At 42.4% G+C, this 57,671-nt stretch carries 48 protein-coding genes and 1 pseudogene (1 of these 49 running past the window's edge); 27 read left to right on the top strand and 22 right to left on the bottom strand.

What is annotated here, in order from left to right:
- A protein-coding gene (locus tag V7K62_RS14945) for a type II toxin-antitoxin system Phd/YefM family antitoxin (protein ID WP_334865195.1) crosses the window boundary here: on the bottom strand, positions 1–46 show its beginning. Its footprint begins 182 nt before the window's first position; the window shows 46 of its 228 coding nt (coding positions 1–46); its start codon is at positions 44–46; the stop codon falls past the left edge of the window.
- A gap of 194 nt (positions 47–240) precedes the next feature.
- Here V7K62_RS14945 and V7K62_RS14940 point away from each other — a divergent pair, with 194 nt between their 5' ends.
- Positions 241–1,512, top strand: a complete 1,272-nt coding sequence (locus tag V7K62_RS14940) for a ribulose bisphosphate carboxylase small subunit (RefSeq protein WP_334865193.1) — start codon at positions 241–243, stop codon at positions 1,510–1,512.
- Positions 1,513–2,044: 532 nt separating this feature from the next.
- Here V7K62_RS14940 and V7K62_RS14935 read toward each other — a convergent pair.
- Entirely contained in the window at positions 2,045–2,815 is a 771-nt protein-coding gene (locus tag V7K62_RS14935; protein ID WP_334865191.1) for a hypothetical protein, read from the bottom strand.
- Between the two features lie 342 nt (positions 2,816–3,157).
- Entirely contained in the window at positions 3,158–3,553 is a 396-nt protein-coding gene (locus V7K62_RS14930) for a hypothetical protein (protein WP_334865189.1), read from the bottom strand.
- 123 nt (positions 3,554–3,676) lie between these two features.
- Between V7K62_RS14930 and V7K62_RS14925 the strand changes: the two genes are divergently transcribed.
- The 3 genes from V7K62_RS14925 to V7K62_RS14915 all read left to right on the top strand — a co-directional run bounded on the left by V7K62_RS14925 (position 3,677) and on the right by V7K62_RS14915 (position 5,592).
- Complete coding sequence (locus tag V7K62_RS14925) at positions 3,677–4,102, top strand: hypothetical protein (RefSeq protein WP_334865187.1); 426 nt, start codon at positions 3,677–3,679, stop codon at positions 4,100–4,102.
- A gap of 139 nt (positions 4,103–4,241) precedes the next feature.
- A complete protein-coding gene (locus tag V7K62_RS14920) occupies positions 4,242–5,339 on the top strand; it encodes a Gfo/Idh/MocA family protein (protein ID WP_334865186.1) in 1,098 nt (365 codons plus the stop codon).
- 7 nt (positions 5,340–5,346) lie between these two features.
- On the top strand, positions 5,347–5,592 hold the full coding sequence (locus V7K62_RS14915) for an HNH endonuclease (RefSeq protein ID WP_334865184.1): 246 nt from the start codon (positions 5,347–5,349) through the stop codon (positions 5,590–5,592).
- 779 nt (positions 5,593–6,371) lie between these two features.
- On the opposite strand, the gene V7K62_RS14905 is transcribed toward V7K62_RS14915, so the two are convergent.
- The gene (locus V7K62_RS14905; RefSeq protein ID WP_334865180.1) at positions 6,372–9,047 is read right to left on the bottom strand and encodes a DUF3536 domain-containing protein; all 2,676 of its coding nucleotides are present in this window, start codon (positions 9,045–9,047) and stop codon (positions 6,372–6,374) included.
- A 531-nt stretch (positions 9,048–9,578) separates the two neighbouring features.
- Here V7K62_RS14905 and cax point away from each other — a divergent pair.
- The 3 genes from cax to V7K62_RS14890 all read left to right on the top strand — a co-directional run bounded on the left by cax (position 9,579) and on the right by V7K62_RS14890 (position 13,141).
- A complete protein-coding gene (cax, locus tag V7K62_RS14900) occupies positions 9,579–10,670 on the top strand; it encodes a calcium/proton exchanger (RefSeq protein WP_334865178.1) in 1,092 nt (363 codons plus the stop codon).
- A 153-nt stretch (positions 10,671–10,823) separates the two neighbouring features.
- Complete coding sequence (locus V7K62_RS14895) at positions 10,824–11,972, top strand: serine/threonine-protein kinase (protein ID WP_334865176.1); 1,149 nt, start codon at positions 10,824–10,826, stop codon at positions 11,970–11,972.
- Entirely contained in the window at positions 11,969–13,141 is a 1,173-nt protein-coding gene (locus V7K62_RS14890) for a DarT ssDNA thymidine ADP-ribosyltransferase family protein (RefSeq protein WP_334865174.1), read from the top strand. Before V7K62_RS14895 ends, V7K62_RS14890 begins: the two co-directional genes overlap by 4 nt.
- Positions 13,142–13,260: 119 nt before the next feature.
- Here V7K62_RS14890 and gndA read toward each other — a convergent pair whose 3' ends face one another.
- Positions 13,261–14,691, bottom strand: coding sequence for an NADP-dependent phosphogluconate dehydrogenase (gndA, locus tag V7K62_RS14885; RefSeq protein WP_334865172.1), 1,431 nt, complete (start codon positions 14,689–14,691; stop codon positions 13,261–13,263).
- A gap of 291 nt (positions 14,692–14,982) precedes the next feature.
- On the opposite strand from gndA, the gene V7K62_RS14880 reads away from it, so the two are divergent.
- Together V7K62_RS14880 and V7K62_RS14875 are read left to right on the top strand one after the other, a co-directional pair.
- Complete coding sequence (locus V7K62_RS14880) at positions 14,983–15,720, top strand: Ycf66 family protein (RefSeq protein WP_334865170.1); 738 nt, start codon at positions 14,983–14,985, stop codon at positions 15,718–15,720.
- Between the two features lie 86 nt (positions 15,721–15,806).
- Complete coding sequence (locus V7K62_RS14875) at positions 15,807–16,064, top strand: type II toxin-antitoxin system ParD family antitoxin (RefSeq protein WP_334865168.1); 258 nt, start codon at positions 15,807–15,809, stop codon at positions 16,062–16,064.
- 36 nt (positions 16,065–16,100) lie between these two features.
- On the opposite strand, the gene V7K62_RS14870 is transcribed toward V7K62_RS14875, so the two are convergent.
- The 3 genes from V7K62_RS14870 to V7K62_RS14860 all read right to left on the bottom strand — a co-directional run bounded on the left by V7K62_RS14870 (position 16,101) and on the right by V7K62_RS14860 (position 21,297).
- Positions 16,101–18,833, bottom strand: a complete 2,733-nt coding sequence (locus tag V7K62_RS14870) for a tetratricopeptide repeat protein (RefSeq protein WP_334865166.1) — start codon at positions 18,831–18,833, stop codon at positions 16,101–16,103.
- Between the two features lie 304 nt (positions 18,834–19,137).
- Positions 19,138–20,163, bottom strand: a complete 1,026-nt coding sequence (locus V7K62_RS14865) for a GGDEF domain-containing protein (protein ID WP_334865165.1) — start codon at positions 20,161–20,163, stop codon at positions 19,138–19,140.
- A 933-nt stretch (positions 20,164–21,096) separates the two neighbouring features.
- A complete protein-coding gene (locus tag V7K62_RS14860) occupies positions 21,097–21,297 on the bottom strand; it encodes a heavy-metal-associated domain-containing protein (RefSeq protein WP_334865163.1) in 201 nt (66 codons plus the stop codon).
- 244 nt (positions 21,298–21,541) lie between these two features.
- Here V7K62_RS14860 and alaS point away from each other — a divergent pair, with 244 nt between their 5' ends.
- From alaS to V7K62_RS14825, 7 genes are all read left to right on the top strand, one after another.
- On the top strand, positions 21,542–24,184 hold the full coding sequence (gene alaS / locus V7K62_RS14855; protein WP_334865161.1) for an alanine--tRNA ligase: 2,643 nt from the start codon (positions 21,542–21,544) through the stop codon (positions 24,182–24,184).
- 415 nt (positions 24,185–24,599) lie between these two features.
- Entirely contained in the window at positions 24,600–25,835 is a 1,236-nt protein-coding gene (trpB, locus tag V7K62_RS14850; RefSeq protein ID WP_334865159.1) for a tryptophan synthase subunit beta, read from the top strand.
- A 28-nt stretch (positions 25,836–25,863) separates the two neighbouring features.
- Positions 25,864–27,024 (top strand): class I SAM-dependent methyltransferase, encoded by a 1,161-nt coding sequence (locus V7K62_RS14845; RefSeq protein ID WP_334865157.1) that lies wholly within the window; start codon positions 25,864–25,866, stop codon positions 27,022–27,024.
- A 188-nt stretch (positions 27,025–27,212) separates the two neighbouring features.
- Positions 27,213–27,500, top strand: coding sequence for a hypothetical protein (locus V7K62_RS14840; RefSeq protein ID WP_334865155.1), 288 nt, complete (start codon positions 27,213–27,215; stop codon positions 27,498–27,500).
- Positions 27,501–27,927: 427 nt separating this feature from the next.
- Positions 27,928–28,458, top strand: coding sequence for a CAP domain-containing protein (locus V7K62_RS14835; protein ID WP_334865153.1), 531 nt, complete (start codon positions 27,928–27,930; stop codon positions 28,456–28,458).
- 545 nt (positions 28,459–29,003) lie between these two features.
- Positions 29,004–29,552 (top strand): CAP domain-containing protein, encoded by a 549-nt coding sequence (locus V7K62_RS14830; RefSeq protein WP_334865151.1) that lies wholly within the window; start codon positions 29,004–29,006, stop codon positions 29,550–29,552.
- Between the two features lie 89 nt (positions 29,553–29,641).
- Entirely contained in the window at positions 29,642–30,271 is a 630-nt protein-coding gene (locus tag V7K62_RS14825; RefSeq protein ID WP_334865149.1) for a ribonuclease D, read from the top strand.
- A 378-nt stretch (positions 30,272–30,649) separates the two neighbouring features.
- On the opposite strand, the pseudogene V7K62_RS14820 reads toward V7K62_RS14825, so the two are convergent.
- Positions 30,650–31,096, bottom strand: a pseudogene (locus V7K62_RS14820) (rhodanese-like domain-containing protein); the annotation flags it as partial.
- Positions 31,097–31,396: 300 nt separating this feature from the next.
- A complete protein-coding gene (locus V7K62_RS14815; RefSeq protein WP_334865147.1) occupies positions 31,397–31,552 on the bottom strand; it encodes an NACHT C-terminal helical domain 2-containing protein in 156 nt (51 codons plus the stop codon).
- A 666-nt stretch (positions 31,553–32,218) separates the two neighbouring features.
- Here V7K62_RS14815 and V7K62_RS14810 point away from each other — a divergent pair.
- Positions 32,219–32,938 (top strand): response regulator transcription factor, encoded by a 720-nt coding sequence (locus tag V7K62_RS14810; RefSeq protein ID WP_334865260.1) that lies wholly within the window; start codon positions 32,219–32,221, stop codon positions 32,936–32,938.
- 351 nt (positions 32,939–33,289) lie between these two features.
- Positions 33,290–33,583 carry a protein rep gene (locus V7K62_RS14805; RefSeq protein WP_334865145.1) on the top strand — a complete coding sequence of 98 codons (294 nt, stop codon included), beginning with the start codon at positions 33,290–33,292 and terminating at the stop codon, positions 33,581–33,583.
- A 496-nt stretch (positions 33,584–34,079) separates the two neighbouring features.
- Here V7K62_RS14805 and V7K62_RS14800 read toward each other — a convergent pair whose 3' ends face one another.
- Entirely contained in the window at positions 34,080–34,319 is a 240-nt protein-coding gene (locus V7K62_RS14800; RefSeq protein WP_334865143.1) for a hypothetical protein, read from the bottom strand.
- A gap of 279 nt (positions 34,320–34,598) precedes the next feature.
- Positions 34,599–35,690 carry a 4-hydroxythreonine-4-phosphate dehydrogenase PdxA gene (pdxA, locus tag V7K62_RS14795; RefSeq protein ID WP_334865142.1) on the bottom strand — a complete coding sequence of 364 codons (1,092 nt, stop codon included), beginning with the start codon at positions 35,688–35,690 and terminating at the stop codon, positions 34,599–34,601.
- Between the two features lie 206 nt (positions 35,691–35,896).
- On the opposite strand from pdxA, the gene petM reads away from it, so the two are divergent.
- The 6 genes from petM (at position 35,897) to V7K62_RS14765 (ending at position 40,774) form a co-directional block, all read left to right on the top strand.
- Positions 35,897–36,001: a cytochrome b6-f complex subunit PetM gene (gene petM / locus V7K62_RS14790; RefSeq protein ID WP_292752220.1), complete on the top strand. Its 105-nt coding sequence runs from the start codon at positions 35,897–35,899 to the stop codon at positions 35,999–36,001.
- Positions 36,002–36,324: 323 nt separating this feature from the next.
- Positions 36,325–37,323, top strand: a complete 999-nt coding sequence (locus tag V7K62_RS14785) for an SDR family oxidoreductase (protein WP_334865141.1) — start codon at positions 36,325–36,327, stop codon at positions 37,321–37,323.
- Positions 37,324–37,453: 130 nt separating this feature from the next.
- Positions 37,454–38,371 carry an NAD(+) kinase gene (locus V7K62_RS14780; RefSeq protein ID WP_334865139.1) on the top strand — a complete coding sequence of 306 codons (918 nt, stop codon included), beginning with the start codon at positions 37,454–37,456 and terminating at the stop codon, positions 38,369–38,371.
- Between the two features lie 346 nt (positions 38,372–38,717).
- Positions 38,718–39,404 carry a response regulator transcription factor NblR gene (nblR, locus tag V7K62_RS14775; RefSeq protein ID WP_334865137.1) on the top strand — a complete coding sequence of 229 codons (687 nt, stop codon included), beginning with the start codon at positions 38,718–38,720 and terminating at the stop codon, positions 39,402–39,404.
- 125 nt (positions 39,405–39,529) lie between these two features.
- Entirely contained in the window at positions 39,530–40,036 is a 507-nt protein-coding gene (locus V7K62_RS14770; protein ID WP_334865135.1) for a DUF192 domain-containing protein, read from the top strand.
- Between the two features lie 510 nt (positions 40,037–40,546).
- Positions 40,547–40,774, top strand: coding sequence for a DUF2949 domain-containing protein (locus tag V7K62_RS14765; protein WP_334865133.1), 228 nt, complete (start codon positions 40,547–40,549; stop codon positions 40,772–40,774).
- 329 nt (positions 40,775–41,103) lie between these two features.
- Here V7K62_RS14765 and V7K62_RS14760 read toward each other — a convergent pair whose 3' ends face one another.
- Positions 41,104–42,258: a pyridoxal-phosphate-dependent aminotransferase family protein gene (locus tag V7K62_RS14760; protein ID WP_334865131.1), complete on the bottom strand. Its 1,155-nt coding sequence runs from the start codon at positions 42,256–42,258 to the stop codon at positions 41,104–41,106.
- 1,686 nt (positions 42,259–43,944) lie between these two features.
- The gene (gene leuS, locus V7K62_RS14755) at positions 43,945–46,566 is read right to left on the bottom strand and encodes a leucine--tRNA ligase (RefSeq protein ID WP_334865129.1); all 2,622 of its coding nucleotides are present in this window, start codon (positions 46,564–46,566) and stop codon (positions 43,945–43,947) included.
- Between the two features lie 175 nt (positions 46,567–46,741).
- Here leuS and V7K62_RS14750 point away from each other — a divergent pair, with 175 nt between their 5' ends.
- Positions 46,742–47,197: a gamma-glutamylcyclotransferase family protein gene (locus V7K62_RS14750; RefSeq protein WP_334865127.1), complete on the top strand. Its 456-nt coding sequence runs from the start codon at positions 46,742–46,744 to the stop codon at positions 47,195–47,197.
- 16 nt (positions 47,198–47,213) lie between these two features.
- Here V7K62_RS14750 and V7K62_RS14745 read toward each other — a convergent pair whose 3' ends face one another.
- From V7K62_RS14745 to V7K62_RS14735, 3 genes are all read right to left on the bottom strand, one after another.
- Positions 47,214–47,828, bottom strand: coding sequence for an anti-sigma factor family protein (locus V7K62_RS14745; RefSeq protein WP_334865125.1), 615 nt, complete (start codon positions 47,826–47,828; stop codon positions 47,214–47,216).
- A gap of 157 nt (positions 47,829–47,985) precedes the next feature.
- Positions 47,986–48,642: a sigma-70 family RNA polymerase sigma factor gene (locus tag V7K62_RS14740; RefSeq protein WP_334865123.1), complete on the bottom strand. Its 657-nt coding sequence runs from the start codon at positions 48,640–48,642 to the stop codon at positions 47,986–47,988.
- Between the two features lie 366 nt (positions 48,643–49,008).
- Positions 49,009–49,161, bottom strand: a complete 153-nt coding sequence (locus V7K62_RS14735; RefSeq protein WP_334865121.1) for a hypothetical protein — start codon at positions 49,159–49,161, stop codon at positions 49,009–49,011.
- Positions 49,162–49,839: 678 nt separating this feature from the next.
- Between V7K62_RS14735 and V7K62_RS14730 the strand changes: the two genes are divergently transcribed.
- A complete protein-coding gene (locus tag V7K62_RS14730) occupies positions 49,840–50,457 on the top strand; it encodes a L,D-transpeptidase (protein WP_334865258.1) in 618 nt (205 codons plus the stop codon).
- A 79-nt stretch (positions 50,458–50,536) separates the two neighbouring features.
- Here V7K62_RS14730 and V7K62_RS14725 read toward each other — a convergent pair whose 3' ends face one another.
- From V7K62_RS14725 to V7K62_RS14705, 5 genes are all read right to left on the bottom strand, one after another.
- Complete coding sequence (locus tag V7K62_RS14725) at positions 50,537–51,076, bottom strand: late competence development ComFB family protein (RefSeq protein ID WP_334865119.1); 540 nt, start codon at positions 51,074–51,076, stop codon at positions 50,537–50,539.
- Between the two features lie 121 nt (positions 51,077–51,197).
- Positions 51,198–52,133, bottom strand: coding sequence for a M23 family metallopeptidase (locus tag V7K62_RS14720; protein ID WP_334865117.1), 936 nt, complete (start codon positions 52,131–52,133; stop codon positions 51,198–51,200).
- Positions 52,134–52,648: 515 nt separating this feature from the next.
- A complete protein-coding gene (locus tag V7K62_RS14715; protein WP_334865115.1) occupies positions 52,649–53,347 on the bottom strand; it encodes a DevA family ABC transporter ATP-binding protein in 699 nt (232 codons plus the stop codon).
- An 83-nt stretch (positions 53,348–53,430) separates the two neighbouring features.
- The gene (devC, locus tag V7K62_RS14710) at positions 53,431–54,603 is read right to left on the bottom strand and encodes an ABC transporter permease DevC (RefSeq protein WP_334865113.1); all 1,173 of its coding nucleotides are present in this window, start codon (positions 54,601–54,603) and stop codon (positions 53,431–53,433) included.
- Between the two features lie 264 nt (positions 54,604–54,867).
- Positions 54,868–56,064 carry an ABC exporter membrane fusion protein gene (locus V7K62_RS14705; protein ID WP_442937286.1) on the bottom strand — a complete coding sequence of 399 codons (1,197 nt, stop codon included), beginning with the start codon at positions 56,062–56,064 and terminating at the stop codon, positions 54,868–54,870.
- Between the two features lie 787 nt (positions 56,065–56,851).
- Here V7K62_RS14705 and V7K62_RS14700 point away from each other — a divergent pair.
- A complete protein-coding gene (locus V7K62_RS14700) occupies positions 56,852–57,610 on the top strand; it encodes a hypothetical protein (protein WP_334865109.1) in 759 nt (252 codons plus the stop codon).
- Positions 57,611–57,671 lie beyond the last annotated feature (61 nt).

Below are 57,671 nucleotides of genomic sequence, written 5' to 3'. Positions count from 1 at the left end.
ATTCATCTAAATTTTGTGATGCTGCCTCAATCGTAATGTGTTGCATGACTATCACCATTTAATTAATTATTTTACAGCAGTTTTCACGAGTCCATGCTTGGGAGTGTGTTCAACTTTGGCAATAGACAATCAACCCAACAAATTAACAAGCACAAGCTTGTGTGAAAGAAAAGCGATCGCTATCCCCAAAAAAAACTTAACATTAATCTTAGAAGTGTTAATTTTTCATCATACAAGCTCATGGGTTACTACATCGCTCCCCGCTTTTTGGACAAACTTGCTGTCCACATCACCAAAAATTTTCTGAAGCTTCCTGGTGTGCGAGTTCCTGTGATTCTGGGTATTCATGGACGCAAAGGAGAAGGTAAAACGTTCCAATGTCAATTAGTCTTCGAGAAAATGGGTATCGAGGTGACTCACGTATCTGGCGGCGAATTGGAAAGTCCAGATGCCGGAGATCCAGCGCGGTTGATTCGGTTGCGCTATCGGGAAACAGCAGAACTGATCAAAGTACGCGGCAAAATGTGTGTACTGATGATTAACGATTTAGATGCAGGTGCTGGACGCTTTGATGAAGGCACTCAATATACTGTAAATACACAGTTGGTAAATGCCACACTGATGAATATTGCTGATAATCCCACAGATGTGCAGTTGCCGGGAAGCTATGATTCCACACCTTTACATCGTGTACCGATTATTGTCACAGGTAATGATTTTTCTACCCTCTATGCACCGTTAATCCGGGATGGACGGATGGAGAAATTCTACTGGGAACCAGACAGAGACGACAAAGTGGGAATTGTCAAGGGGATTTTTGAACCAGATGGATTGTCACAGAAGGAAATTGAACAGCTAGTTGATACTTTTGTCAATCAGTCTATTGACTTTTTTAGCGCTTTGCGATCGCGCATTTATGACGAACAAATCCGCAACTACATCCATAAAGTAGGTTTTGAGCAGATATCCTTGAGTGTGGTTAACAGCGTTGAAGGGCCACCAGAATTTAAAAAGCCAGATTTCAGGCTGTCTCACTTAATCGAGTCTGGTAACTTCCTGGTTGGTGAACAAAAACGGGTGGAAAGTTCCCATTTGGTTGATGATTACAACCGACTAAATCGAGGTAGAAATTCTCAATCTGCACCACCTGCTGCTGTCACACCAATTAGTCAGCCGCCAAATGGCGCAACCCAAGAAGTAAAAACTAATAAATTCCAAAAACAGCAAACATCAAGTCCACATTTGACTCTAGAGACACAAGAACAGATTCGGCAATTATTGTCTCAAGGTTACAAAATTAGTATTGAACACGTAGATGAACGCCGTTTCCGCACAGGTTCTTGGCAAACTTGTGTTAATAGCCACATTGATGCCGAGTCTGATGCCATCTCAAATTTGGAATCAACCTTGACAGAATATAGCGGTGAGTATGTGCGCTTAGTAGGTATTGATCCCAAAGCCAAGCGGCGGGTGGTGGAGACAATTATTCAGCGTCCAAATGGTCAAAATTAGGGGTAGATACAGCAGAATTCGGGAGTTAGGAATCAGAAGTTAAATCGACGCTTAGAAACCGCATCTACAGTAAACAAATTGTAGGTTGGGTGGAGGCTTTGCGTAACCCAACATCCTGATAATCAGTTGGGTTACGCAAAGCCTCCACCCAACCTACGTCTAATGCACTATTTTGCGTAGACAGTCCACTACGTGCATTTCAAAAATCAAATACTAGTCCTATATCATGTCCGCTTAATAACTTACGATAGTCGTTGCGAGTGCAACGAAGTGTTCGCAATGACAACTAATCAGCCGGACATGATATCAGAAGTTAAATCGACGCTTAGAAACCGCATCTACAGAGACAAAACCCGCCTGAGCGGGTTTAAAAAAGCTTAATTTTTTATTAGCCCACGTTTGCGTAGCGTTGCGTAGGGAAGGAAAGGAAAGATCGGTTTGTGTAGCCGCGAATTCTATTCGCCAGAGCTTTTGTTAACCCTTAAACAACTGGAAAAAATCTGCTTCCTCAATTTGGTTGAATTTTTCTCTTTTAACTACAAGTATTTGCTGAAGCCGAGTTCACTGTTCTTAAATCGCCTGTAAATATGGCTGTGTATTGATAAGGTGATGAACCAGAGCAACTCATGGAATTTGTATTAGCGCGACGGGGAGTCCACCATGATTTTGCTTGCACAGTCAAATTTGCACCATTCCATGATAAGTTGTTGACAACTAAAGAGTTAGTTTGTCCATTATCCGCCTTTTTAGCAGATAAAAACGTGGCATAAGAAACCTCGCCATTGGCTGGATTAATCCGGGCGATAACTGCGACTTTTGGCCCACCTCCGCTACCATAGCTAGACAACCAACGCCCACTAGCAAAGCGGCGAAAATCATTACCTGTCTGACTGCCAGTAGAAGAGTAAACGCCATATAAAACGTCACTTCCATTCCAATACAATCCGTAACCTGTACCATCGTCATTTGTTGTTTCGTAATCAGTACGACACCATGTTTTTATCCCATTAGTGAAGCGGATAGTTACAGGGTTTTTGTTATTTGAGAGTTGCTGATAACCAATGTAAACACTTGTTGTTCCATTAACAACTTTGGGGCCGTTTTTACCTTTAATTGTCGCTTCACTATCATTGCAACTGAATGTCACAGCATTACCGATAGATGAATTTATGGTTTCGGCTAAAACTGGCAGAGTTTTTTGTGTGAGTACTAAATCAGCTATTAAGATTACAGGCAAAGAAAAGCCCGCAAAATACTTTTGTAATTTGCCAGAATAAATCATGGTATGAACTTGCCGAGACATGGAACGGGAAACACCGTACCACTATAAACTCTAATCAGTATTTAGACAAGTAAAATTGTTTAAATCTCCATTTGGCAAGCTTTTCAACATTATAAAAAACGAAACAAGACTAAAAAAGGCACAATCTAATATCCATAAGAATGCATGATATTAGCTGTATATAATTGTTGCTTATCAAAGAGGATCAGCAAATAAAAGAAATTGCAATAGCCTACGGTGAAGCGTAGGCTATTACAGCAGTCACAAAAATAATTTGAATGAAGAATGTAGCCTTTGTTCATTCTCCACATCCCTTGCAATCAGGCTTCTTGCTATCTGCCTCCGGCTTTTAGGCGTGCTGTATTAAGCAGTTTTAGGATTTTGATCTGATACTTCTCCTGCACCAGCTTTCAAGCGGCTCAATCTGCTTTTGCGAACACGTTCACTATCACGAACCCCACCCGCCATTTCATATTCGCTGCTATCTTTACCATATTTAAAAGCAACCCCTCTTACCATCTTATCTGTAAGATTACTTAAGGTTTTTTCCATCACATCAATTTTAGTTTTGGAAGAATCAATTAAAGTTAAAGCAGTGTTATAAGCATCAAGCATAGTTCGTAACAGCTCAATTGATTGACTCAAGTTCTGCAAATCGCAATTCTCACCAAAATTCATCTTTGAATCAATCGCCTTGAGTCCAGCGGATCTCAATTCCGCTTTTTCGAGAACACGGGATGTACGTTTTCTCCGAGACATAAATATATTCCTTAGAGAGGCTTATAAAGCTACTTTGCCTTACTAAAGCTGTTTTCTGGTTCAGTAAAATTAGTGAATAATTAGATTTGTTAAAACAATACAAACAAATCTGAGTAATTTCTCTTGATTTTTAGTTTATACCTGTTTTTCTTTACCATTGCTTTAATGTTGATGAGGAATATTGCAAGGTTGATGAGGAATATTGCAATGTTGATGAGGAACGTTGCAATGTTGATCAGAAATATTCCAATGTTGATGAGGAACGTTGCAAGGTTTATGAAGAACGTTGCAAGGTTGATGAGGAATATTCCAATCTTGATGAGGAATGTTGCAATCTTGATGAGGAATGTTGCAATCTTGACGATGAGAATAAAGGCTTGTAGCGGTTCCCATTTAGATGCGGTACAAGATTGGCAGTGCCCATTGGTTTTAGAGAAAAAGGATTTTGAAAAACTCAGGCAATCCGAAAAATTATTTGCTAGAAAGTTTGATACAAGTAAAGACTCTGATATATTAAATATGATAGATAAAATGATACTGAGCAAATAGTAACTTACTATATAGCGGTTCTCGGCGCAAGTGATGTACAAGAACCCCACCCCCAAACCCCCTCCCCGCAAGCAGGGAGGGGGCTAAGATGTAACTAATATGATTAGGAAACGCTCTCAGCATTGGAGTAAATAATAACATGATTGGGATTGCGATCGCAGGTACTGGATTTGGCCAAAAAGTCCATATCCCTGGATTCCAAGCACATCCTCAAACTGAGGTAGTTGCTGTTTATCACCGAGATATCAAGAAAGCTAAAGCCATAGCAGAATCTCATAATATCCCCCACGCTTACGATTCACTTACAGATATTGTGGCATTACCAGAAGTGCAAGCAGTTAGCATCTCGACGCCGCCCTTTTTGCACTATGAAATGGCCAAAACTGTACTGCAAGCTGGGAAACATTTATTACTAGAAAAACCGACAACTTTAAATGCAGTTGAAGCTAAAGAACTTTATCAGTTAGCTAAAGCAAAAAGCGTTATTGCAACTGTAGATTTTGAATTTCGCTTTGTACCAGGATGGCAGTTATTTGCAGAATTATTGTCAGAAGACTATGTGGGTGAGTTACGCTTAATTAAAATTGATTGGTTGGGTTCTTCTCGTGCTGATACTTCACGCCCTTGGAATTGGTATTCTGACAAAGATAAAGGAGGGGGTGCATTAGGATCTTTGGGTTCCCACGCCTTCGATTACATTCATTGGTTATTCGGGCCAGTTCGCCGATTAAGCGCCCATTTAACCACTGCTATTCCCACACGAGTTGACCCTATTAGTGGGGAATCCAAGCCGGTGAATACAGATGACAACTGTATATTAACCCTGGAATTAGCGAATGGTACACCTTGCCAACTTTCTATCAGTGCGGTTGTTCATGCAGCGAGAACCCATTGGGTAGAAGTATATGGCGATCGCGGTACATTAATTGTGGGCAGTGAAAATCAAAAAGATTATATACATGGTTTTCGTGTTTGGGGTTCCCAGCCAGGTAAACCTCTAACGGAAATAGAAATACCAAATCGGTTAATTTTTCCCAACAATTATGCTGATGGGCGCATTTCGGCATTTATCCGCGTAGTAGATCAATGGGTGCAAGGAATTGACTACAATCAGGAAATTACACCATCACTACGAGAAGGAATTTATTCTCAGTTGTTGATGGATTTATCTCATGAATCGCATCAAAAATCAAGTTGGGTAGACGTACCTAGTTTGGAAGAATTTCTGAGTAACTAGAAAGGAAATGAGCAAAACTCCCCGCATTCGTATCCCACCGGAAGTAAAAAAATATGTTTTTCAACGTGACCAATACCAATGCCGAAGTTGCGGTAAAACTACTGTAGAAACTAACCTCACCATTGACCATATCATTCCCCTCGCCCGTGGCGGTCAAAACGATATCAGCAATCTCCAAACTCTTTGTTTAACCTGCAATCAGCAGAAAACAGACAACATTGATCCACGTTTCCGGCGATATTTTCAGCTTTAGGTTACGATGGTATCGGCTATTAGTTTCTCTTCATTTCTATGTCTCAAAATCACAATAGCAATTCCCGAAAATTCTTCAACATTAAAACTACGATTTTCTACCTCTTGACTTTCATAGCTGTTTTAGTAGTAGCCTTTCCCTGGTTATATGAGATTAAAACTAAAGCAGGGATCGATATATCACCTGGACGCCACACGGGAACATTTTTTGAAAAACATACCGGTGGACTCTTCAAGTGTGAGTGGCTTTATCCCTACCATTGCAAGCGCTCCCAGTTGAAGTAAAGAAATGTTACAGCATAATTCAGAATTCAAGAGTCAGAATGGGCTTTATTACCCGGACTTGAAACGAATCCTTGTCTTGTGTACTTCACTTTCCTTGAAATCTACTATAAAAAGAAAAGGGGATAATTATCCCCTTTTCTCTGTGTGAAATTTTTAACCTAACCAATGCACCACTGTATAGCGCTTAGATGATGTCTGAAAAGTTTTTTTGTATATATAGCGTTTACTGATCACATGAGGTAGATCATAGTCCCCTCATCGCTTGCGGGGAGGGGGTTGGGGGTGGGGTTCTTGTACCTCACTTAAGCGAGAACCGCTATATCTAACCCTTGGAGATCCCCCTAAATCCCCCTTAAAAAGGGGGACTTTAAGACTCTTATTCCCCCCTTTTTTAAGGGGAGCCAGCGCGGTCTTGGGGTCTCCCCAAGTGGAGCGACTGGCGTGGGTTAGGGGGGATCAAGAAATATTTGATACTTCTCAGACATCCTCTGACATCTATCCCAACTGATTTGAGATCGAACTGACATCAACGGCTAACTTTTTGCCTAACTTAAGCAACTGAAGACACTGATTATCTCCTTCATTACCAAGGCTAGTGATACACACTGGTGCTATCTGACTTTGCAGACAACTAAAATATAGTTCTTGCGATCGCTGTAGGGAAATGTCAATATTTAGTTGATCCCCGACATCAATCAATCGCTCCAATAATTGCATATCTGCATTAAAACTACCATTGGCATCGTGCAATAATTGCCAGAGCGATCGCGCAATCAATTGTTCTAACATCTGCTTACCATCGGGAATATTCAGCCGACAATGCAGATGTTTCGCTTCAGTAGCGATCGCCTCTAATTCTAATAGGTGATTCCAACTCTTTTGGGGATCGGCAATATCTTGCTCAAGCGATCGCAATGTCATCAAACAGCGATGCCCTAAAGCAATATCTGCTGCCACCTGCAATTCTTGCGGTACTGCTATTTCATCGCGATGAAACGCCATCAGCACGCCATAATTATCACGGTAAGCTTGGGTATATAATTGTCCTAAACGTGTCAGCGTTTCCTCACTCAGCAGCCGCATAATCCGGTGGCGTTCTTCAGCAAATAGATTTTGCAAGCTGAAAGCTTCTTCTCCAAATAGCTGTGTCATCACCAAAATAGTATGAGCCGCACTAGCTTGTTGCAGTGCCCCAAACAGCTTTTCTTTTAATTGGCTGTAGTCACGCCGCCCAGTAAATTGTTGAATGCAGCAGTGGAAATCCCAGCCTCCCAAATGCAGAACAGCAAATACCAAATGCTCACTTTCCCAAGTAATCTCTGATACTAGCTTTAAATTTCCCACAGCCAGACTTAGCGATCCCATCCGTTGCAGTTGGTAATCTAGCTCATTGGCTGCGTAGCAATAAACCCGCTTATGGTAACGCCCAGACTGTTTGTCAACAGCATCTTTTCTCGGTAGGGAATTGTGCGTCTCTGCTGGTTTCTGAGTGGTAAATAGAGAAGTAATGGCGTAATGGGCTGCTACTTGCTTAAAGCCAAGTTGGGCAGTTAACACGAGTTGCCGATAAATTTCGCCACCATGTTTGAACTGATCCACATTACTGGGGGCCATACCAAGACGTTTGACAAAGCCTTTTTCCAACTGCACACCTGCTACATCCCCTGCCAATTCCAAAGCACGGGCGGCGTAGCGCAGAATTTGTGTCCCCTCTGGACGGGAAATTTCTTCAAAAAACCAACCGCAACTAGTGAACATTAACAAAGCGTGACGCTGCATTTCCAACAGGCGTAGGGCGTCTACTTGTTCGGCTGCGGTTAGTTTGTGAGTTTGATGACGAGAGAGAAAACGGTTGACATTGCTAGCAGAGCGATCGCGCATCACTTGGATATATTCATCTCGTGCTAGCCAGGGATCGCGAAATAACTGTCTACCATGTTCTGCATACACCTCAGTTAGCCGATCCCGCAGCCAATTTAGGGCATCCCGCAAAGGACGACGCCATTTCTGATGCCAAACACCCCCTTCCCCACCGCAACCACAGTCATCTTCCCATCTGCCGACACCGTGGGCGCAACTCCAGGCTGTGACTGACTTCAATTCCACTTCCCAATCGGGAGAATTTAAGCTCAGGTAGTGGGCGAAGTTCGTTACCGTCCAACCTTGTTGAGGAAACTCTTTGGTAAAGGCGTAGGCTAAAGTTTTCTCAGTTCCCTTTTTGTGGTGTCCGAAGGTTTCCCCATCCGTCGCCACAGAGATTAACTGTGCTGGACGATGATCCCCACGCACCGCCGAACCAATACGTCTGGCAAAGTGACTCGAATTATAAACGACATCACTAAAACCCATATCCCGCGATATCGGCCCATCGTAGAAGAAGATATCAATGTAGGGTTTGTCATTTGTTTCCTTTGACTCTTGAGTATCTTTCAAATAACAACGATAGGGACGGGTAGAATCAATCTGACTACCGCCGACTTCGATCCATTCTGAATGGTGATAATCTTCAGTGGGGAGGGGACGACAACGCAGCGCCTGAGACGGTGCAAGAACTATGAAGCGAATCCCCTCAGCAACAAGAGCTTCTAGGGTGGCGTAGTCTACAGCAGTTTCTGCTAGCCACATCCCTTCGGGATCGCGTCCAAAGCGGGAGCGGAAATCTTCTTTACCCCAGCGAATTTGGGTATATTTGTCGCGTTCATTCGCCAGAGGCATGATGATGTGATTGTATACTTGCGCGATCGCATTGCCGTGACCATGCAAGCGATCGCTACTCTTGGCATCTGCCTCTAAAATCCGCTGATAAACCTCCACATCGTAGCGTTCTAGCCACGACATCAGCGTTGGCCCAATATTAAAGCTGAAATACTCATAATTGTTGACGATCCTCACCACTTCCCCTTGGTCATTTAAGACTCTGGCAAAAGCGTTTGGACGATAGCATTCCCAATGAATCCGCTCATTCCAATCATGGAAAGGTGCAGCGCTCGGTTGGCGTTCAATTGCGTCCAGATAAGGGTTTTCCCTTGGTGGCTGGTAAAAATGACCATGCACCGTCACATAAACACCATTAGCCTTGCTCAGGGGATCGGTTTCTTTGGTGTTATTGGGATCTGAATGTAATGTTAACGTTGAGCCAGAGCTAGCTGGCATTTGGGCAGCAGAAGTCATGTATATTTATCCAAAACAAAAAACTTGCAGTTACACTGAAAAGATTGTGTATAAACTTTTCTACAATAGTTTTCACACAAATTCCGGTATAAACAACAACTATGAAACCCAACCAAATTTTTCACAAAGTGGTTTTATTGTAGTGGGAAATCTGCGTTATTGCACAGCCCTTTCCCTGAAGGCTCAAAATAATTGGCCATTGAACAAAGCCTCAGTTAGGGGTTTTCTCTTCTTGGGCGCCAATCAAAATTTTAATTGTCTTTTAAGACATTAAACCCTATTTCTGGTCTACAATTTTGGCTGACATTCATACTTTTGCAACAAAAGATGACAAAAACTCCTTAAATCGCAATCTTATTTTACACAATATCCGCAGAGGTGAACGGAAAACAGTACAATCTCTGAAATGGTCTACAGGTGGTTGAGAGTATCATATCGGAGTGCTGAATGAAAGTGATTGTTAATTCAACACTCCAAATTTAAAATTTAGGATTGCTCGCTGTGAATGATACCCTCAACTTAAGACAACAAATGTCAACCAAAAACATTATTCTTTTCGTTTTACTACTGTTTATCCCGGTTTCTGTAGCAGCCCACTTTTTGGAGTGGGGAGAATTGATAGTTTTCATTACAGCTGGATTAGCAATTTTGCCCTTAGCAGCTTGGATGGGGACAGCCACAGAAGAAATTGCTGTCGTAGTCGGGCCATCATTGGGGGGCTTATTGAACGCCACCTTTGGCAATGCTACAGAATTAATCATCGCCCTAGTAGCGCTGAACGCTGGGTTAATCGATGTAGTCAAAGCCAGTATCACGGGATCGATTATTAGCAACTTACTACTGGTAATGGGTTTTTCCATGCTTTTGGGGGGACTGCGCTACAAAGAACAGACATTTCAGCCAATTGTGGCGCGGGTAAATGCTGCTTCGATGAATTTGGCGGTAATTGCCATTTTGATGCCCACGGCGATGAATTACACTTCTCAAGGAATTAACGAAGAAACACTGCAAAATCTTTCTATTGCTGTTGCTGTAGTACTAATCTTGGTTTACGTCCTAACGCTCATATTTTCGATGAAAACCCACTCTTATTTATATGATGTGGGTGTAGCGGAGACAGATGAAGAGGAAACCCCTCACGCGAAACCAAATATGATGTTGTGGGTTGGCGTGTTGCTAGTATGTACCTTGCTGGTGGCAATTGAATCAGAAATGCTAGTAGATTCTCTGGAAGTAGCCACATCTCAGCTAGGTTTGACGGCGCTGTTTACAGGGGTGATTTTGGTTCCCATCGTCGGTAACGCGGCTGAACACGCCACAGCAGTCACCGTGGCGATGAAAGATAAGATGGATCTTTCCGTTTCGGTAGCTGTGGGATCAAGTATGCAGATTGCCTTATTTGTTGCGCCGGTGTTAGTTATAGCAGGGCGGATATTGGGTAAACCAATGGATTTGGATTTCAAACCTTTTGAATTAGTAGCTGTGGTTGTGTCAGTGTTGATTGCAAACAGTATTAGTTCCGATGGTAGATCGAATTGGCTGGAAGGCACTTTGTTATTAGCTGCCTATACAGTGTTGGGGTTCGCCTTCTACTTCCATCCAGTTATGGAAGGTATGGGGTAGTTAGCAGTGCGATCGCTTTGGGTTAAATTATGAGCGATCGCACTTGATTTTGGGCAAATAACTTGTATAATTACCTATCTAGATAATTGGCGAATCTAAACCCTTTTTGCCTGGGACAGGAGAAAATAAAGAGATATAAGAGCGATCGCCTGTATGAGCTACTGCCTTAATCCCCATTGTCCCAAGCCAGAAAATCCCGATCATGTCAAGTTTTGCGTGACTTGCGGTTCCAAGTTACTCCTCAAAGAACGTTACCGTGCGATCAAACCAATCGGACAAGGTGGTTTTGGCAAAACCTTCTTAGCTGTGGATGAGGATAAACCCTCAAAACCACGCTGCGTAATTAAGCAATTTTATCCCCAATCCCAAGGCACTAACACGCTGGCAAAAGCCGTAGAGTTATTTAACCAGGAAGCGGTGCAGTTAGATGAATTGGGTAAACATCCCCAAATTCCCGAACTACTGGCATATTTTACCCAAGAAGCTCGGCAGTATTTGGTACAAGAATTTATCGACGGGCAAAACTTAGCCCAGAAATTAGCACATAGAGGTGCTTTTAGTGAAATAGAAATCTGGCAACTATTAAACGATTTATTATCAGTATTGCAATTTTGCCATGCTAGACACGTAATTCACCGCGATATTAAGCCAGAAAATATTATTTTACGCGAGAGCGATAGCAAACTAGTATTAGTAGATTTTGGTGCTGCTAAATCTGCTACTGGCGCTGCCTTAAATCAAACTGGTACTAGTATTGGTAGTCCAGAATATGTAGCCCCGGAACAAATGAGAGGTAGGGCTATTTTTGCCAGCGATATTTACAGTTTGGGTGCGACTTGTATTAACTTATTAACAGTGCGATCGCCCTTCGATTCATACAATACCAACAATGATACTTGGGTATGGCAGCAATACTTGCAAACTCCCGTCAGTAATCCGTTGAGTCGCATTCTCAACAAGATGCTAGAAAGTATTCCAATTCGGCGTTATCAAACAGTAGATGAAGTTCTCAAAGAATTAAATCAACAGCCTAAAGTAGCAGCTACGCCAGCGATTGCACCAAAACTAATCCCTCAATCGCCACCAAATTCCCCAGCCGCTTTTATATCGAAATCTCCTAGTCAACTTGAGAAAGAGTTAGAAGAAATGAAAACCCAATTTATGGGTAACAGTAAACCTCAACCAAATAAAATACAGCCACCAAATCCTACACCTCAGCCTACTAGTAAAAGTAAAATAGATGAAGAATTAGAAGAATTAAAAGCTAAATATCTTGGGAAAAATAACACACCAAATCAATGAGAAAGCCAGATATTAAAAGCCTCTATTACATCACACATATTGAAAATCTGCCCTCGATACTTCAAAGAGGTATATTATCCCACAAAAAAGTTGAGGAGTTAGGAGTTTCATATACACCAATCTACGATAGTGGGATTGTTAGCAAACGTAAAGACAAGTTTACACCTGCAAAGAGTAGTTTGTGGGAGTACGCTAACTTATACTTTCAGCCACGTAACCCAATGATGTATCGGGTGGTTCATGAAAAAGATAAAAGAGATATTGCTGTTATTGGAGTCAAACCCGATGTACTTGCAGCAGCAGGAGGACTAATTACAGATGGAAATGCTGCTAATGATCCAACTCAGTTTTTTGCTATTAAGGAAGGAAGAGAAATACTTCAGAAACAATGGAAAATTATTCAAAATGAGTGGTGGAATGAGCTTGATGGTTCTAAACGAAAAATAATGGCTGAGTGCTTGGTTCCTAAGCAAATCAGCCCAGAACTTGTTCATTCAATTTTTGTAGCAGACTATAAGGCTAAAGAGCGAGTCGAAACAATTATCGGTTCAGCTAAAATACCTGTTGTTCCTGAACCAAATATGTTTTTCCAACCCATATCTGCCAGCCGTATTGGGACTAATATTTCCTTGATTGATGGAGATATGTTTTTTTCAAATATGCAAACTTTGACGATTAGTGTTAATCTTCAAGGCATAATGGGCAAAGGATTAGCATCACGAGCAAAATATCAGTTTCCTGACGTATATGTAGTTTATCAAGATGCTTGCCGCAATAAACAGCTTACTGCGACAAAACCCTATCTCTATAAACGTGAAGCTTCTTTAGACCAAGAACTAGCTGATCTTAGCCTTCCTCTTGTGACCTCCAATGCTGTAAAGTGGTTCTTGTCGTTTGCTACTAAAAGACAATGGCGAGACAACTCTCGTTTAGAGGACATTGAAGGTGGCTTAGACTGGGTTAGAAATAATTGTCATGAAATTGGTATTCAGTCTTTAGCAATGCCAGCTTTGGGTTGTGGTTTAGGTAACTTAAATTGGGCGGAAGTAGGGCCGCTAATGTGTCGTTCTTTGCATAATATAGGAATTCCGGTTGCGATTTATCTTCCACGGGAACATCAAATTGATTCCAAATACTTAACTAATGATTACTTGCTGAATTATTCTTGATTTGCAGGTTCGTATAATTGCTTAACTTGAAAATACCTTGAGAAAAAACATTAACAAAAAAGTGACTCTAATATCTAGAGTCACCTACAAATAAGCTGATAATTTAGAAGTGTGAAAGTTTACTTCTGGGCTTCAGCAATAGGAACCCATTCAGTGTGGAAACTTCCGGGCTTATCAAGACGCAGGTAAGTATGTGCGCCGAAGTAGTCGCGTTGTGCTTGAGTCAGGTTTTGAGGCAAGCGATCGCGGCGATAACTGTCAAAATAATCCAAGGATGCGCTAAATGCGGGTACTGGAATTCCTAGTGTTGCAGCTGTCGCAATCACTTCCCGCCAAGCAGTCTGTCTATCGAGAATTGTCTGCTTAAATTCAGGAGCTAATAACAGGTTAGGCAAAGCTGGATTTTCGCTAAAAGCCTTCTTAATCTTATTCAAAAAGCGAGCGCGAATAATACAGCCACCTTTCCAAATCCGCGCCATTTCGCCCAGATTCAAATTCCAGTTATATGTCTTGGAAGCTGTAGATAGCAGCGCCATCCCTTGAGCGTAAGAACAGATTTTTGAGCAATAGAGAGCATCGCGTACTTTGTTGATAAAGTCCTTAGTTTGCCCGTCATACTTGCCACTGGGGCCTGTGAGGACTTTCGATGCTGCTACCCGCTCCTCTTTAATCGAAGATATAATCCGGGCATTAACTGCTGCTGTAATTGTGGGAATAGAGACTCCCAATTCCAACGCAGTCTGCACAGTCCAGCGTCCAGTTCCCTTTTGACCTGCTGCGTCAACAATCAAATCCACCAGGGGTAGATTTGTTTCTGGGTCAAGATATGGGAAGATATTCTTCGTAATCTCAATCAAAAATGAATCGAGTTCATCGGTGGTGTTCCATTCAGCAAACACGTCATGTAGCTGAGTAGGGTTTAATCCAGCGACATTTTTCAGCAAGTCGTAGGCTTCAGCAATTAGCTGCATATCGCCGTACTCAATGCCGTTGTGTACCATTTTCACATAGTGGCCAGAACCACCAGGGCCAATGTAGGTTACACAAGGGCCATCATCGACTTGGGCAGCAATTTTGTTGAAAATTGGTGATAGAAACTCGTAAGAGCTTGTTGTACCTCCAGGCATCAGAGATGGGCCATTCAGCGCCCCTTCTTCACCGCCACTGACACCCATACCAAGATACCGAAGCCCAGCGGGTTCTAATTCCTGAGTGCGTCGTTCCGTATCTTCAAACCAAGAGTTGCCACCGTCGATAATGATATCGCCTTCGTCTAACAAGGGTTTGAGTTGAGCAATCACCGCATCCACTGGCTTACCAGCTTGCACCATTACTAGAATTTTGCGGGGACGTTCCAATAAGGCGACGAATTCTTCTAGAGTAAAGGCGGCTTTGACGTTCCTTCCTGGCGCGCGCTGCGCCATAAACGCATCCGTTTTTTCTCGGGAGCGGTTGTAAACTGCAATTGGGAAGCCATTGCGCTCCACGTTGAGAGCGATGTTCTCACCCATAACGGCTAATCCAATCACACCAAAGCTTTGTAGTGTCATAAAAAATTTCTGGCTAACTCTTGCAGATCCTTTACCTATAAGGGTAGTCCGATATTTTCCCTTCTCCCCTAAAGAAGACCTTAAGACTTGATATAAATGACAAAAATCCACAACTAACACGGATAATTAATTTTAATTTGTATCTAAATCAACAATTGACTTGCAAAATTGTTAGTTAAGGGATTGGGGATTGGGGAGTAGGGACTGGGAACTGATAAATTCTTTCCTAGTACCCAATACCCAATACCCAATCCCCAGTCCCCAATCCCTAGTCAAAGGAGTAACCAAATAATGCTGGCATTTGTCCTAGCTTTGGTGGTCGGTCTTGGTAGTTTAGCCATTTATATAGCAGCTTTCTTTTTCCCAGAAATCCACCGCAAGAATGACTTTATCTGGAGTGGCGTAGGATTGTTCTACGCTTTAGTCTTATGGGTGTTTGCACCACGCATTACTGGGGGTTTGTTGCTGGGTCATCTGGCTAGTGTGGCTCTTTTGGTCTGGTTTGGCTGGCAAACTCTATCATTACGTCGGCAATTGACCCCGCAGGCACAACAAACCCAAATACCCAGTGCTGAGACAGTGAAAACTGGCATTCAGGAACAGGTAAATAGGTTGTCCCTTCAGGAACGGCTAGGCCAGTTGCAAAAAGGTCTGGGTAGCACCTTCAGTGGCGCGAAAGACAAGGTGCAACAGACTGTGAGTAAAAAAACACCCACAACCCCCAAACCTGAAGACATTATCTCTGTTCTGTCAGAGAAACCTGCTATTGAGATTATTGACAAAACTATTGTCATACCAAAACAACCAGCAGAGGAGATAGTTACTACTGACACCAAAGCAAAAACCGAAACTGTACCGGAAGCGATTCCCCCACATCCCCCATCTCCTGAATTGGTGGAAGCAGCGCAACCAGATTTTGAAATTGAGGATAAGCAACCGATTTCTGTAGAAGACATTGTGCCGGATGCGGTACTCGCTCCCCCAGCGGAAACGCCACCGGAAGCAACACCGCCTAATCAAGCTGGTTGAATTTAGTAAAACCCAACGTTAACCTAATATAATGTTGGGTTTTACTATTTCCATCAGGCTATTTTAGGGCTAATTTCCAAAAAATTATGAACATCCAGCTTAAAGCGGAATACGAGCAATTTATACAAACCCGAATTGCTACAGGTAGATATGAAAATGCTGAAGATGTGATTGCTAAAGCATTAAAACTGCTAGAAGAATGGGAGAAGGGTTATCAGGAATGGGAAGAAGAAACCCAGAAAAAAATAGCTGTTGGGCTTGCTTCTATTGAACGTGGAGACGTAGTAAATGGTGAAGTGGTGATGGCGCGACTGTCACATAAATTAGAGATGGATACCTTTTAATTGGAAGTCCATCACCTGTGAATATAATCTGCTCATTTAACCTTGTAGTAATGCCTGAAATCTTACATTGTCCCGAATACTATCAAAATCAGGGTTTATTTTTGCTTCTATACGGCATCGAGAGGGATTGATATTAATTGCTTGTTGTAGGTTCTCAATAGCTAAATAAACATCATTTTGTAAGGCGAAATAGCAAGCTTTGCCATAATAGCCACTCTCATCATTAGCTTGTAGTTCTAAAGCTTTCTCGCAACTAATGAGTGAATCTTGGTAACGCCCTGCACGAGCTAAGATAATGCCCTGGTTAGCCCACCAAAGTGGATGTTCTGGTTGAAGTTTTATAGCTTCATTGAGGTTAGCCAATGCTTCATCATAACACCCCAACAAACTCAAGCTCAAACCCTTGTTGCTCAAAATCTCAGTAGCGTCGGATTTAATCTTTAAGACTTGATCGCAGATAGTGATTACCTCTTTATAAGAACGTAAGAACAACAGTGTAACAGCTAGGTTTTTCAAGACATTCAGGTCATCATCTTTAATTGCTAAAGCTTTATTGAAACTAGCAAGTGCTTCTTGATAACGCTCTAATCCTGCCAGTAATGAGCCTCGGTTGTTCCAAGCATCGCCATAGTCATCTTTAATTTGCAAGGCTTTATCGTAGCTATTGAGCGCCTCTTCATAACGACCTAATTTTCCCAAGACATTGCCCTGGCAGTAATAAATTATGGGATTATCATCTTGAATTATTAAGGCTCTGTTGTAACTCACGAGCGCTTCTTCATAACGATCTAGATTATCCTGCTGATTACCTAAATTTAAGAATAGACTACTATTGAATTCAGGATAACTATTAGTTACAATTTTTTCAGCTTGCTCTGTTGCCCTCTGTAGCAAATCAACTTGCTGATTTGGTTGGGTACGTAAGGATTTGTACAACAGCCCAGCGTATTTACCCAGTCCATCTTCCAAAAAATCAACTTGAGTAAAACAAGGTCGTAATGCTGCTTCTATTTCTTCTTTGGAGGGGCCAATCAGATTCTCGTAGTTAATTTCATATTTAGCTGGATTTTCTGTTAACATCATCCAACTAAAGAAAAAGCTCAATTTTATGCTTTTCAGAAACTTATTAGTTGAATCGGGCAAGAGGCGATAATTCTCTACTGCTGCTTCTGCGACAACTGCGGCGAAAGGAATCATTACTACTTCAAGTTGTTTAAGATAGCGAGAAGTAAAGAAATGGGAAAGAAATTGACGCTGACCCTCATCTCTTCTCCCAAAGAGAGCATGATAGATAAATTCAGCAGTGTATTGACGCCAATCATAGTTATCGTATTTTTCTGGTTCAGGGCTATCTGGAGCAACTTCTTGGTTACCTTGTTGCTCAAAATATGTGGCTAGCAATTCATGGGTTTCACGAAATCGTGTTCTGTCCTCATTACAAAATGACAACCTAAAAACATTACGAGCTACATCATCCAGCCGATAGTGACCTTGAACAAACTCAACAAAATCACACTTTGTTAGCCAATCAAAACAGTCTATACTTGCATGAACACCAGTTTCAAAGTCTATTCCTTGCTTTTGCATCAAGTACTGAATCAACGACCGATCAAACCAACGACAACAAGCGCCTAATTGTACTATCTGTTTTTGATTTGCATTTAGTCCTTGCAGTAGCAGATCAGTAATTGCTTTGTTACCACGAGAAAAATCGTCAATATCTCTACCTGCTTCCTTCTCTCGTCTAATCCAGTTGAGATAGTAGGGTAAGCCTTGAGTAGTTTTATATATTTTCTGAATATCTCCAGATTTAGTAATACCAATATACTGAAGATATTCCTTAGTTTGTTCTTTGTTGAATTCATCTAGCTGTTGTTCATAGATTAAATCCCGATCCTGTTGCAACTTCCGCCAACTTTCTTTTTCTAATAAAGAACGTCGTCCTGCCACCAAAATACGTACACCATAAGACTTAAGAGGCGTATCTTCTAACAAATACTGCCACAGCCAAGTGTCAATATCTGATGATGCCTTTTCATAGGTATCTAGAACCAGTACAATCGAGCGATTGTGTTTTTGAGTTTTTTGGATCAACCCTTGAGCAAATGCATGAGTCAACTTGGGTATTGGTTCCAGCATCAATTCCTGAAGTTGTTTGTCGTTCTTCGTTGCTGGATGCTGTTGCAGTAGTTCTTGTATACGCTCTTTCGTAGGTTTGAGTGCCTGTGATGCATCTGATAACATTCCTCCAGCCTTGACCGTAGCATCCAAACCTAAACTCAATGCTGTTCCATGATCTCCCAAATAGCCTGCACCTGTGGCTAGCAGTGTGGCTGTTCCTAGTTCAAACCAATCCTTAACTGTATTTTGTTGCTCTGTATCAACTGATTTACCTTGTACAGGTTCAGTTTTCAGCTTGTAAACAGTTTCCTGATACTGCTCATAAAGTGATGTAAAAGGGTCGGGTTTAGGTAATAAATCCCTTCGCCAGAGTCCGGTAGGTTTTGGTAATAGCTCATAAAGCTTTTCCATTAGCTTCAGTGGCGTTTCAATACCTGCTGTAAGCCCAAAGGACACCTCTGCAAAGTCGGCTTGCAATTGGTGCGTCTCTTTCAGTTTTTTGATGAGGGTAGTTTTACCAACTCCCCCGAACCCATAAACCTGAGACAGCAGTGGGTTAGACTCTGGAAATTCCAGTGCTTTTGTAAATTTAGCGAGAAAATCCTGCGCTTGCTTACGAGAGATGTAGTAAGGTATTGGAGTTGTCATTTAGTAATAGGAATACTTGGTTTGATGTATAGATTTTAGCGACTCCTATTTTAATTCAACACCTCAAATAGCGTATTTCAAGGAATTATATAAAAATTATATTGAACCATTGTAATTTTTAATACTAAATCTTAGCCTTTGATAGCAACTCGCGATCGCATTACCATTAGCCATAAAAAATTGCGACTGAAACGTACCCTAGTAAAGCAATTCTAGTTTTGACAAAATAATTTTCACTTGGGGCTGCTGCCCAATGAGGTTTTAAAAGGGTTTTAGCTTAAATTGACACGTATGCCCCGCACTTTCACGAAGAAACAGCTTTCAAATGTAAGCCATGATGAGATAGGTAGTTCGAGTTAATCACCCGATTACGCCCAGAAGTTTTAGCCTGTAACAGATATTGATCGGCACGATATAGCAGACTCTCTCCTTGCTTATCATCCTCAGCTTGCAGAGAGGCTGTGCCCAGACTAATGGTGATATTAATTGTCAGTTTATTGTTGAGTGCAAATGGTTCGTCGCTGACTATACGATTGAGACGACGGGCTACTAATAGTGCTTCGTCATCGCTAGTGTTAGCTAGAAGAATTACAAATTCTTCGCCACCATAGCGGAATGCTGTATCTTGACAGCGCAGATTGTGGCGCAAACGCTGACATAATACTTGCAAAATGCGATCGCCTACTAAATGCCCATGAGTATCGTTAACTTTCTTGAAATGATCTACATCCAGAATAATCAAACTCAGGTCAGTTTTTTGAGTCCTAGCTCTTTGAATTTGCCTGGGTAAGTCCCATTCTAAAGCCCGACGATTATTTAATTCTGTCAACGAATCGGCTAAGGCGATCGCAGATAACATATCATTTGTCCGAATCAAATCTCGGTATTTTTGTGCTTTCCGCAAGCCAACTGTCAATTGAGCAAGTATGAGTCCATGATTGGCAGTCAACTCTGCCAAGTTATGGTCTGTTTTTTCTTCAATAAGATGCCAAATATAAGCATCGGCTCCTTGCTTTAGTGCCGCAGTACTCATCTCCAATTCCCTGTGCCAACCCTTATTTCTATCAATAAGCTGCTGGGAACGATCCTCGAAGAGAATACAGTATATCCACGACAGTTTTATCTGGTCTTTCAACCAACCGCACAATTCCATACTACCATTGAGGCTAGCCTGCACCAGTATTATATCGGGAGGCGTCATTTTAATTCGCGATACTGCCTGATTCAGATTGTCTATAACTTCTACATTAAAAGCAGTCGCAGAACGGATCTGATCTGGAACTGTGGCGATAAAGTTATTTTTTCCAAAGACCAGAATAGAAATACTCATTGCTTTATTTTTGATCCTATTTAAATTTTAAAAAATTATTTTTAGTAATTTACTGCTGTTTTTAATTAATACTAAATATGATATTTTAGACTGGCTTCTATTTCTTGATATATATTTTAAACGCCGATTTACAGTGAATTTTCAAGTTAAATCTCCTTTTAAGGCTTTATATTTACTACTACAGTTTCTGAACTCTTCACTTCTGACAACTAATGTCTTCTTTACAGTTTATTTTTAAAACAGTGAAAATACTGAATATTTTTTAGAAGTATAAAAACTATTGCTGTAGTTTCTTCAGTGCTGTTTCCCTAGTGGAATTACCAAAATAAATAGTTTGTAATAACTGTTATGTCAAGGAGCTAAATTTCTTCTTCAGTAGAAAAATAAAGAAAATATAAAGTTTTTTTATTGAATTATAAAACCAAAAATTTGATCATGGAATTAACAATGTTATTTTCCATAGAGCATTTCAGTCTTTTTCTTTATGAACTAGGCTTTTATCAAGTATCAAGAAAGGTGTTGAATTATAAAAAAATGCAAATCAAATAGACATAAAAACTACCTCCTGTTATGGGCAGTAGCTTTCTGGGACTAACATAACCTACAATTACAGACCGGATTTGTCGGCTGAAAATCTCCAATTTAACTGAGGTATTAACCCAAGTTTGACGATGCGTTAACAGGAGAAAAACATCTCTGCTTATGCTTTATCTGTGTTTGCTTATTTACTTAATTCACCTCTTTTTTTATTTGCTCCAACATCAGAAATCTAGAAAACAAAGCTAAATAAAAAACTTGATGTCAAAACCTGCCCCTAATATGGGTAAATTATTTTCATTCTGCCATTTCTACGGGCGGAATAAATATAAAAAATTTTGTTTAACGTCGCCTGAGATATTAAAATCTAAACTTCTGTGAAAACCTAGAACCCGATCAATAACCTTCTATAGCGTAACCAGCAGCAACAATTACCTGTTTGATTGACTCCTCAGAAGCTGCCGATTCCACCGTGACAGTTTTAGCGTTAACATCGACATCCACCTTGGCTTCAGGTTCCATAACGTGGATAGACTCAGTAATTATTTCCGCACATCCTTCACAAGCAATATTTGATACCTTCAGCATCAGTGCCATTTGTTACCTCAACATGGAAAAAATAAAGTTTTTCTTAAGGATTAATCTTAACCATCGAAATGCGTTCGAGCATCCCACTAGAGTTAGATTATGGTGTAAAAACGTCCTGATCACTGCATTTTGCTCACCGACTGACACAATTTGCTGGCAGTAAGCTGAAACAAAATGCAAGAATATATAAAGCTATTTATGAAAATCCACTTACCTAGTGCCGCTACGCCCAAGTCTAAAGTTAAAAACACCCATGTCTTCAAATCCCCACTACCTAAGCGGTAACGAAATTCGCAACATATTCCTCGACTTCTTTGCCCAACGGGAACACCAAATTCTCCCAAGTGCCTCCCTCGTGCCAGAAGACCCAACCGTGCTGCTGACGATCGCGGGGATGCTACCATTTAAGCCAATATTCTTAGGGCAGCGCACACCAGAATTTAAGCGGGCTACAACTTCGCAAAAGTGTATCCGCACCAACGACATCGAAAATGTCGGACGCACCAAACGGCATCACACGTTTTTTGAGATGCTGGGCAATTTTAGCTTTGGTGATTATTTTAAAGAACAAGCGATCGCTTGGGGTTGGGAAATATCTACACAAGTCTTTGGCTTTTCCCCTCAAAATCTCGTCGTCAGCGTTTTTAAAGATGATGATGAAGCCTTTGGAATCTGGCGCGATCAAATCGGTGTGTCGGTAGCGAGAATTAAACGTTTGGGCGAAGATGATAACTTTTGGGTATCTGGGCCGACTGGGCCTTGTGGGCCTTGTTCAGAAATTTATTACGACTTCCACCCAGAACGCGGTGACGAAAATATAGATTTAGAAGACGATTCTCGGTTTATCGAGTTTTATAACCTCGTCTTCATGCAATATAACCGGGATGCTTCCGGCAATTTAACGCCGCTGCAAAACAAGAACATTGACACGGGCATGGGTTTGGATAGAATGGCGCAAATTCTCCAAAAAGTGCCCAATAACTACGAAACTGACCTGATTTTTCCAATTATCCAAACAGCGGGGCAAATTGTTGGTGTTGATTACCACAGCAGTGATGAAAAAACCAAAACTTCCCTAAAAGTCATTGGCGATCATATTCGCGCTGTCATCCACATGATTGCTGATGAAATTCGCGCCTCCAATGTCGGACGGGGTTATGTGCTGCGGCGATTAATTCGGCGCGTGGTGCGTCATGGGCGATTAATTGGGATTTCTGGCGAATTTACTACCCAAGTTGCCGAAACTGCGATCGCTCTTTCCGAATCAGCTTACCCCAATGTGCGGCAACGGGAAGCAGCAATTAAAGCTGAGTTGCAACGCGAAGAATCCAATTTCCTCAGAACTCTGGATAGAGGCGAAAAACTGCTAGAAGAAATCATCCAAGAGGTGAAACAGCGAGGGGAAACTCAAATTAGCGGTGAAAGTGCCTTTACCCTCTATGACACCTACGGATTTCCCCTGGAACTTACTCAAGAAGTTGCCGAGGAAAATAATCTGACAGTCGATGACGCGGGATTTGATGCCGAAATGCAAAAGCAAGTGGAACGTGCTAAAGCAGCACATGAAACCATCGATTTAACTGTGCAAGGTTCCCTCGACAAATTAGCAGAACACATCCAAGTCACCGAGTTTTTAGGCTATACCCAACCGACGGCGACGGCGAAAGTCGAAGCGATTTTGGTAGAAGGTGTTTCCCAAGAGGAAGCAGAAGCGGGGACAGAGGTACAAATTGTTCTTGACAAAACGCCATTTTATGCTGAATCTGGGGGACAAATCGGCGATCGCGGTTATATCTCTGGTGATGGTATTGTTGTTCGGGTAGAAGACGTTAAAAAAGAATCTGATTTCTTTGTTCACTTCGGACGCATCGAACGCGGTACACTACGCGTAGGCGATCGCGTCACCGCCCAAATTGATCCGGCTTGTCGCCGTCGCGCCCAAGCTAACCATACCGCAACGCACCTATTGCAAGCGGCATTGAAGAAAATTGTCGATGATAGTATTTCTCAAGCTGGTTCCCTGGTTTCCTTTGATCGGTTGCGCTTCGACTTCAACTGTCCCCGCGCGTTGACAGCAGAGGAAGTCCAACAAGTTGAGGAACAGGTGAACAGTTGGATTGCTGGAGCCACTGCTGCAAAGGTGGAAGTATTACCTTTAGCAGAGGCGAAAGCTAGGGGTGCTGTTGCCATGTTCGGGGAAAAATACGGCGATGAAGTGCGGGTAATTGACTTCCCCAGCGTATCAATGGAACTCTGCGGTGGGACTCATGTGAGTAACACTGCTGAAATTGGCGTGTTCAAGATTATTTCAGAGGCGGGTGTAGCTTCTGGGGTAAGGCGGATTGAAGCTGTTTCGGGGCCAGCAATACTAGATTATCTAAATCTGCGGGATAAAGTAGTTAAAGATTTGAGCGATCGCTTTAAAGTTAAACCTGAAGAATTACCAGACAGAATCACAAGTCTGCAAAGCGAACTGAGAAATAGCCAGAAGGAATTAGAAACCTTGAAGGTACAGCTAGCGATCGCTAAATCAGACAGCTTGCTACAAACAGCAGAAACCGTAGGCGATCATAAAATTATTGTCGCCCAATTAGAAGATGTTGATCCAGAATCATTGAAAACCGCAGCCGAACGCTTGTTGCAAAAAATCGGTAACGGTGCGGTGGTGCTGGGTTCTGTTCCAGAAGTTGGGAAAGTGAGTATAGTTGCAGCTTTTAGTCCAGAAGTGAACAAAAAAGGACTGCAAGCTGGTAAATTTGTTGGTGCGATCGCTAAAATTTGCGGTGGCGGTGGCGGTGGAAGACCGAACTTAGCCCAAGCCGGCGGACGCGATGCAAGTAAATTACCAGATGCGTTGGCACAAGCCGAAAGTGAATTAAAGTCCGCGTTGGGTTAATAAGCCGAACGTGAACTCTTAATAGGAGACGAATTTTAGGCGTTGCATATTTGCGCGATGATTTAGTAAATTCTAAAATTACCCCCTGCTTCCCCTGCCCCTCGGTCACTGAGCGTAGCCGTACCACTTCGTGGAACCAAGCTACGCGGAGCGTCTCGTAGAGAAGTGCTGCCCATTGGTGTCAACTTAACGTGAAACCCGCTTGGTAACAACGTTTTGCCCTCACCCCCCAGCCCCTCTTCCCAAGGGAGAGGGGAGCTAGACATTCAATTCCCCTTCTCCCCTGGGAGAAGGGTTAGGGGATGAGGGCTTAAGTTGACACCTATGAGTGCTGCCCCCTACTTCCTCCCCATTCCCCAGATATGCTTCAGATTTTTCTATAATAATTAAGTCGTTCCCGTCATCGAAACAGCCTGTGACTACCACTCCCCTATCTCCAAATTCAATTGCTCAAGTTCCAGATACGCTAGGCCGCTTTGGACGCTTTGGCGGTAAGTATGTACCTGAAACGCTCATGCCTGCCCTTGCTGAATTAGAAACAGCTTATCAGCAATACCGCAATGACCCTGGTTTTCAAGCAGAACTACAGCAGTTGTTACGAGACTATGTAGGACGTGCGACCCCATTGTATTTTGCTGAACGCCTGACTGCTCATTATGCCCGACCCGATCGCACCGGGCCACAAATTTACTTAAAACGTGAAGATTTAAATCATACTGGCGCTCACAAAATCAATAATGCCCTTGGTCAGGTATTGTTGGCGAAACGTATGGGTAAGCAGCGGATTATTGCTGAAACAGGTGCCGGACAACATGGAGTTGCTACAGCCACAGTTTGCGCTCGTTTTGGGCTGGAATGCATAATTTACATGGGCGTTCATGACATGGAACGCCAAGCTTTGAATGTATTCAGAATGCAACTAATGGGGGCAGAAGTGCGTCCAGTCGAGGCGGGAACCGGAACTTTGAAGGATGCTACTTCCGAAGCAATCCGAGATTGGGTGACGAATGTGGAAACGACTCACTACATCCTGGGTTCGGTAGCAGGGCCCCATCCTTACCCAATGATGGTACGTGATTTCCATGCAGTAATCGGCGAAGAAACTCGCGCCCAAGCAATGGAAAAGTGGGGTGTATTGCCTGATATTCTCTTGGCTTGTGTGGGTGGTGGTTCCAATGCAATGGGACTATTCTATGAGTTTATGAATGAGTCTTCTATACGCTTCATTGGGATTGAGGCAGCCGGAGAAGGTGTCAATACCGAAAAACACGCCGCAACCTTGACAAAAGGACGAATTGGTGTATTGCACGGAGCTATGAGCTACCTGCTGCAAGATGAAGATGGGCAAATCATTGAGGCACACTCAATTAGTGCTGGGTTAGATTATCCCGGTGTGGGCCCAGAACATAGCTATTTGAAGGATACTGGTCGCGCCGAATACTATAGTGTGACGGATGCAGAGGCTTTGGCGGCATTTGGGCGATTGTCAAAATTGGAGGGGATTATCCCAGCATTGGAAACAGCCCATGCGATCGCTTATCTCGAAACTCTCTGTCCCCAGCTAACCGGCAATCCTCGGATTGTAATTAACTGCTCTGGACGCGGTGATAAGGATGTACAAACAGTAGCCAAGTTATTAAATCCTGCGTAAATATAGCTCAAATTCCTGAGAGGAAGCAATGATAAATCAACAATTCCAACACGCTATGCTACCGCAACCCACTCACGACGAGTTGGCACGCCAAAACTTTGTGCAAAGTATGAAAATGCACATTTTCAGGAATCTCTTTCCTGGTAATAAGGTAGTTTATGAAAAACTAGGCAAGCCGAAGTTTGAACAAGAACATCAGCGTCCTCCCCAAAATCGTTATGAAATTCGGGAAGTAATGCAGCACGAACCCTATTACCGCTGGACTAGTGCCCTCAAGCGCATCAACCAGGAAATGTTATGGGATGCTGTAAATGCCAACGTTGATAGACAACTGCCAGAATTGATTGAGCGTGCCAAAGATAAGGGTCGTGAACTGGGTACTTTAACCCTCGACCCAAATTTTCAAATACCTACTCATCAAAAGGCTGTAGACATTCACTGTATGCCCGGAGGATATCACAGTGAATTCACTGCTGATGATGTCGCAGCCGGCGCAACCTACGATCGCGGCGCTTATGTTTATGGACTAGGTTGGTTAGGGCCGCTCAACGATGATATGGGGCTATCTATAGTCCAAAACTACCTCCTACCAGAGTATCCCGACTTTAAACCGAAGAAAATTCTCGATATGGGATGCTCTGTCGGCAATAGCACATTACCTTATGTGGATGGTTTCCCAGATGCAGAAGTCCATGCCATAGATGTAGGCGCATCTATGCTGCGTTACGCTCATGCAAGAGCCGAAGACTTAGGAAAACGGGTACATTTCTCTCAGCAAAATGCCGAACACACTAACTTCCCCGATGAATCATTTGACTTAGTGGTTTCTCACATTTTGCTGCATGAAATCCCCCCGTCATCTGTGCGTAAAGTTATGCAAGAGTCTTATCGTCTACTGGCTCCCGGTGGCATGATGATCCATGTAGAAGCACCCCTGTATCGTCACATGGATGTTTATAGACAGTTTATTTATGATTGGGAAACCGCTAACAACAACGAACCTTTCTGGAGTGCTGTACGCGATTTAGATTTGGTGCCGCTAGTTACTGAGGCTGGTTTTTCAGCAGATAAGACATTCGAGAAATTTGTCCCGAATGGGGCATGGAAAGCCAAAGTAACTAATGGCCTGGTTAAAAATGGTAACTCAGGCAGCCAAGACACCTGGTTTGTGGTTGCTGCAACTAAGTAAGCGTTAGTAATGACGCTCTCTACGAACGCGAACAGCGTGTCGCAGACAGACGCTAAAAGCGTAGCTTGCTTCCCTGAAAGGGTACGCGGACTCGCTACCTAACGTAATTCGTAATTGAGGAAGTCAGATTTTCTCTGGGTTTCCTCCTTTTGTATGTCTAGTCTTATTTTTGGAGAATTGGTATTAGGATGACAAAAATAGCTAAGGGTAAACGACCTGTTTACTTAGAAAATCCGCAAACTGATAAATTATTCGCGATCGTCATGGCTTTGACTGGTGAGGTGTCCGTGCTGCATGAGCGGCTAGACACCATTGAACGGTTGCTAGAGGTTAAAGGTCTTTTATTGGCTACTGAGATTGAAGCTTACGAGCCGGATGCCAAAGTAACTAAGGAACGGGAACAGTGGCGTGCAGAATATATTGCACGGGTGTTGCGCGTGGTACAGGAAGAGTTAGAAACCCTCAACCAAAGCTAGTTGAAATCACGCAGGAATTTTGCTGAAGAAATCCATGCCATTTCTATCCTAGATTCCGTATCTTCAACTATCACAATCGGTTATTACTGGTTTTTAGACGTAAAGAAAGCTATTGAATATACTTAGAAACAGTAAAATAGCTGAATTTTGAAGATGAATAAGCGTAATATAGAACTAAAAAATTTAAAAAATCTAGTAATTACACTAGATAACACCCTAAGTACAGAAGATGGAATAAAAACAATCATACTAATGGTAGAGGACAATTTTTTATTAAGTAGCACTATTTTGTCGTAAGATTGTGGATTTAAACGTTTGCTGGTAGTTTTTGAACATAAAACGGTACAAATAGAGCTATATAGACCTATAAGCAATTTGTCACATTGATATTAGTTGGTTAGATTGTCTAAAAGTTTACTTCCAGCAAATGATCAAATCAATATTTTACAGCGTTACTTTAGGCACTTTCTTTCTCAGTAGTGGAGCGATCGCTACTCCTGTAACAAATCCAGCTTTTACGCCGATGTCTTTAAGTGTATCAAATAATACTGTTAAAATTGCAGCATATAGCATCGACACTGCTACTCTAGAACAGTCGATTTTTAACCAAATTAATAACTACAGAGTTTCCCAAGGGCTACTAGCACTAACTCGTAATGCTGCCATCGATAATCAAGTTAGGATTCACAGTCAGAACATGGCTAATGGTACAGTTCCCTTTGGACATACTGGATTTTCAGAACGTCTTAAAGCAACCCGTGTTTCTTACAGAGCAGCGGGTGAAAATGTCGCTTTCAACCAGGGATATACTGATCCTGCCACAATAGCTGTTCAAGGGTGGCTCAAAAGTCCAGGGCATCTTGCCAATATCAGAGGTAATTATGATAAAACAGGGATTGGTGTCGCCAAGAACAGTCAAGGCGGAATCTACTTCACACAAATCTTCATTCGCTCATAAGTTTAAGGCGATGTGCAACTTAATATTCTGACCTCACTCCATTCTTCTCTCCTGCAAAAAGAGAGGCTTTGAATTCTAGTCATTCCCGATTACGCAAGGGGGCTGGGAGGTTAGGTTTGAGTAAAAATTGCACACGGCGTTAGATTTAGTAAAATTTAGGTTTTTTCTCAAATTCCCCAGACTTCAACCTGTTAAGTAGTGGGACAAAAATATTTACAGTCATTGTGTAATTAATTCTGTCTGACTACTTAGCAAAGCTTTTGCTAGATATTGAACAATGTAGTTTCAATGACATTTGTCTATCGAATACTACATGATTTTTTTAGTAATCCATGAAAATCTTAAATTCTCAGCAAAATTAACCCTGATTTTCATGAAGCTGACCTATTGAAGTACTGACAATTGCAAATGATTGTTTGTGTTACTTCTAAAGGATATAGCCAAATTGCCGAAATTCATCAATCCTTAATAGTATCGTGGTGCATATCCTCGGAACAATAAGGTAGAGTAGAAGTCTTATATCTCTACACATTACGCAATTCTCCATGTTCCGACAAACTGCTTTTGGCATCGCTTTAAGTGCGCTTGTCCTTGCTAGTGGATTAACGACAGTTCCGATACCAAATCATACTTCTACGAATACATCCACCCGTAATAAGCTGTTGTCGCTTTTTTCCAGTCAGGTTGCAATATCGACTCCTACTTTTAAAACTACTGAGCTAGAAAAATCAGTATTTGACCAAATTAATCGATATCGGGCTTCTAAAGGGCTACCAAAGTTGACCTTAAATGCAAATTTAATTCGACAGGCAAGAATTCATAGTCAAAATATGGCTAAAGGCAAAACCCCATTTAGCCATCAGGGATTTGAAAAGCGAGTCAAAGCTATCCCTATTCGCTACAACAGTGCGGCGGAAAATGTTGCTTTCAATCGGGGATATAGCAACCCCGTAGAGGAAGCTGTTACTGGTTGGATCAACAGTCCCGGACATCTAAAGAATCTTAAAGGAAATTACAACCTGACTGGAATTGGCGTTGCTACTAATAATCAAGGCGAAGTCTACCTGACACAAATGTTTTTTCGCACTAGGTAGATTTAATTTCTGATTTTTTTGCACAATAATAATGTAGTGTCTGACAAGACTTTTATCTGCTGGACACTGCTATTATTTTTGAAAAATTGATGACATTACCAGATTTTCAGGTGAGCGATCGCGACCTCAGTGACGCAGCCCTTAGCCAGTATTTAGAATCTACGGCGATCGCAGTTGATACAGAAACGATGGGATTGTTGCCGCTGCGCGATCGCTTGTGTCTCGTCCAACTGTGCAATCTAGAAGGGAAAGTGACGGCAATCCGCATCGCCAAAGGACAAGCTGACGCCCCCAACTTAAAAAAACTTTTAGAAGCAGTCAATGTCGTGAAAGTGTTTCACTTTGCTCGATTTGACCTTGCCACTTTGCGAGCCAATCTGGGGATTCAGGTAGGGCCGATTTTTTGCACCAAAATTGCCAGTAAATTAGCCCGTACTTACACAAATCGCCACGGACTCAAAGATGTGGTACAAGAGTTAGAAAAAGTGGAACTAGATAAAAGCTCTCAAAGTTCTGATTGGGGTAACGCCGTTAGCTTATCTGAAGCTCAACTAAGTTATGCTGCCAATGATGTGCGCTACTTACTTAGTGTGCAGCAGAAGCTAATACAAATGCTCAAACGAGAAGAACGCTGGCAAATTGCTCAAGAATGTTTTGAGTTTCTCCCAACGATAGTTTCCTTAGATTTGTTGCAATTTAAGGATTTGTTTGAACACTGATCGAATAGGGAATCGGCAGTAACTAGAATAAATTTCCAAAGCTCGGCGATCGCGGCTAGTGATATGTCAAGTTGAAATTGATAGCTAAGTTCGTAGTAAGGACTAAAGCCGTTATTTTCCAAGCACTAAAGTGCTTACTACAAACCCTCATGCTAAGTTCTTTTTTGCCTAAGAGCCAACATTGGAATCATCATTGTCTCTAGGAGTTTTAGATTCACTAGCAGCTTCCTTGAGCTTACTGGCTCCCTCTTGAATGCCTTCCTTGAGATTACTTGCTCCCTCTTGAATGCCTTCCTTGAGGTTACTTGCTCCCTCTTGAATGCCTTCCTTGAGGTTACTTGCTCCCTGCTTAATAGCTTCCGTTGCGCTAGTACCTCCCTTTTGCAGATTTTCTTGGTGGTTTTTTAGCCGATCTACAACATTGTAGTCATCTGCACCTGGGGGAGTTTTTGATTCAACAATACCTTCTGTTGGCCCACCGATCGCCTTCCATGCGGCAAGACCACCTTTGAGTTGGGAAACATGCTCAAATCCATTAGAACGCAGTTGTTGTGCGGCTTGGGCAGTTTCTTGTTCATTGGCACCGTAAAGGTAAATATCACGGCTCTTATCCAAAGAAGCTACTGCACGCTCTACCAATTCATCTGCTGGCATGGGCATTGCTCCCATAATGTGACCTTCGTTGTAGGTCGTGCGATCGCGCACATCCAGGATTGTAAAAGCTGGTTCGCCCCATTCCAGACGAGTCTTCAGGGTATGAGCATCAGATTGTGCTTCTATTGGGGGCTGTGGGGGAATGATGCCGCCGACTAAATTGTTAACCATAATTTTTCCTTGGTGACGATATTAATAGCAATTTAGCGAACTGAACATATTTAATTGCTCTTTCTCTGGTATGAATATCCTCAAACTCTCTCCTCAGATAGATGGAGTTATTTCCCAAAATTCTACCAATTAATCAATTGCAAATAATGCCATTTGAGAGTATGGGCAGACAATCTTTCCTATAAATCTAATTAAATATATTTAAAGTTTATGTTTTTGATATTTCAGTCATTTAGACATTTTTAATGTTACTAAATTCCTCATAAATTGACAAAAGCATTAGTTTAAAATGAAAAATATTTAGCGATGAGTATAGTAATTGCATATCTTTTTAATATCAGCGATCGCTAATATTAATGTCTCCTCAATCTCCTGTTGCACTTCTGGAGTTACATAAGCAGCACTATTGAGGCAATCCACCAGCAATTTATTGACATCGTAATATTGCTGGAGCAATTCTTTTTGCTGTATTCAATTTCTTTTTCTGGCCACTGACGCCTTTATTCTGTCTTGTTAAAGCTGTTTTTGCTGCCCTTATACCTTCTAGTGATGCTTTCAGTCCTTGCGTTGTCATCGTCTCAGGCTGAAACTTGTAGTGTAGTATAGTATATGCTTAAGAGGATAGCTACATGTAAATGCACCAGGGTAGATTTTCGTAGACCTTCTTCAAGAGAACATACCTATTGGCTAGAGTACAGTCGAGTAAGTCGGAGTTGAGAATCTAGATTGGCTGATAAGTTAGTTTGTGAGCCTTTGTAGAGACCTAATCAATCAGGGAGTGCGTTGCTCTTTTAAAGTTGTAGCAATTGCCCTCGCTTCTGCATGTGTCTTTGCACTATTTGCGGTTACGGAGATGGTTTTTAATTACACTTGTCCTACAATGTAAAAATTTAGCATTCTACAATATAAATTCAAAATCATCCAAAAATCATCCGATAATTACACATTTTATCAGCATGATGATGGCTGAAGTTTTCATAAGCTTGATGGAAAATTAATTGTACACAAGTACTACAGTCGCGATCGTACTCAGCAGAGACGCGCGTGAATACACTCTCAACAGAAACACGTAAAGTAAAACTGGCGCAACAGCGAATCGCCCAATCTACAATAGGCAACATTATGGTTATGGTTACTGCTACTACTCCCAAAATTCTGATCGTTGATGATGACTTCGGGGTGCGAAATCTCGTCTATCGTTTTTTAAGTCGGAAATATCAAATAGAGTCGGCAGCAGATGGTAAGACTGCCTTATCGTTGTTTGAACAATTCAACCCAGCTTTAGTAATTCTGGATTGGAATTTGCCGGATGTTACTGGTTATAGCCTTTGCCAAGAAATGCAGAGTCGTACTAATGTTTTAGTGCTGATACTGACTAGTAGAACTGACGAGGCTGATAAAATTAAAATCTTAAGTGCAGGTGCTGATGATTTCATGACTAAACCATTTAGTCTTGCAGAGGTTGAAGTTAGAGTAGAAGCTCTTTTGAGGCGGATACGCTACATCAACCCCTCCCCAACACAACGCATCGTTTTTAAGCAGCTAGCAATTAATCCAGAGGGTCGGGAGGTAACACTTAACGATAAAACTCTCGCCTTGACAGCGCTGGAATTTAATATCTTACATTTTTTGGCAAGTCATCCTAATCAGGCTTGGAGTCGTCCACAGCTAATCCAAAAAATCTGGGGTTGCGACTACGTAGGAGATGGCCGGGTGGTTGATGTGCATATTGGTCAGCTTCGCAAAAAGATGGAAGTCGATCCCAGCATACCGGAGTTTATTAAAACTGTGCGGGGTTATGGTTACAAGTTTGAAGCGCCCGATGAGATTACTAATTCGTAATTCGTAATTCGTAATTCGTAATTCGTAATTAATCAGTACTTGCACTATTGTTTACTAATGGAGACAAAAAAGCGCATTTAGGCATGGGGTAATAATTATAAATTATCATGACATCTGACTTAACTAAATACTTTTACTGAGGCTTGACTGTATAACTTGCGTTAATTTGGGACGTTGATACAAACGGATTTGGTGATTTTGTGTCTGCTCAAGCCTCAGACAGTAACTTTATTGCTTTTAATATATCGTCTCAAAATAAGTTCCAGAAAAATCGAAATGTACAGAGCTTAACCGACTTATGCCAAATGGGTAGCGTTGTGGCAGCAGTGCTTACGGATTGATTACCAGCCAATGATTCATACTAGCGCGATCGCAAAGCATCATAACCCTTCACTACTCATCCCAGAAATTCTCAAGTATCAGGTGAAAGAGTCAGATTTGGTGGGTGATAGGGAATGGTTTTTAGAGTTAACCCGTCAACTGCATAAAACTAGAGCGATCGCTGTTGGGGGTATACTCAGGCAGTATATGCGCGAATTAGAAGAGAAAAACCAAGACCTCATTGATGAAAGTGAAGAGACGAATGAGGTAGATGGGAAAGTTTGTTTTTCCGATGGGAGCGCAGATTACAAAGATTTAATATAGAGTGATAACTAAGATTAGTCAAGATACTCACTACAACTGGTACATAGCTGTTGAACCTGAGAGTGGAGACTATTTGACTGATAGAGATGAATTAGCTGCTATAAATAAATCTCGCCAGCACTACCCGAATGCTCCGGTGTTCATATTTCGGATTATAGCTTTTCCTAATCAAATGAAGTAGATCATAGCCCCCTCATCGCTTGCGGGGAGGGGGTTGGGGGTGGGGTTCTTGTACCTCACTCAACTGATAACCGCTATAATGAGACAGAAATAGCTGGCACAATATAATTCAAGGCAGCTTTGGTGATGAGTAGCAGCTATTTTTTGAAATAGATTTTAGAGTCATTGCAACGAATAATTAAATTTTAACAAAGTTTGGGGTTCAAATCCCCAGACGCTAGAAGCGAACGCGGACTCGCTAATGCAAAACTTAATTACGAATTACGTTAGCGCAGTGTTAGCGAGTATTCGAGCGTCATTACGAATTACGAATTATTTAACTAGAACTAGCTAGAGAAAAAGCTTCTGCAAGCGCTTTTGGTAATTCAATCAATACGAAATAATTGCTAGGATATAAATAGTCTTCACCTGATTCATGAATAACTCTAATCATTCGGTGCTTAACAGCATCAGAATCAGGAACAGTCTGGTAAATTTTCCGAATTTCTAAAGAAGCAGGATAATCTTTGTTGATAATGCAAACAACATATTGAGTTTCTGTGTTCGCTGACTGCATAACTACTCCTATAGAAAGCGTTTGATTTTGATTTCTTTCTTACCAATTCCGTGGGCTTCCTACCTGTGTAACTCAGTTTCATAAATGCTTCCGTCGTCTAAACTAATGGTTGCAAAGCCTTTAAGTTTCCGCTACCGTCCTGAACCATAAGTTTTACGCAAGCGTTCTAGTTCACGAATGGAGTTACCAACAGCAATTATTTCAATATTGGTGATGTCTCCGATAATTTCAAAATTCAATTAAGCATTATTCAAGAGTAAATATTGCAACAAAGAACTTTTAACTACACCCCACCGTCAATCTTTGACTAACCAACTCAGCCGCTAAATGTATTGCTGCTTTCATACTCGTAGCATCAGCAATTCCCTTAGCCGCAATATCAAACGCTGTTCCATGATCTGGTGAAGTCCGAACGAAAGGAAGACCAATAGAAGTATTAACTGCCCGATCAAACGCCATCAGCTTCACAGGAATTAAGCCTTGGTCGTGGTAAAGTGCTAAATAAGCATCAGCCGGATTTTGGACTAAAGAATTTCCATACCAAGCTTGACCAGGTTTAACCCACATCGTATCTGGCGGTATCGGCCCATCTAGTTGCAATTGTGGTCGATTTTGCCGTTCTTGCTCTAACCAGGGAATTAGCCAATCCTGTTCTTCACGCCCAAGTTGTCCCTGTTCGCCACTGTGGGGATTTAACCCGGCGATCGCAATTCTCCCTCTATCTATACCAAAATCCCTCTCCAAACACTCCACCAGCAAATCCAATTTCTGTGTCAACAACTGCGGTGTCAACACATCGGCTACTTGACGTAGGGGAATATGTGTGGTAGCAAGTAAAGTACGCAGTGTCCAACCAGTATGGGGCGATCGCGCTACGAATAACATCCCAAAACGGTCAACACCTGATTTTTCTGCCAAAAGTTCCGTTTGCCCTGGATAATTATACCCTGCGGCTTTCCAAGCAGATTTAGCGATCGGCCCGGTGACAATACCATCAAATTTACCAGCGAGTGTTTGAGCGATCGCATATTGCATATACGCAAAACTAGCCGCACCACTCGCCCCATTACCTATTCCTGGAATAATTTCATCTTTAATTTTCCCATCTAACTCCACATCACTAACTGACAACTCATCTGGATTTGCCAAAGGTGCAAAATTCTCAGTTAAATTCAATTTGCGATAAGTCTGTGCCAGCAAATCCCCGTTACCCACCACTGTAACGTCATATTTTTTACTAATTTCTGGATCTGCTAAAGCTTTCAAAATCACCTCCGGCCCAATCCCCGCCGGATCTCCCAGCGTCAGCGCCAAACGCGGGCGATTTTCTTTTACAAAATTTATTAAACTACCTTGATTATTTTGATACATAAAATCTCTTCATAATTATTATCATCAAATTTTTCCAATTTCCCCATCTCTCTCCTGGTGACAGTAGGGATTGCCCCCCGAACCAGTAGGGATTACCTGCTAAACTAGTTTAAAATTATTTACACAGGTCTAATCCGACAGCAGCTATTGAAAAGCTTCTGGTAGACCTAGTTTACACACCACTTTGCATAAGGAGAATCACACTAATGGGCGGCGAAATTTTGAATGCAGCTCTATTGTCTTTCGGTTTAATCTTCGTGGGCTGGGCCTTAGGCGCGTTGTTACTGAAAATTCAGGGCACAGAAGAATAATTGAGTGCTGAGTTAGGAATTAAGAGTTAAGAGTTATAGCCTTTCCTAATTATATTAGGTACATCATAGTCCCCTCTCGAAGAGCAGGGAGGGGGTTGGGGGTGGGGTTCTTCTATCTCCACTCAACCGAGAACCGCTATACTATTCTCCCCACTCCCTTTTTCATCGAAATGAGAAAAAAGCTTGTCCGTTAACCGGACAGCCCTTTTCCCATGAGTCTATCCAAATAGATTGATTTTCTGAGAAAAGATGTAAACTTTTGTTTGCATAGGTTATTCTGATAACATTCTTTTCATAAAACATTAAAATTTATTACGACCCTCATGACATTATTAATCGTCGGTGCAACTGGCACCTTAGGAAGACAAGTGGCTCGTCGTGCTATCGATGAGGGGTATAAAGTACGCTGTCTTGTCCGCAGCAGTAAAAAAGCAGCTTTTCTCAAAGAATGGGGTGCAGAACTCGTCCCCGGAAATTTACGTTACCCCGAAAGCCTAGCGGAAGCTTTAGTTGGTGTAACCCAAGTTATTGATGCGTCAACATCTCGCCCTACAGATTCACTAAGTATCAAACAAGTGGACTGGGAAGGCAAAGTAGCATTGATTCAAGCAGCAAAAGCAGCGGGTGTAGAGCGTTTTATCTTCTTTTCAATTTTAGATGCTGATAAATACCCAGAAGTGCCGCTCATGGAAATTAAGCGATGTACAGAAATCTTCTTGGCTGAGTCGGGCTTGAACTATACCATCTTGCGGCTAGCTGGGTTTATGCAAGGGTTAATTGGTCAGTATGGGATTCCCATTTTGGAAGCACAGCCAGTTTGGGTAACAGGTAATTCTTCTCCCATCGCCTATATGGACACTCAAGACATTGCTAAGTTTGCGATCAAAGCATTGAGTGTACCAGAAACGGAAAACCAAGCTTTTCCTGTAGTTGGTACTCGTGCATGGAGTGCAGAAGAAATCATCAACTTGTGCGAACGCTTATCTGGAAAAGATGCCAGAGTAACGCGGATGCCAATAAACTTGCTGCGTGCTGTTCGGGGCTTAATGCGGTTCTTTCAGTGGGGATGGAACGTAGCGGACAGGCTAGCGTTTACAGAAGTATTGGCTAGTGGTAAACAGTTAAATGCTTCAATGGATGAAGTATACACAGTGTTTGGTTTAGATCAGCAACAAACCACAACCTTAGAAAGCTATCTACAAGAGTACTTCAGCCGAATAATGAAGAAGCTCAAAGAGGTAGACTACCAGAAAAATAAAAATAAAAAGCAGAAACCTAAAAAAACTCCTTTTAAACAGTCTTCAAAAGCCAATAGTCAATAGTCATTACAAAACAGACATTAGTCGTTAAACTCTAGACTCTGGATATTTGACTCTAGATTAATGACTACATGACCAAAAATGTGTAAGGATTAAATAATACAGAGCATCGCCTAAACTTGGATATTTGAGTGTGCCGAAAGCAGGCATTATCTACAATGACGTTAAACCGATAGCGGGCCGTGTCGCTATCGAGTTGAAAGACAAGCTAACCGCAGCCGGTTGGAATGTATGTATCACATCGAGTATTGGTGGGATACTGGGCTACCCTAACCCGGAGAGTCCTGTGTGCCACACCCCCATTGACGGTTTGACACCCCCTGGTTTTGACTCAGATATGGAGTTTGCAGTGGTCTTAGGGGGAGATGGCACTGTTTTAGCAGCGTCTCGTCAAGTAGCCCCTTGTGGTATTCCACTACTAACAGTGAATACCGGCCACATGGGATTTTTAACAGAAACTTTCCTGAATCAATTGCCCCAAGCACTAGAACAGGCGATGGCGGGTGAGTATGAAATTGAAGAACGAGCCATGCTCACCGTCAAAGTGTTTCGGGGAGATTCAGTACTATGGGAAGCCCTCTGCTTGAATGAAATGGTGCTGCACCGGGAACCTTTGACCTCTATGTGCCATTTTGAAATTGCCATAGGGCGTCATGCGCCAGTAGATATTGCGGCGGATGGTGTGATTGTTTCTACACCTACTGGTTCTACAGCTTACTCATTGAGTGCTGGTGGCCCAGTGGTGACTCCTGGCGTACCTGTTTTACAGCTAGTACCCATTTGTCCCCATTCCCTAGCTTCTAGAGCATTGGTATTTCCAGATACGGAATCGGTCAACATCTACCCAGTCAATATTCCTCGGCTGGTGATGGTAGTAGATGGCAATGGGGGGTGCTATATCTTACCAGAAGATCGAGTATACATGGAGCGATCGCAATATAGTGCTAGATTTATTCGGCTACAACCGCCTGAGTTTTTCCGAATTTTGCGAGAAAAATTAGGTTGGGGTTTGCCACATATCGCTAAACCAACTTCGGTAGAATTGCCGTAGGCATATTGGGGATTGGGCATTGGGCATTGGGGATTGGGCATTGGGCATTGGGCCTATCCGTAAATTAGTTTTAACCCTCTGATTTATAAGGCTTAGAGATTGATTCGCGGATATGTCTATTGGGAATTGGTGATTGTTCTTTACCCATGCCCCATACCCAATGCCCTAGTTATTAAGATTGCATCGGAGAATTCGATGGCTGACACCTGAACGTGCTAAAACATCCTTAGCTGCGTGTCAAATCAGATTGCTTCATCACTAAAAACTCGTAATTGCACTTTATAACTGATGTAAAGATTTTCTCTGGAATATCTTTACAATCCCAAATCCAATATCCCAAATTGTTATGACAGTTGCTCAAAGTCCCTGTGTTTTGGTGATTGAAACCGATGAGAGCCTTGCAAATCAGCTTTCTTGCGATTTGCAAGAAGCCGGTTATGAATCAATTTTGGCTCATGATGCAGCGAGTGGTTTACAACACTGTCGCGATCGCCAACCTGCTTTAATTGTCTTAGACCGGATGCTAGCAGGAGAATCAGGACTCTCATTGTGCAAAAATATGAGAAGCACTGGTATGCGATCGCCTGTATTGATTTTAATGGCAAGGGATACAGTTGATGATCGTGTAGCTTGTCTAGAAGCTGGAGCAGATGATTACATCCTCAAGCCTTACCGCTCAGAAGACTTTTTGAAGTTGATTCGCCTCTACTTAAAACCCGATGTGGATACCACTGAGCAATTACGCTTTGGGGATTTAATTTTAGACATAGCAACTCGCCGTGCCATACACAACGGACGACCAATTGACTTGACAATGAAGGAATTTGAACTATTAAAATTCTTAATGGAACATCCCCGTGAGGTGTTAACCCGCGAACAAATTCTAGAAAATGTTTGGGGTTACGACTTTCTGGGTGAGTCGAATGTAATTGAAGTGTACATCCGTTACTTGCGGTTAAAAATCGAAGATGAAGGTCAAAAGCGCCTGATTCAGACAGTACGAGGTGTAGGGTACGTTTTAAGAGAATCCTAGTATACTGTCTTTCCCAGTCTGAGACTGGGAATGCACATTTGGAGGGCTGATGCCTCCTACCCAAGGCGTTTTTCTGCCTACAGCACTGTAAAATTGAAGTCTAAATTACAAAATCGAAAAATTATATGAGTCGTCGGCTAAGTTTGCTCTCGATGTTGCTGAGTATCTTCCTGATGGGTTGTTCTATGCCAACAACAGCTAAACCTCCCAGCCTCACCCCTGGTTCTCAAACTCCAGCACCAGAGACTCTAGGTCAGACACTACCAATTTCTGCTAAAGCCATTGTTCCTAATGGCACAACGATTCAATTAGAGGTAGCGCAGACACCACAACAACAAGAGATGGGGTTGATGTATCGACCAGCTTTGCCAGATGACCGAGGGATGTTGTTTGGGTTCCCTTCAGCACAACCAGTCAGTTTCTGGATGAAGAATGTACCTGTACCTCTGGATATGGTATTTCTACATAAAGGTGTAGTTAAATATATTCAGGCTGCTGCACCTGCTTGTGCAAGTGAGCGTTGTCCTACTTATGGCCCCAATACACCAATCGATAAGGTGATTGAACTTCGCTCTGGAAGAGCTGCCGAATTGAAGTTGAAAGTGGGCGATATGATCAAAATTGAGTTTTGAGACTCCGGTGCTTGGCAGGGATAAAGATTTGGGTGATTGCTCTGTTGAGAACCTATACGGTCGAAATATATGTTGTTTCTGTAAAAAATGTCACTTTATGTGGTAAAACAGTCACTTGTAACGCTACTATTTAAAAACTGTGGTAATCATCTAAAATTCTACTGTTTCCAACCTGAAATCACAGTCTTAAGGTTTGGTTGCAAAAATATTCCCTTGGGCGCAAGTGTAAATAGTCGCCAATAAGAGAGTATAGGCTATGGAATCTTTGTTACTACCTGTGTAATTAAATAAAGCACAAAAGTAAACAAGATGGAGGCAATTTAACTAAGTAAAAATACTGCTTGACAATCGAGCAGATAGTTTGTACGAAAATTCCTATTTCCCAGACCCTTTATGAGAAGCCTGTCTTGAAGGCAGATCAAAAAAACTGTGCTGGGGTGTATGGCCGATAACGGCACAGGGACAGACAAAATACTGGCTACTGTCTACCGAGCAATGGTGAATTAATATATGACAATACATTCTGCACAAGGAGGTGAGATACAAATGTCACCATCAAAATATTCTCGACTGATTCATTTTTTGCAAGAAGATTTGGCAATTTCCACAGCATCGCTGGCGGTGGCGCTTCGGCATCGCGAGCAAGACCCAGGCCCTTTGGCAATGATTCTTTGGCAGTATGGGTTGATTACTCTAGAGCAGCTAGATAAAATTTATGATTGGCTGGAGACGGCATAGGTTATACCAATTTGGGATTTGGGATTAAAAGTTTCTAGCAAATGCCTGTTACCGGAATCTCAAACAATACTATTTATGCTAATTTGGTATAATACTAAGTTGCCAAAGTTAGTATTGTTTGGTGTCAAAGACTCTGTACGACTCTCTTCAGAGCAAATAATCCTATCTAGGGCAACTTGGTGTCATTTAGGAGAATTGAGGCATGTCAGATCAACTCTACCTTATGCAAAGGTTGATATATAGCTCTCTTAACTCTGACGGTTTTTACTCATTTATATACAAATTAAAAGAGCGAGTTGATAATTTAACTCGCTCTTTTGATTTAGTACTCAGGACTGACTAAACACTCTAACTGCTGCTGCTACACCAGAACCAGGGGTGAAGTCTTCGTAGCCAAGTTCTCTGAGGGTAACTTCTAAGGATGCTATACAGCTGAGGATATCGCGATCGCTCACAAAACCCAAGTGACCAATACGGAAAATTTTGTTGCTCAAATGGTCTTGACCACCAGCAAGGGCAATATCAAAGCGTTTTTTCATCACTGACCGAATCTTATCCGGTTCAATTCCCTGCGGTGCTACAGATGTAATCGCCGGACTAGCAGAACTATCTGCTGCAAACAGGGGTAAATTTAACCCTTGAATGGCGGCGCGGGTAGCATTTTTGAGCCGTTCATGTCGAGCAAATATTGATTCCAAGCCTTCCTCTTTCATGATTCGTAACGTGGTGTGTAACGCTACGATCAAGTTTACGGGTGGAGTAAATGGAGTTGTATTTTTGGCTGTGGCTTTGCGATATTTGCCTAAGTCCAAATAATATTTCGGTAGCTTCGCAGTTTTGTAAGCTTCCCAAGCTTTGGGACTAACAGAGACAAAACCCAATCCCGGCGGAATCATATAACCTTTTTGGGAACCGGAGGCGACGATATCCAAACCCCAAGCATCCACAGGTAGATTGAACGCACCCAAACTAGTGACGGCATCAACGATAATTAAAGCTTCACCGTGTTCTTTGACATAGCGGTTGATGGTTTCTAGGTCATTCAACACACCCGTCGAGGTTTCGCTGTGGGTAATGATTACGGCTTTGATTTGCTTTTGAGTATCTGCTTGGAGTTTTTCGGCAAATACTGCGGGGTCTAAGGGTTTTCCCCATTCCACCTTAACTTCTTCTACATTCAAACCGTAGGCTTGACCAACTTCTACCCAGCGTTCACCAAATTTACCATTAGAGCCAACTAAAATGCGATCGCCTGGAGAGAGAAAATTAATTATTGCGGCTTCTACAGCACCCGTACCACTGACATTCAGCGTCAGCACATCACTTTGAGTTTGGTGCAGCCACTTCAGGTTTTCTGTCACCTCTGCCAATATGTTGCTAAATTCACTAGTACGATGCCCAATCGGATGCTTGGCTAATGCCAGTAAGGCAGCTTCTGGCACTGGGGTAGGGCCTGGAATCATCAGCATCAGCTTATCGTTCATGTGTCTATCCTAAAAGTCAAATAAAAGTCAAAATTGTGGGAACTTGGTTAAGTCTGATCGCAAATCCTAGATATTCATCTACAAATTCCATTCAGATCGTCACCAGCCTTGTTGTATATTTTCCAAATTTATAGGAAAAGTATCGTGGAGTTAATGAGCGGTCAGCTTGACCTATGCAATTTATACCAGACTCCAACTCAAATAAAACCTCTGTTCCAGGCAATCTTACCACACACCTAGACGCCAGGTTAAGGTGTCTGCTCGTAGGGGAGTGGCTATTTTAGCCAAGGGTGAAACGTCTATCTAGATGAGGCACAGAAGATCATAAATCCTTAAATATTACCCATAATCCGCCTCGGTTGTTTTTATAAAAACACGCGAAATCATTTTGAACATCCCGGTAATTGTCGGTGAAAAAGCTGTGTTTTGCTTCCATGAAGGAAGTAACCGCCTACACTATGCCGAAGACTTGGATGTTGCCGTTTGCTAAGAGATAGAAGATACCCAACCCAAACTTTTCAATCTACTTGGGTCGAAGATTTGTTCTTGGGTTGCCATTCTTTAAAGAATACCTTCATCTATGATTTATTGGAGTCAAAATCGCTTCGATGCCAATATCCAAGCCTGCTCTGGCTTACTCAATAGCGATTAATTCGCCGCATAAGTTGAGATATTTATGCTACTAATTGCTGCATATTTTGATACTGCACTTAGTAGTATACGATGCCTACGGCGGGCTACGCCTACGCTAATAAACTATAAGTTTTTATACTATACTTACAAAATTGCTACAATTGTGCTTAGTCTTCTTAATTACCATTCATGGTGAGTCGTTTTTAACTAGTGTTCAGTTCAGAAACTGTCACTCACCAGATCCCCGGTATTCTTGCAAAAGAGATATTCTTAGTTAGTGCAAGGAGTGATACCATTTCACCAGATGTTTGTCACAAGTTATCCCCGTAATACTCTCTCCTCAGAGAGTGTTGCAGATTTCAAATGTTGCATCAAACGAGTGAGTTGGTATAAGCTTTTACGGGAAAGCGCTTGAGTGAGCAAAACTCTCAAGCGCTTTTTCGTGTATAAATAAAACAGTTCAACTCTCTGGACGAGAATTTAAGATGTTTCTAAATACACATATACCAGAGAAGGAAACTACTGTGACAATGCTTATTGCAACATATACTTAATGGCTTTGCACCTGTGCCGTAATAAATGCAAACCTAAGAATATAATGTAGATAAATAGAAAAATTACCCGTACTTTTAATCTTGAATTTTACGGTAAACTGCTAGCTAAATATCAAGCAAAAACGATCGCCACTGAAGAAGAAAATGAGCAAGCGATCGCAGCATTAGTAAAGCTCAAGCAAAATGTGAGTTTATTTACCTTTTAAAGGGAAGATAGTTACTAAAAAACAGTTTAGGATAACCAACTCTTGAGCAACTAGTGTAGGCTAGAGGGAATGAAAGTTTCAGGTTTTCAGTGCCTCAGTCCTAAGAGGATGTTTTAAAAGTGATTTGCTGTAATTTTAGGCACTTTTAGATCCCCCCTAACCCCCCTTTTTAAGGGGGGAACCGGAATCAAAGTCCCCCAATTTATCGGGGGATTTAGGGGGATCTAAAAGCTTTTGCTACCAACCAGAGGACTTTTAAAACATCCTCTAACCGTGTTCTCTTGCCTCTACTATTAGCTGACTACAAAATTTACCAACTTCCCTGGCACCACAATTACCTTTTTGATCTCTTTGCCTTCAATGTAACGCTGGGCAATTTCTGATTCACGAGCGTATTTCTCCAACGCGGCTTTATCTGCTTGTGCCGGTACTTGAATCGAGCCGCGAGTTTTACCCATAACTTGAATCACTAAAGTGATTTCATCAGCTACCAAAGCAGCCGGGTCAAATGATGGCCAAGTTTGAGTATGAACTGAATCACTTTCACCCAATAAATGCCACAATTCATCAGCAATATGTGGTGCAAAAGGTGCTAGTAAAACCACCAAAGTCCGAATACCTTCTGCGTAAATTGGTGAATTTTTGCCGTCGGCATCAGTTAAGGCGTTACTCAACTTCATCAATTCGGAAATAGCTGTGTTGAATTGATATTCGTCTTCTACGTCTTCTGTCACCGCTTGAATAGCCGTGTGAATCGCCCGCCGCAATTCCTTTTCTGCTTTAGTTAAATCAGATAGTTGAGCTTTTTTACGGGATACCCCAGCCGCAATATAATCTGTCACCAAACGCCAAACCCGATTTAAAAAGCGGGATTGTCCTTCTACATCGGCTTCATCCCATTCCAAGTCTTTTTCTGGCGGCGCTTTGAACAAGATAAACATCCGCGCTGTGTCTACACCGTATTTGGAAATTACATCTTCTGGCGCTACACCGTTGCCCTTTGATTTAGACATGGTGGCATAGAGACGTTGCAACGGTTCACCTGTTTGGGGGTCGCGCGGGTCGGTTGAATTTACCAGATTAGAAGGAATCCATTTATCTTTACCACCCTTATTAGGATTTAGGTAAGTTAAACCCTGCACCATACCTTGAGTTAAGAGGCGTTGGAAGGGTTCGTCAAAATTTAACAAACCTCTGTCCCGCAACACCTTAGTAAAGAACCGCGAATACAACAAATGTAAAATCGCGTGTTCAATTCCACCCACATACTGATCAACTGGCATCCAGTCGTTTATTTTACTAGAATCGAAAACCTGTTGTTCATTCTTAGCGTCAGGAAACCGCAAGAAATACCACGAGGAATCAATAAAAGTATCCATCGTGTCAGTTTCCCGCTTTGCTGGAGTACCACAAGTCGGACAAGGTACATTTACCCAGCTTTCTAACTGAGTTAAAGGTGAACCGCCACGTCCAGTAAATTCCACCTCTTCCGGCAACTGTACTGGCAAATCTTGATCGGGAACTGGTACTATCCCACAGTTGGGACAGTGAATTACAGGTATCGGTGCGCCCCAATAACGCTGCCGCGAAATCAACCAATCCCGCAAGCGATATTGCACCCGCACTTTACCAAAACCTTGTTGTTGGGCGTATTCAATTATTGCTTGTTTAGCATCTGTGGAGGCCATACCAGTAAAAGCGCCAGAATTAATTAAAATTCCTGGTTCAGTATATGCCTGGTTATATTCAATTTGGATGAGTTGTGTAACTTCATCTATCTCTGATGTTGGAGTTAAGTCAAAACCTGCAACATCATCTGGGGAAGCGATGACAAAATCAACTGGCAAATCGTAATTTTTGGCAAACTTAAAATCCCGGACATCGTGTGCTGGTACACCCATCACTGCTCCAGTACCATACTCATACAGTACATAGTCAGCAATCCAAATCGGCACTTCTTCCCCTGTAAATGGGTTAATTGCCACTCCACCTGTGGGGATACCCCGTTTCGGTTTGTCTTCAGAGGTACGTTCCAACTCACTTTGATTGGAAACCTCTTTAATAAAAGCTTCTACCACTGTTTGTTGTTCTTTTGTGGTGACGCGCTTTGTTAAGGGATGTTCTGGTGCTAACACTAGGTAGCTGACACCATAAACGGTATCTGGACGTGTGGTGTATACGCCGATTTTTTCATCTATCCCAATGATGGAAAATTCCAAGTAAGCGCCTGTGGATTTGCCAATCCAGTTTGCTTGCATCGACTTGACGCGTTCCGGCCAACCTGTCAATTTATGCAAGTCATTGAGCAATTCTTCCGCGTAATCGGTAATCTTGAAAAACCACTGCCGCAATAATTTGCGCTCAACTATTGCCCCACTGCGCCAAGAACGTCCTTCGTTATCAACTTGCTCGTTTGCCAGTACAGTTTGATCAATGGGGTCCCAGTTTACTGCTGCTTCTTTTTGGTAAGCTAACCCCGCTTGCAAAAACTGCAAGAAAATCCATTGTGTCCACTTGTAATAATCGGGTGAACAAGTAGCAAGTTCACATTCCCAATCAATGGATAAACCGAGACGCTGCAACTGCTGCCGCATCTGAGCCATATTCTGATAAGTCCACTTTGCTGGCGGTACACCACGGTCAATGGCGGCGTTTTCTGCTGGCAAGCCAAAGGCATCCCAACCCATTGGGTGTATTACCCGATACCCTTGCATTCGCTTGAGGCGGGCAATTACGTCAGTAATAGTATAATTACGGACGTGACCCATGTGTAGGCTGCCCGATGGATAAGGGAACATGGATAAAGCGTAGAATTTTGGCTTGTTGCTAACTGTAGGTGTTTTATCTAAGCCAAGTTCTACCCATGTTTTTTGCCATTTTTCCTCAATCGATGCTGGGTTATATCGGGAATCCACCAAAAATTCTCCTACTGGGTCTACTTACTATGTCAACATAGCAGGTTAATCTCATATTGTAGGTCAACTACTCACAGATTTATATATAAGCGATAAGTGCGATTAAGCATCAGCCTGATTATGGCCAAACTGCGAGCCTTTCAGGTATAGCAAGAGTTATTTGATGAAGGTTTAAATGGTTGAATCAAATATAAAATTTTCTGATTTGGTGCGGGTTTTTGTCTACGGCACGCTCAAACCAGGTGAAGCTAACTATAAAAGATACTGTACTGGCAAAATAGTTGATGTCAAAAGAGCTTTTGTACAAGGCAAATTATTTGCTCTGCCAATGGGCTACCCAGCGATGACGCTAGGGGATAGCCAAGTTTACGGATATTTACTCTCTTTTTCCAACCCAAGAATTTTAAATGAGCTAGATGTGCTGGAAGATTACCAGCCCAATAGACAAACGCCAGAAAACCTCTATAATCGACAAATTATCGAGGTTTATGAGCCACAGTCGCTCTCTCTGGGTTGGGCTTGGGTTTATTTAATGACTCTACAGCAAGTTGACCAATTAGGAGGCAGCCTCCAACCTGATGGCTGGTGGAGCGGCTGTGGTTTAACCCCAAAGTACAGTTACGATCTGTAAACTGTTAACTTTGCGATTAGTTTATGTCCTGTTTGGGGTCGTGCTGTTGCGGCTTTACCTGATAAATTGAGTTTTCTGGAGAAGCTACTGCTGCTTTCGGAATTTCAATTACCGGGTTATTTAGTCCCACCATCAGCGGGGAAGGGGGAACTATAGACGCTGAGGAGGTTTGTATAGGTTCTCTTTGTGGTCGTTGTGCCAGTTGCGGCAGCATCGAACCACCGCCTACTAAGCCAGATACTGCACCGATCGCACAAGCAGCAACGGCTGCACCTCCCGCCATCCAGTTTAAACGGGAGCGGCGGCGCAAACGTGTCAATACTTGCTGCACTGTTGCTTCTGGCGACTGTTGCGCTGCTGGCACTGGGAGTGTCCGCAAGCCTTGGCGTAGCTTTAACAGTCGGGCATACAAACATTGAACTGAGGCATCATTTGCCAGCCATTCTTCTACTTGCTTGCGTTCGGTGGCTGTGACTTCACCATCGAGGTAAGCACTCAATAACTCGAAGCGATCGCGCTTCACCATATCCATAAGACCCGTTGATTCATTGGTATGCTTGGCCATTCCATCTGACAAATCTTGAGGAAGTTGCAAAGGAGAACGGTCGTAAAACTGAGAATCAGTAGTCATCTTAACATTATTACCAATTCATACACGGGTAAAGTGGGCGGGAATTTCGGGAAAATTAGCCAATTTTCTTCCTAAAGGCAGAAACAATCTACGTCTTTCTAGTAATTCTTAATCTATGCTTAAATTCTGCCCAATGGCAGAGGCAAGATAATGTAAATTAGGAGTCTAGATAATTCTGCAAGTGGGCTTGCAGCCTCGATCTGGCTCTGGCTATTCTTGATTTCACAGTTCCTAGAGAAACTCCAGTGATTTCGGCAATTTCTTCATAAGCCATGCCTTCGATTTCTCTGAGGACAATGGTAGTACGAAAAACTTCAGGTAAATCCGCGATCGCTTCCCGCAATTGCTCGTAAAATTCTCTAGTTGTCAGTTCTTCCTCAGGGCCAGGAGTATCGCCGGCGATTTCCCAATCCATCTCGCCATCCTCTAACGAACGCGGAGCATCCAGTGACAAAGGACTCATAACCCGCTTGCGTTTCCGTAACTCGTCGTAAAACAAGTTGGTGGCAATGCGGCTTAACCAGCCCCGAAATTTAGCAGGATCTTGTAATCGGTTAATATTCCGATACACTCGAATCCAAACTTCTTGAGCCAAATCGGCTCTGTCAGCCCAATCTGGAGCCAGGTGGTATAGAACTCGATCAACTTGACTTTGATAGCGGCGTAATAGTTCTGCAAACGCAGCACGATCTGGTCGCAGTCCCGCTTGACAGCGCAAAATTAAATCGTGGTTAGGGAGTTTGTCAACTTGCACTGATGCTTCTGGATACTTTGCATCAACCGTTGACCAGGATACAGTAATCGATTGACTCATATATCGTACTGGCTCTAAATCATCCCTATCTATTAGACCTGCTAATAGGACAGAAGTTCCATGCTAAGGTGACGGATTCATGACTGGAACACTGAAGCATACAATTTTAGATACATTTATAGCAATAAGGAGAGCCACTTTTTCCTTATACTGCTCCCATAGTTGCCCAAAACCCATCAACTAATAAAGGCGCAGCACTATGCATATTTTAGTGCTTTTAGCAACTGGGTATATACGCTTGATCAAAATAATTAAATCTGGTTATAAGGAGAAGATAAAAATTTTGTAATTCTAACTTCTTGATACCTTTAAAAATCGGGTAATAATTTCTGGAAGTTGAGTTGCTGTGGTTGCTAAGATAGTGATTTAATTTTTTGATTTTGTTACCAGAATAGTTGCTGATTGTTCTGGTTGGGGGCCGTAAGCAGCACTAGAGTTATGTTGCTCTGGTACGCGAACTTGAAAAAAGAAATTGAGGGAAAATGTAATTGTGACCGCTAGCAATAGTTTTTCAAACATGGTTTTTCTTCCACCTACACCATTAATGATTGATTGCTACATTTCAAAAGTTCCACCAGAAAGTCCAAGTATTGGCTTACAACCCCCAGAACTTTTGAGGAATGAGGTTGCTCACTTGGAGTTTTGCCGCTGGGACAATTTGCATAGTCTTAGTTTGCCCAGAGGTGTTGGCAGATTTATAGCGGAAATGATAAGTATTGATAAATTTTTGATGTTCGGATGATGAACTCATCGAAATGGTCGGTTGGATATGTCAGGGATAAACAATAGGCGATGGCAATGGTAAGAAACGAATCTGTAGGGCGTATGGTAATGCTGCTTTGTTTTGGCACAGCATTTTTATCCTTAGCTGTCCATTGGCGCATTACTACGGCCCAAGGGCAGTATGAGAAGTCTGCATCTACTTCGATGCGGCGAGATTCTAGCCGAACCAATCTTAAGGGAAGCCGAACAGAGGGAGTCTATAAGAATCTTTCCCAAGTGAGTTTAGGGGAAATTGCGCTGGGTGCATCTGTGCCACCTGATGAAGTTACCCAAGGCTCAACTACCGAGAGGGCGTTTACACCAAAGTCCTCTGCTATTAAGCCTCAAACTAAGTCAAAAATAATTAAGAAGAATCTAGCGAAAGCAACTACTCGTAGGGCTTCTATACTCAAGTATTCTGCTACTAGGTCGAAAATAATTAAGAAGAATCTAGCGAAAGCAACTACTCGTAGGGTTTCTACACTCAAGCCTCAAACTCAGCCCCAAACTATTAAGAATAATGTAGCTAAAGCAAGCGACCTCCCAACTCAGACGCGGCTGGTAGCGCAAGTAGAAAGACAAAATCCAGTTGCTGATAGTTGGCCAAAAGGTCTATGGTCTCAGGCTTCAGCCCAACAAATACCATCTGATAGGTTGGCAAATGCCAAGAGGCAAGTGGTGGTTGATTTAAGCGATCGCCGCACTTATGTATACGCTGGAGATGAGGTGATAGCCAGCTACCCGATTGCTGTCGGTAAGAAAGGTTGGGAAACACCCACAGGTTCTTTCCAGGTGATCCACATGCGACACTATCCAATCTGGCGTCACCCGATTACGGGGAAAGTATTTCAGGCTGGTACGGATAGTCCCTTGGGAGACAGATGGATTGGTTTTTGGTCAGATGGACGGAATGAAATTGGCTTTCATGGCACGCCGGATATTGACCTGGTAGGAACGGCTGTATCCCACGGCTGCCTAAGAATGCGTAATTCTGATGTCCGATTGTTGTATGAGCAAGTCAGTTTAGGGACAACAGTGTTAGTACGTGATTAATTAAGAGTCCTTTGTCATTTGTCATTTGTCAGTTATTCTTTGCAAATAACCAATGACTAATGACTAATGACTCTTCAAATTATAATTTTTGCTCAAAATTAGGTGCATAAGCCTGGAGTAAAGCACTAACTTGGCGTACAACCTCATTGCCAGTGTTTTTGCCCAAGGCTTGCCGTTCTGGGAAGAAATTAGGTCGATCTAGGTAACGGTTAATCGCCTCACTTACTTGCTGAGAAATTAAGTCTTGCAGTTGTGTCTGAGCGTTTTGACGCTGGAAGCTGGCACCTTCTTCTGTAGTAGCATACAAAGGTGGTAGCCGATTGAGAGCGTAAGCAGCAATATCACCGACATCCAGAGAACTTTCGCTGGTGGCTTCAATTTCTGCAACTCGGGCGATCGCTTCCGTCAATACCAATTCTTCCATAACGTTAATGAATTGTTTGCGAGGTACCGCCACTACCTCACCAGTCAATAGCGCACCCATCAGCCGATCCAACGCCATATACTCTTCAATTGAGAGTTCCGAGGCGTTGTCACAGATTCTACCGACTTCTGCTTCCATTGCTGGTGTCAAATAACCATCCTGGAGAGCTTGTTCTACAATTTTTTCGATACTCATAATGCTTATCATCATTTATGTTGGCCAAGCAAGGTAGGGACGGTATCAATCCAATTTATTTTGCCTAATTGTCAGCAAAAAATACACAAATTATGCAAAGACGCGATCAATTGCGCCTTTACTAGTTAACGACCTTAGTTCGCCAAGGTGTGGGATCAACAGATTGTCCGTTGACATACAGACCCCAGTGTAAATGTGGCCCTGTAGCAGCACCGGTTGAACCGACTGCGCCGATTAGTTGACCAGCTTTCACAAAATCACCTTCTTTAACGTTAATCCGACTCAGGTGCATGAAAATACTGGTTACTCCTTGGCCGTGGTCAATGCCAACTACGTTACCGTGTATCCGAAACCCTTGGGATACCCTACCTACCAAAGCAACTCGCCCAGGGGCTGGGGCAATCACTGGTGAACCGGCGGCACCAGCGTAGTCAAGACCACGATGATAGTAGTCCTTTGCAAATGTACCATTATAGTAGCGACGTACACCATAGTTTGTACTCATCCGCCCTGCATTTGGCTTCAGAAATACTCCATTCCAATACTTTTCTGGTGTTTGTAGCGCCTTAAAAGCTGCCACGCGCTTCAGTTCATACTCTGTGGCATCCACTCCGGCTTTTCCAGGTGGCAAAGTAATGCGTTGTACGGGGAATTTGCGATTAAGCACATTCACTGCCAAGTTTTGCACTTGACCATCCCCTGCAACCCGAAGTGTTCTAGTTCCAGCTTTTTCTAGTGGAGTTGTGGGAACAAAAGCCCGATACTCATTGGGTGCAATTTCAAAGGCTGGGTATGTATTCTTACCAGTAGCTACTGTTGGATTTGTACCATTCTCTCGATTATCTAGATTAATCTCCACCGAGAGTGTATCCCCTAATTTAGGATTAGTTGGAGTCACCTTTACTTGCAAAGCATCTACAGGCAATGCCAAGGCGATCGGGAGAACAGCAAATATTCCCTTTAACACATTTATTGCACGGCGATTGGCTGTCAAACTTTTGACATCAAAACCGAGCAAATTTTTGTTTGAACTACTAGCGCTATTCTCAATAATCATAAAACTACAAAAATCCCTTGCTTGTGTTGGAAAATAGACTAGCCTATTATCACCAGTGTTTCCTATTTGAAGCCGATGTTGTTGAAAACCATAAATGTTAGGAAATTCTCTAGGTACTTAGGGATTGCAAGGGCGAATGATTTTATCTGTAATTTTAGAAAATTGGTCTTAACTCTAAGAACCAAGGTGTATGACATTGGCAATGAGCATAAAATTTAACTGTCATTAGATAAATAATACTTGAAGGAAATCTTGGAATCAACTGGACACTTTTTCAACTGGACACTAATATCACACTGATCGGTTGAAATCGGTATGGGGAAATTACTTAAACTAGGTAAGTAAGCCGGGGAGGATAAATTAAATTATATTAGTCTAAATATTTTAAAATTTGCTCCTAATAGCCCTTTAGCGCCAAAAAACCATAATCTGAATGCACAAATTTAGTCTGACCACGCCACACTTAAGATTTACTTTATAAATCAACTCTGAATGATGGAATCCGCTAATCAACTTTAAGCTGATAGTATTACTTTTGACTTGAATTTGCCATCTTCCATATCAACGATGCGATCGGCAATGTCTAGGATGCGGTTGTCATGAGTAACCATCAAGATGGTACAGCCTTGTTCTTTTGCCAGTTTTTGCATGAGATTGACTACATCTCGTCCTGATTGACTGTCAAGGGCGGCGGTGGGTTCATCGGCGAGGATTATTTGAGGGTGACTGACTAAAGCACGAGCGATCGCTACTCTTTGTTTTTGTCCCCCAGACAGTTTATCAGGATAATAATCCAAATGATTTCCTAATCCTACCTGTTCTAACATTTGGGCTGACCTAGTTCGCATCATTTTTAACCCAAGATGTTTGTGCAATTCTAAAGCCATTTTGACGTTTTGGAGTGCCGTCAAACTACCATGCAAGTTATGTGCTTGGAAAATATAACCATTACGGCGTCGCGCCTGCACTAGTTGTTGGGCACTCGCACCACAAAGTTCTCGTCCCAACACCTGCAAACTACCAGATTGGGTAGAACGCAACCCACCCACTAATGTCAGCAAGGTAGTCTTTCCAGAACCAGAGGGCCCAGTCATGATAATAATTTCACCAGCGTTAATCTCTAAGTTGATGTTAGATAGAACTTGCTTGCGGAGTGAACCGTAACCAAAATGGTGGTCGAGATTGTGGATGGAGATGACGGGTTTGCTAGTCATAAGTAGGTCGATTACTCGTGATGACCGTCATTTGTCCTTAGTCATTTGTTACTGGACTAATGATTAATGACAAATGACTAGTTTCAGAACATATCAGCAGGGTCGGTGGCTTGGAGTTTGCGGGTGGCGATCGCACCGGAAATTGCACACATAATGATGGTCAGCACTAATACCTGCAATGCCCGAATCGCAGTCATGTACATGGGCAAATTTGTGGCACTGCGAGTCAGTTGGTAAAGTGCTAAAGACACTCCCAATCCGGGGAAGAAGCCCAGTGCTGCCAAAATCAACGATTCTTCAAGCACTACACCTAGCAGGTAGTAATTGCGATATCCCATTGCTTTGAAGGTGGCGTATTCCCGAACATGGGCATTAACATCGGTGGAAAGGACTTGATAGACGATGATCACGCCCACCACAAACCCCATTGATACACCCAGGCTGAAAATAAACCCAATTGGGGAATTTGTTCTCCAGAAGTTATTCTCAAATTCAATAAATTCGGCGTGGGTTAAGACTCTGACATCATCTCTGAGGTAAGCTTTGAGCATTGCTGCTACTTTTTTTGGGTCATAGCCTGGTTTTACCTGAATCAAACCTAGACTGATACTGCTGGATTGTCGCCCAGAAAATAGCCGCAAAAAGTTTTGATCGCTGGTAATCAGGTTGCCATCAGAACCAAAGGAAGCCCCGACTTGAAATAAGCCACTAATGGTAATGGTGCGCCGTTCTATTTCGGTAGTCAGGGTTTTACCTTGGTCAATTTGAGCGATCGCTTTTTGATAATCTCCTCTGGCACCACGATCAAACAAGACTGTATCGGGCATCTTGATCGCTTGCAATTGCTGGTTAACATCGGGTAAGTCAAAAGCTGGCTTGTCTGGGTTAAAGCCGATAACTAACACTCCCGTCTCTCGGTGTGTTTGGGGATTCTTCCAGATTATGTTGTTGAAATACATTGGTTCGGCTGACTTCACCCCTGGTATATCCATTGCTTGGTAAAGTCGCCGACGAGAAAATGTAGACAAGCTTGGCAAGTTACGGGCTTGGGGACTGGTTAAAACAATGTCTGCTTGCAAACTGCGATGTAGTCTGGTGTTACTGTCATACAGCGCAGTCTGAAAGCCTAGCTGCATGAACATTAGAAGATCCGCAAAGGCAATGCCTGACAATGCTACAAAAAGACGGCTTTTTTCATGATTCAGTTGCAGCCATCCTAGAGGGGTTCGCCGTTGCAGTTGTTTGATCAATCTCATAATTAGGTACTGGGGGTTGGGGACTAGGGACTGGGAATTATAGCGGTTCTCAAATGGAAGCAATACACTTTGACCTCTCTCCAAACCTCTCTCCTAAAAGGAGAGAGGCTTTGAATCTTACTCCCCAACGCTAGTAGGGAAGGGGTTGGGGGTTAGGTCTGTAACTCAACCGAGAAGCGCTATAGGAACTCCGTTCATCCACCTCAGAACTCCGTTCATCCATCTCAAAGACTGATTCTTAATACCCAATGCCCAATACCCTTTTCACAATTCAATTACTGCCTTAACTTGCATATTGGTTAACATGGCAGCTTTGCGGGTGGAGGCTTGATCTAGTCGGATATGGACTTCTACTACTCTGTTGTCGATATTGCTGACGGGATCTGTGTTAATCACATTCTGCCGCCGCACTTGCAAGCCTTTGCGATCTACGATTCCCTGCAATTCAATGGGGAGGAAATCACCAAAGACTCGCACTTGCTGCCCTGAATGCACTTTGCCGATATCGCTTTCGTAGACTTCGGCTACAACATACATCTGGCTGGTTTGTCCAATATCTGCAATGCCATCATTTGATACTAATTCCCCAGGATGGGTATGGATCTCAAATACTTGTCCATTTTGGGGCGATCGCACTTGGGCTTGTTCGAGGTTGACTTTTGCCAGATTCATCGCTGCTACGGCACGATTAATTTCTGCTTGGGCGGCTTCTACATCCACTCCGCGCACTTCAGCGATTTCATCGAGTGTTGCTGTGGCTTGTTTAACTTGTTGCTGGCTAGTTGATTGGGTACGATTTAACTGTGCCTGGGCTTCTTGCAAGCTTTTTTGGGCGGTTTCCAAGTTTAAACGCTTGCTATCCCGTTGGGAATTGGAAATTGCGCCCTGTTGATGTAGTTGCTGATAGCGTTCGTCTTCTGCTTGGGCGTTACGCACTTCGGCTTGAAACCGCTCAATTGTCGCTGCTTGGGTATTAATATCACCTTGGCGTTCTGCTTCTAGACGGGCGATCGCAGCTTTTTGGGCGGCAATTTCACCGCGTTTAGCACCTGCTTGGGTGCGGTTTAGGTTTGCCTGGGCTACTTTTACTTGTTCCTGCGCCTCTTTTAATGATGCTTGTAAGCGATCCCGGCTGTTCAAAATTGCAATTACCTGTCCTGCCTTTACCCTATCCCCCTCCTTCACTAACAACTTTTCTACCCGACTTCCATCCGCAGACACCGCAGCAGAGAGTTTAATTACCTTTCCCTGTGGTTCAATCCGCCCTAAAGCTGTTACCGTTTTTAACTGTGGCAATTGTGTTGCTGGCACTTGTGCCTCTGGATTTGCATAATTTTGCCAGCGTTTTACTATATAAAAACTTATTCCGCCAATCAATAAAGATGCAATTATACCTATAGCAACAGATGAACGCAGAATAGACTTAGGGAACCTTCTGTACCCTAGCTTTGAGTTTCGCACCATAGATTACCTCTTAACTAGTGGCGCAGAAAAAAGAACAGATTAGGCTTTTATCAGGATTTGTTTGCTAACTCCTACTTCTTTAGTCAGTTATTATTGAACTATCACTTCAAAGTCAATAACAAAATTGTAAATTGTTGACATTTTACTTAGATCAGGTGATTTAGCTGGATAAGGTAACAACAAATTACTCTCCTGAAGAGAGCTTTATTTTCCGAGCAAATTACCTTTGTTTTATGAAATTACTCAGTTATCGTAAACGGTTTAAAAATTACGGATTGTAACAGTGCCAACAATCATAATCAAATTAAGTAAATCATCAATATTTGGTGTGATTATGATCGGTGGAAATTCATGTCAAATTTTGATGATTAATCCCATCGAAAAAGCAGCAAATGCATATATAGCAGTTCTCGGCCCTTGTGAGGTACAAGAACCCAACCCCCAACCCGCTCTTCGAGAGGCGACTATGATATACCTTATATGATTAGGAAACGCTATATAGAACCCATTTGATTTTTGAAAAAACTCACCCTCAACTCGAAAAGGCTGATTCCTTACTCCCTGAGTTTTTAAGGGGGGTTGGGAGGATCTTCAAAAGATTAAAACCTTAACCGAACTATATTGGGGCATCTGTGGCTGGCAATTCTCACAAATCAAATAGGATTGCAGTATTTAAGTCTGTTTGCTATTGGGAATTATAAAGATAGGGATACAAAACTTTCACAATAGTTTTGACGTATCGCTTTTGTAGTATAAATGTACCATCAGCTTTAGTTGTACAGCCATGCAACCTCTTCAGCCAGTTAGCGGATCAGATTTGCAAAGATTTTTGTCAGCACCAGAGCAGTTATTGCAAGAGTCAGTAGAATTGCAATTAGCGATCGCCAGTTTCCCCCAGACACCACGCAGTCTCTTAGAGATTCTAGTTAATAGTGCTGATGAGCAGGTAGCACAAGCTGCAAGCTTGCACGTAAATTTGGCAGGAGAAATAACACACGGATGGCAGCAAGTAGTAGATGCCATATTGCAACAACAGCAACTAGGGCAAAACGATCGCCTCGCTGTAGAACTGCTAAAGTTAGCCCCAGTACCACCATGCTTTCTCAGCGAGTGGGTTCCAGCCGAGCGACTAATTGAAGGGTTGCGAAATCCCCAGATGCCCTTGCGTTATCGGTTGCAACTATTAGAGCGACTGGCACAGGAGCCAACTTTAGAACCACGCTTGCAGGTAGCAGAATCACCAGAAACGCCGTTGACAGTATTGGAACAGTTGGCGGGTGATTTAGAATTGCCAATACGGTTGGCGGTGAAGTTTAATCCTAGTTGTCCACCGCCATTAATTGAACTGGTAGAAGGGCAACATACCATTGCCTCTGACTGGAATACTGATGCAGAACAGCTAGGAATGCTGGGGCAGAGTCGTTGGCCGTGGCATCCTGTCAAAGGTTCACAAATGCCTGTTGAAACTTTGTCACAGTTAGCAAGTCACACCGATAGTTCAGTGCGTTATCGGATACTGTTGGCGAATTCCCCAAACAGCTAAACTGAACCGATTAGTTCAGCAATGAAACGATTGAGAAGCTTCTGAGCAGTTTTATACCCAG

The organism is Nostoc sp. (assembly GCF_036917935.1).
Classification (GTDB): Bacteria; Cyanobacteriota; Cyanobacteriia; order Cyanobacteriales; family Nostocaceae; genus Nostoc.
This window is presented reverse-complemented; position numbering and strand designations above follow the sequence as displayed.

What these genes read in the sequence shown, in the direction of transcription:
- V7K62_RS14880 (WP_334865170.1), top strand. Translation starts at nt 14,983, where the DNA reads ATGCTGGCATTTGTCCTAGCTTTGGTGGTCGGTCTTGGTAGTTTAGCC.
- V7K62_RS14870 (WP_334865166.1), bottom strand. Translation starts at nt 18,833, where the DNA reads ATGACAACTCCAATACCTTACTACATCTCTCGTAAGCAAGCGCAGGAT.
- V7K62_RS14725 (WP_334865119.1), bottom strand. Translation starts at nt 51,076, where the DNA reads ATGAGTATCGAAAAAATTGTAGAACAAGCTCTCCAGGATGGTTATTTG.
- V7K62_RS14825 (WP_334865149.1), top strand. Translation starts at nt 29,642, where the DNA reads ATGACATTACCAGATTTTCAGGTGAGCGATCGCGACCTCAGTGACGCA.
- V7K62_RS14895 (WP_334865176.1), top strand. Translation starts at nt 10,824, where the DNA reads ATGAGCTACTGCCTTAATCCCCATTGTCCCAAGCCAGAAAATCCCGAT.
- nblR (WP_334865137.1), top strand. Translation starts at nt 38,718, where the DNA reads ATGACAGTTGCTCAAAGTCCCTGTGTTTTGGTGATTGAAACCGATGAG.
- V7K62_RS14770 (WP_334865135.1), top strand. Translation starts at nt 39,530, where the DNA reads ATGAGTCGTCGGCTAAGTTTGCTCTCGATGTTGCTGAGTATCTTCCTG.
- V7K62_RS14915 (WP_334865184.1), top strand. Translation starts at nt 5,347, where the DNA reads ATGAGCAAAACTCCCCGCATTCGTATCCCACCGGAAGTAAAAAAATAT.
- V7K62_RS14805 (WP_334865145.1), top strand. Translation starts at nt 33,290, where the DNA reads ATGATTCATACTAGCGCGATCGCAAAGCATCATAACCCTTCACTACTC.
- V7K62_RS14875 (WP_334865168.1), top strand. Translation starts at nt 15,807, where the DNA reads ATGAACATCCAGCTTAAAGCGGAATACGAGCAATTTATACAAACCCGA.
- V7K62_RS14750 (WP_334865127.1), top strand. Translation starts at nt 46,742, where the DNA reads ATGGTTGAATCAAATATAAAATTTTCTGATTTGGTGCGGGTTTTTGTC.
- V7K62_RS14920 (WP_334865186.1), top strand. Translation starts at nt 4,242, where the DNA reads ATGATTGGGATTGCGATCGCAGGTACTGGATTTGGCCAAAAAGTCCAT.
- gndA (WP_334865172.1), bottom strand. Translation starts at nt 14,691, where the DNA reads ATGACACTACAAAGCTTTGGTGTGATTGGATTAGCCGTTATGGGTGAG.
- pdxA (WP_334865142.1), bottom strand. Translation starts at nt 35,690, where the DNA reads ATGTATCAAAATAATCAAGGTAGTTTAATAAATTTTGTAAAAGAAAAT.
- petM (WP_292752220.1), top strand. Translation starts at nt 35,897, where the DNA reads ATGGGCGGCGAAATTTTGAATGCAGCTCTATTGTCTTTCGGTTTAATC.
- V7K62_RS14760 (WP_334865131.1), bottom strand. Translation starts at nt 42,258, where the DNA reads ATGAACGATAAGCTGATGCTGATGATTCCAGGCCCTACCCCAGTGCCA.
- V7K62_RS14720 (WP_334865117.1), bottom strand. Translation starts at nt 52,133, where the DNA reads ATGATTATTGAGAATAGCGCTAGTAGTTCAAACAAAAATTTGCTCGGT.
- V7K62_RS14935 (WP_334865191.1), bottom strand. Translation starts at nt 2,815, where the DNA reads ATGTCTCGGCAAGTTCATACCATGATTTATTCTGGCAAATTACAAAAG.
- V7K62_RS14785 (WP_334865141.1), top strand. Translation starts at nt 36,325, where the DNA reads ATGACATTATTAATCGTCGGTGCAACTGGCACCTTAGGAAGACAAGTG.
- V7K62_RS14765 (WP_334865133.1), top strand. Translation starts at nt 40,547, where the DNA reads ATGACAATACATTCTGCACAAGGAGGTGAGATACAAATGTCACCATCA.
- V7K62_RS14865 (WP_334865165.1), bottom strand. Translation starts at nt 20,163, where the DNA reads ATGAGTATTTCTATTCTGGTCTTTGGAAAAAATAACTTTATCGCCACA.
- V7K62_RS14890 (WP_334865174.1), top strand. Translation starts at nt 11,969, where the DNA reads ATGAGAAAGCCAGATATTAAAAGCCTCTATTACATCACACATATTGAA.
- cax (WP_334865178.1), top strand. Translation starts at nt 9,579, where the DNA reads ATGTCAACCAAAAACATTATTCTTTTCGTTTTACTACTGTTTATCCCG.
- V7K62_RS14830 (WP_334865151.1), top strand. Translation starts at nt 29,004, where the DNA reads ATGTTCCGACAAACTGCTTTTGGCATCGCTTTAAGTGCGCTTGTCCTT.
- V7K62_RS14810 (WP_334865260.1), top strand. Translation starts at nt 32,219, where the DNA reads ATGGTTATGGTTACTGCTACTACTCCCAAAATTCTGATCGTTGATGAT.
- V7K62_RS14740 (WP_334865123.1), bottom strand. Translation starts at nt 48,642, where the DNA reads ATGAGTCAATCGATTACTGTATCCTGGTCAACGGTTGATGCAAAGTAT.
- V7K62_RS14940 (WP_334865193.1), top strand. Translation starts at nt 241, where the DNA reads ATGGGTTACTACATCGCTCCCCGCTTTTTGGACAAACTTGCTGTCCAC.
- V7K62_RS14905 (WP_334865180.1), bottom strand. Translation starts at nt 9,047, where the DNA reads ATGACTTCTGCTGCCCAAATGCCAGCTAGCTCTGGCTCAACGTTAACA.
- V7K62_RS14840 (WP_334865155.1), top strand. Translation starts at nt 27,213, where the DNA reads ATGACAAAAATAGCTAAGGGTAAACGACCTGTTTACTTAGAAAATCCG.
- V7K62_RS14860 (WP_334865163.1), bottom strand. Translation starts at nt 21,297, where the DNA reads ATGGCACTGATGCTGAAGGTATCAAATATTGCTTGTGAAGGATGTGCG.
- V7K62_RS14735 (WP_334865121.1), bottom strand. Translation starts at nt 49,161, where the DNA reads ATGTTTGAAAAACTATTGCTAGCGGTCACAATTACATTTTCCCTCAAT.
- V7K62_RS14835 (WP_334865153.1), top strand. Translation starts at nt 27,928, where the DNA reads ATGATCAAATCAATATTTTACAGCGTTACTTTAGGCACTTTCTTTCTC.
- V7K62_RS14845 (WP_334865157.1), top strand. Translation starts at nt 25,864, where the DNA reads ATGATAAATCAACAATTCCAACACGCTATGCTACCGCAACCCACTCAC.
- V7K62_RS14745 (WP_334865125.1), bottom strand. Translation starts at nt 47,828, where the DNA reads ATGACTACTGATTCTCAGTTTTACGACCGTTCTCCTTTGCAACTTCCT.
- alaS (WP_334865161.1), top strand. Translation starts at nt 21,542, where the DNA reads ATGTCTTCAAATCCCCACTACCTAAGCGGTAACGAAATTCGCAACATA.
- V7K62_RS14700 (WP_334865109.1), top strand. Translation starts at nt 56,852, where the DNA reads ATGCAACCTCTTCAGCCAGTTAGCGGATCAGATTTGCAAAGATTTTTG.
- V7K62_RS14800 (WP_334865143.1), bottom strand. Translation starts at nt 34,319, where the DNA reads ATGCAGTCAGCGAACACAGAAACTCAATATGTTGTTTGCATTATCAAC.
- V7K62_RS14715 (WP_334865115.1), bottom strand. Translation starts at nt 53,347, where the DNA reads ATGACTAGCAAACCCGTCATCTCCATCCACAATCTCGACCACCATTTT.
- devC (WP_334865113.1), bottom strand. Translation starts at nt 54,603, where the DNA reads ATGAGATTGATCAAACAACTGCAACGGCGAACCCCTCTAGGATGGCTG.
- V7K62_RS14930 (WP_334865189.1), bottom strand. Translation starts at nt 3,553, where the DNA reads ATGTCTCGGAGAAAACGTACATCCCGTGTTCTCGAAAAAGCGGAATTG.